Here is a 45885-nt window from a genome sequence, read left to right as displayed (position 1 = left end):
CAAACCCCCAATGAGCCGACCACCCCCCAGCAGCCCACCCTTGCCCCAGACCCCATCCCCCCCCCCGCGCCGCGGGCGCCGGACCCCACCCGGGGGCCGGCGCCCGCGGCGTCGTGGTTCCCGGGGCCGGTGGGTGCTGACCGTGGTGGCCGTGGCCCTCGCCTCGGTCCTGGCCTCGGCGCTGGTGCGCAGCACGGTGTCCGAGCCGTACCGGATTCCCTCGGGATCTATGGAGCCGCTGCTGCAGCCGGGCGATCGCATCAGCGTGGACCGGACCGCCTATGACACCACGCAGGTGCGGCGCGGCGACGTGGTGGTGGTGGACGGAGCGGGCAGCTTCGTGCCCTACGAATCCCGGTCCGCCCTGGCGCGATCGGTGGACGGGGCGCTGATGTGGCTCGGCCTGGCGCCGGACACCACGGCGGTCGTCAAGCGGGTGGCCGGCCGGGGCGGAGACACCGTCTCCTGCTGCACCGCCGGCGGATCGCTCTCGGTCAATGGCGAGGCAGTGCCGGAGGACTACCTGGCCGAGCCCCCCGCCTCCGCCGTGCCCTTCACCGCCACGGTGCCCGCGGGACGCCTGTTCCTGCTGGGGGACAACCGGCACCACTCGCTGGATTCCCGCGCCCTGCTCGGCGCCCCCGGCGGGGGGATGATCGCCGAATCCGCGGTGATCGGGAGGGTGACGGGAATCGCGTGGCCACTCGACAGACGCACCTCATGGGAACAGGTCGAGGTATCCGCCGAGCGGTAGAGTGACAGGCTGGACCAGCGGAGAGGACGGCAGGATGGCGGAGGACAGCAGCCCGGGCAGACCGGCGCAGCCTCAGCGCGGCGGCGCTGACCGGCCGGCCGGACCCGATGCCGTGGAGCCCTCCGGCGGCCGCCGGCTCTGGCTCGCCGTCCGCGAGATCGTGCTGATCGTCCTCATCACCATCCTGGCCTCCTTCCTCGTGAAGACCTTCCTGTTCCGCGCCTACTACATCCCCTCCGGCTCCATGGAACAGACGCTGCAGATCAACGACCGGATCTTCGTCAACCTCCTGGTGCCCGGCCCCTTCGAGGTGGCCCGCGGAGACGTGGTGGTCTTCGAGGACACCAAGGGCTGGCTCGGCGAGCCCGCCCCGGTGGCCTCCAACCCGGTCCGCGGGGCCCTCGAATTCATCGGCCTGATGCCCAACTCCTCCGAGCAGCACCTCGTCAAGCGCCTGATCGGGTTGCCCGGCGACCGGGTGGAATGCTGCAGTGCGGAGGGGGCACTCACCGTCAACGGCACCCCCGTCGAGGAGCCCTACCTGCACCCCGGCTCGGCGCCCTCCGACATCCCCTTCGACGTCACCGTGCCGGAAGGGCACATCTGGGTCATGGGCGACCACCGGGACGCCTCGGCCGACTCGCGCATGCACCAGGACGGCCCCGGGGGCGGCTTCATCAGCCTGGACGACGTCACCGGACGCGCCGAGGTCATCGCCTGGCCGCTGTCCCGCTGGGGAGACGCCGGCGGCGACCGCGACGCCTTCGAGCAGGTCCCGGCCCCCGAGGCAGCCCGGACCGGGTCCGGATGACGGCGCGGGCGACCACACCGGCAGCCCGGCCGGCCCCCGTGCTGCCGGATCTGACGCTGGAGCATTCACTCGCCGGCACCCATCGGGCCCGTGTGGGCGCCGGGTCCGGGCCGTTGCTCGTCGCCGGCATGGATGAGGTGGGCCGGGGCGCGCTGGCCGGCCCCGTCAGCGTCGGCGTCGTCGTCGTCCGGATGCCCGACGACGGCCCCCACCCGGCCGTGCGCGACTCCAAGGCCCTGAGCGCCAAGCGCCGGACGGCGCTGGTCCCGGAGATCCTCGCCTGGGGTGCCGCGGCCGCCGTCGGGCATGCCGAACCCGGGGAGATCGACCGGTACGGGATCACCGCGGCCCTCGCCCTGGCCGGGCGGAGGGCCTGGCACCGGGTGGCGGCGGACCTGGGCCGGACCCCGGACCTGTTGCTGCTGGACGGGCGGGACAACTGGCTGCCCAAGGCGCCGGCCCCGCTGTGCGGTGCCCTCGCACCGGGGCCGGGCGCCGTACACCTACAGGTCAAGGCAGACGCGACGTGCGCCTCGGTGGCAGCCGCCTCCATCCTGGCCAAGGTGGAACGCGACGGGCTGATGACCGGGCTGGCGGAGGCCTTCCCCGCCTACGGCTGGGAGGGGAACAAGGGCTACGGGGCGGCCGCGCACCGGCTGGCGATCTCGGCGCAGGGCCCGAGCCCGTACCACCGGATGAGCTGGAACCTCGGTCTGGGGGCGGCTCCGGTCGGGGAACAGGCAGAATGGACGGCATGAGCGGCGACGAACTCGAGAACTACGAATCGGAGATGGAGCTCCAGCTCTACCGGGAATACCGCGATGTGGTGGGACTCTTCCGCTACGTGGTGGAGACCGAGCGGCGCTTCTACCTGGCCAACTCGGTGGACGTGACCGCGCGCGCCGAGGGTGGCGAGGTGTTCTTCGAGGTCCTGCTCGAGGACGCCTGGGTGTGGGACATCTACCGCACCGCGCGCTTCGTCAAACGGGTACGGGTCCTCAGTTTCAAGGACGTCAACGTGGAGGAGCTCCCGCCCCGGGACGACCTGCAGCTGCCCCAGGACGGTCCCGCGGTCTAGGGTCCGCTCCTGCACAGCGCTCCGGCGCGCCGTGGCCGTCCACAGCGGCACCCTCCCCGGCCCCGGCGGGCCCGGCCCTGGCGCAGGGTGGTGGGTGGAGGTGCACCCATGGAGCATGCAGCACCGGCCGGGACCCGGCCGAAGGAATCATCAGCCCACACGGCACTGGGGCGGTTCGGCGAGGACGTGGCCGCCCGGTGGTTGCAGGACCAGGGCTACGAGATCGTGGACCGGAACTGGCGATGCCCCGACGGCGAGATCGACCTGGTGGGGGTCCACCAGGGCTGGTGGGTGGCCGTGGAGGTCAAGACCCGCCGGGGGACCGGGTTCGGTCATCCCTTCGAGGCCATCACGCCACGCAAGCTGCGCCGTCTGCACCGGCTGGCGCTGCTCTGGGCCATCGCCCACCCCGAGTCCCGGCGGCTGGCCGGGTGGCGGGTGGACGCGGTCTCGGTCCTGCTGCCGGCCGGGGGCGGGATGACCGTCGAGGTGCTCAAGGACATCAGGCCGTGAGCGGGCCTCCCGTCATGGGACGGACCCTCGCGGTGGCCCTGACCGGCCTGCACGGCCACCTGGTGGAGGTGGAGGCGGACATCGGCCAGTCCCTGCCCGGGTTCGTGCTGCTGGGGCTGCCGGACCAGTCCCTGCAGGAGAGCCGGGACCGGATCAAGGCCGCGGCCCGGAACTCCGGCCTGCCGCTGACCCGCCGGCACCTGACCGTGAACCTGGTGCCGGCGGCCCTGCACAAGCGGGGGCCCGGCTTCGACTTGGCGATCGTGATGGCGGCCTACGCCGCCGACCGCCGGGTGCGCGGCACGGAAGGCCCCGTCTTCCTGGCGGAGCTCGGGCTGGACGGACGGCTGCGGCATGCCCCGGGGGTGCTGCCGTGCGTGATGGCCGCCGTGGCAGCAGGCCACCCCGAGGTGGTCGTGGCCGAGGAGTCCTGCGCCGAGGCCTCCCTCGTCCCCGGGGCGAGGGTGCGGGGCTTCCGCTCGCTGCACGAGGTGATCGTGGCCTTCGACGGCACACCGGACGCGCCCTTGGCCAGTGCGTTGGCCGATCAGGCCCCGGGGCCCGGCCAGGGGCCCTCCCCGGACGCGGCCGAGGATCCCGGCCCGGTGCCGGATCTCGCGGAGGTCGCCGGACAGTTCGAGGCCCGATTCGCGTTGGAGGTGGCCGCGGCCGGGGGCCACCACCTGTTGCTCGAGGGCAGCCCCGGCGCCGGCAAGACCATGCTGGCCGAGCGGCTGCCGAGCATCCTGCCACCCCTGGACGACCGGACGGCGCTGGAGGCCACCGCCGTACGGTCCCTGACCGGTCAGTCCCAGTCCACCGCCCGGCTCATCCGGCAGGCCCCCTTCCAGGCGCCCCACCACTCGGCCTCCATGGCGGCCCTCGTGGGCGGCGGCACCGGGTTGGCCCGGCCCGGGGCGGCCTCCCTCGCCCACGGGGGTGTGCTGTTCCTGGACGAGGCAAGCAATGGAAAGTGCACCTCCTTATCGAAGGAGGTCACTGATGACGACGAGGACGAAGCAGCCTGGCGCGAACGCGCGGCCGGGTCGGGCGACGCGGGCGGTGGTCTACCCGGCGTTCAATCAGACGGGGCCGAACATGCCGGCCGGGGACACGCGGCCGATCTATCTGTATCTGCGGCTGTCGAAGTATCACAAGGACAAGGCGGATGCGATCGAGCGTCAGCGTCTTGATCTGACCCGCAAGCTCGCCACCGAGGGTGGGTGGACGGTGATGGGTGAGTACATCGACAACGACTCAGCGAGCGCTTCTGCGGCGAAGAGCCGCAAGGGGTGGCGTCAGTTGAACCAGGACATCCAGGCGGGGACGGTTCCGGCGGTGGCGTTCTGGAAGTTGGATCGCACGAACCGGATCGCGGCGAAGTGCATCGAGTGGATCGGGCAGTGCCAACGCTCAGGGGTGTATCTGGTCTCACATCAGGACAGCGCCGATGAGCTGAACACTGCGACCGCGGGGGCGAAGCTGGTGACCGGGATCAAGGCACTGCTCGCGGAGGTTGAGACCGATTCGATGAGCGAGCGGCAGTTGGCGTCGAAGCGGCACCTGGCCGAGGCCGGATTCCATCATGGCGGCACGCCGCCGCTGGGGTGGATGGCTGGCCCGCGTGTGGTCGATGAGTTCGGACGTTCCGGCGTGCGACTGGTGCCACATCCGGTTGAGCATCCGGCGTTGAAAGACGCGGTGGACATGGTGCTGGCGGGCAAAAGCCTGGCTCAGATCGCCCGCTACTGGAGCGACCAGTACGGGATCACCGCTGCCGCGGGCGGGCCGGTGTATGAGGCGACGGTGTACCGGTCGCTGGTCTCGCCCCGGATGATCGGCTACCGGATGCGGCAGGTGCCCGAGCACCAGCGCGGTGTGAAGCTCGACCTGCTGGACCACATCGCCCGGGACGCTTCGGGCGAGCCGGTGATCGCTCAGGAGCCGGTCTGTGATCGGGCGACCTGGTTGCGGGTGCGCCGGCTGTTGGAGGAAGCGAAGACCTCGCGAACCAGGCGACCGTGGGGCTCGCACGAGTGGCTGCTGACCGGGCTGCTGCATTGCCAGTGCGGGGAGCGCCTGTATGGGCATCAGAAGTACCGCAAGCGCGCCTCTGGCGAGCGGGTGCCGGCGTTCGCATACCGCTGCCAAGCCAACAAGGTCCGAGGCCCGGGGAACTGCTCGGGTGGATGCACGATCGATGCGGTCAAGGGCGAGGCATTCGTGCTGGGCTGGTTCTTCGCCCAGATCACCGATGATGCGCTGGCTGCCGTGCGTGCCCGACGGCGTGCCGCTCGGGCTGACGTGGGCATCAACGAGGTGCTGTCCCAGCTCGATGAGGCCAGGGCCGAGCGTGACGCGCTGCTGTCCAAGCAGGGCACCGGGGAGTATCGGGGTGCGATGGTGACGGTGCTGCTGTCGCTGATCGCTGAAGCGCAGCGACGTGTCGATGGTCTCCAGCGACGGTTGGATGCGATGGAGCTGGATGAGTTCCCGATCGAGGACGGCCCAGCGTTGATCGCGTCGTGGAAGGAGAGGACGATCACCGAGAAGCGCGCCTATCTGCGGCGGATGATCCACCGGATCGACGCGCTGCCGGGCACGGCACCGACCGAGGAGCGGTTGAGGATCACTCCGGTCGAGTGAGAGCGTCGGCCACGCTGGCGGCATCGAGCATCGTCGCGATCTGCTCGATCACGTCCTGCGAGGCCGGTTGGGTGTCGCGCCGGAGCGTCCCGGCCCGCCACCCGGCGGCGAAAGCCGCATGGGCGGGCTCGGCGACGACCTGGCCCACCTCAGCCGGAGGTGGGCAGGTCGTATCGGTGCTCACGGTTCCTCTCCGGCGATCGCGGCGAAGAACTCCTCCTCGGCTTGCCGGCGTCGCTCGACGTCGGCGATCATGAAGTCCACGAACTCGCTTTCGCGGTCGGCGATGATGACGTCTTCGACCGGCGGGGCGGGGTCCTCGCCGGGCCAGGTGGTCTGGCGGGTGGGCCGGTCTCGGTCGAGGCGGGTGCCGGAGGCGGCGACCCATTCGCGTAGCCGGTTGCGGGCGTCGGCGAAGTCGCGGTGCCAGCCGAGCGGGGCGCTGCCGCTCATGTCGGGGTCGTAGGCGCACAGCCAGTGCAGGTGCAGTGCGGACAGTTCCCAGACCAGCTCGGGGTGGTGGTGCCAGAACGGTGGGATCACGCTGGCGGGCAGTCCGTAGGTGGTGCGCAGCCATCGGACCCACCGGTTCAGCTCGAACCATTCGACCTCGGCGTCGGCGGCGGTGAGCAGGTTCCAGTTGATCGGGTGCGGAGGCTCGGCAACCAGCGGGTCGTCGTCCGGGACGAGGTTGTCTTCGTCCAGCTCGTCCAACTCGTCCAACTCGTTCAACTCGTTCAGTTCGTCGGGGTCGTCCAGGTGTTCGGGGTGGGGAGTGTGTTCGTTCATCGGTCTGCCGCCCCTCACATGCTGATCGCTGGCGCGGTGCTGGCTGGCCGGCGGTCGGGCGGGTTGAACGCCGCTGCGTCCCGCTCGGCGGTGCGTGCCGGTGTGGTGTGCTCGGGGGCGGTCTGTTCGGGGCCGGTGCGGCGGGCGCTGCGGTCCACGTCGTAGCGGGTGTAGGCGGTGTCGTGACCGATGCCGGTGACGACGAAGACCTCCCCTTCCATGCCGGTGTCGGCCTTGGGGAACTTGCGGACATAGCCCTGGGCGATGAACCGGTCGCCGGGGACGTAGTTGTCCATGATTCGCTGCACGTTGTCGTCGTAGGCGACGAAGGTGTCGTAGGTCTTGCCGAGGTCGGTGAACGAGCCGTCTTCCTCGCGGTGCTTGCGTTCCTGCCCGAACCGCACCTTCACGTACAGGGCGCCGTCCTGGGTCTCCAGCTCGCGGGGATCTTTGGCGATGAACCCCCGGATCGAGGGTCGCGAGTTGATCGACATGCTGTGCTCCTGCCCGTGTCAGGCCGCGTCAACGGTGCGCGGCTACACCAGGCAGGTGCACGACCGGCTCCCCGTGCGTCAGGTCGCCGCCGGGCGCCGCAGCAGTGCCTCGATGGCCGAGCGGTCCTTGCCGAGCTGGGCGGCGTCGGGGCGGGTGGGCCAGGCGCGCAGGTCGGTCACGATCGGCGGCGCACTACGGAGGAGGGTGATGCCGGTGCCGAAGGGCAGGGTGCGGATGCGGTCGGGCGGCAGGATCGGCACTCTCCTGATGGAGCGTTGGTTCGATCTCGTGCCGTGATCGCCCAGGGTCACGGAGTCGGTGTACTCGTCGCGTTCGCCGATGAGGGAGGACAGGTCTTGGAGGTCTCGGGAGTTGGAGGCGCCGCCGAGGATGATCTTGACGATGCTCGCGTCCCAGATGGCGCCGGCGGCGTTGTCGCCCCACTTCTCCCGTGCCTGTGCCAGTGACTGCAAGACGGCGAGGCAGGTGATACCGGTGCCGCCGCCCTCGGCCATCAGTGTCGGCAGCGAGGGCAACGGTGAGAGGTTGCCGATCTCATCCAGCGCGAGCAGCAGTGGTGGGTCGAGCCGGGCGCCGGGTGAGCGGGCGGCGAGGCGGCGGGCGGCTTCCACGAGGTCTTCCACGAACGCCGCCACCAGGGCCGCGGACGCTCCGGCCCCCGCACCGGTCGCGAGCAGATACAGCGTGCCGCGTTGGGTGAGGAAGGCTTCGGGGTCGAAGTCCTCACCCGCTCGTGGGGTGACGGCGTCCAGGACGCGCGGGTCAGCCAGGGCGGAGAGGGCGAGGGAGACGCCTTGCCAGATGGAGTCTCGGGTCTTGGGGTCGGAGTCGATCATCGCCCCGAGCGAGTCCGCCCATCCGGTCGCTGCGTTCGGGTGGTTGGTGAGGACGGCGACGGCTTCGGCGGCGATGGAGGGGTCCAGGGTCCACCGGAACAGTTCGGCCGGTGGCCGGCCGTCCAGGGCGGCGGCGTGCAGCAGCGCTTGGAGGGCGGTGCGTGTCTTGCCTTCCCAGAACCCGCCGGACTCCACACCGCCACTGCTGAGCCCGGTGGCTGAGGCGAGGCCCGTGGCGCGGACCATCGCCGTCAGCGGGTCCTCGCAGCCGCGGACCGGGGACCATCGCAGTCCGGCGGGGACGCCTTCGGCGAGGTGCTGGGGATCGAACACCCCCACCGGTCGGCCGTCGCGCTGGCGGGCGCGGAGGGTGGCGGTGAGGTTGTCCGGTCGCGTCGAGGTGGTGACGACGGCACCGGGCGCGTCCAAGATGGCGTTGATCACCACGTGGAGCCCTTTGCCGGAGCGGGGTGGGCCGAGCAGCAGGATCGAGTCCTCGACCGATGCCCAGACCTGTTTGCCGAGGCTGGTGCCAAGCAGGTAGCCCACATCCGCCGGTGCGGGAGCCTCCAGGGAGGGGCGGAGTGTGCTGGCGCGGCGCAGCAGTGCCTTCCCGGAGGCGGTCTGGCTGACTTCGTGCCCGGTGGCGGTGCCGGCGAGGCGGCGGGGGTCGGTCTCGGTCTTGCGGGTGTGGCGGCGCAGCCGCACCCACACCCACCCGCCACCGACCGAGAGGCCGGCGAGCAGGACGGCGGTGACGATCCAGTAGACGACCGGGTTCAGCCCGGCGGCGGCGTCGAGAGCGACGGCGGGGTCGCCGGGGTTGAACAGCACTCCGAGCCCGGACGCCGGTCCCGCGGCGGGTTGGGCGGTGCCGGTGAGGAACGCCGCCACGCTGCCGGCGGCGCGCAGGACGAGCGCGACGCCGAACATCCCGACGAGGGCGATGAGGGCGGCGTTGGTCAACTCGTCCCCGAACGAGCCGGTCTGACGACCCTGCGGGCTGCTCACGGTACCCGCCTGACCACAGTGGTGCCGGAGATGCGCCCATACAGCACCACCTCGTGCGGGCTCTCGGCCAAGGCGTCGAGCTGGCGTTGGTCGAGGAGAGCGCGGGCGGCGCCGGTGCCGGTGGCGTCAGTGTGGGCGACGATGACGGCGACGGCGATGTCCTCGCCGGGCACGAACCCGTCCCCGGTGACCTCAACCAGCACCGGCGGCTGCTGCTGGCGGGCACGCCGGCCACGGCGCGTCGGTGCCGCGGTGCTGTCTGCTTCGGAGGCGGGGCGTCGGCGGGTGTGGATGAGGTCGGTGAACACGGTCCCGTCGACCTCACGGACCTCGATCCGCACCGCGATGGTGCGGTCCTTGGTCACCGCGTCCAGCAGCAGCCCGAAGGTGCCACGTGTCCACTCCGAACCCGCGGCAGGGGGCGGGAACGGCGTGCCGTCGACGGTGACGTCCAGGGTGCTGTTCTCGGTGACGATGATGACGACGTGGGGCAGCACCACCGGTGTCTCGTCGGGCTGCTGGGACGAGGTGTGGTGCAGCGGGTTGCGGCCACTCATGACTGACCGCCCAGGTAGCGGGCATCGGTCCGGAACAGGTCCAGCTCGACGGGATGGAGTTGGTGTTGCGAAATGAAACTCCTGGACTTGATCTTCCACAGCCCCTGTCCGACCCCGAGGGTGGGGAGGAGCTTCTGCTCGGTACCGGTCAGCCCGAGGGCCTTCGCGGTCGGGCCGAGCTGGTCGGACTCTTGCCGGTAGACGATCCGGGTCTCGGCGTTCGCGAGCAGGCTGTTGGCGAGGGAGCGCATGGCCGAGCCTTGGTCGCCCACGTTGTCGAGGTCGGTGAGCTTGTGGAAGATCAGCATGTTCGCGATCCCGTAGTGCCGTGCCAGCCTCCAGTGCGCGTCCATCCGCCGTAGCAGGGCGGGGTGGGACATGAGGCGCCATGCTTCGTCGTAGATCACCCACCGCTGCCCACCATTGGGGTCCAGCAGCGCCGATTCTATCCACGCGCTGGAGCACGTCATCAGGACGCTGATGAGGGTGGAGTTCTCGGTGACGCGCGACAGGTCGAGGGAGATCATCGGCAGCGACGGGTCGAAGGCGACGGTGCTCGGGCCGTCAAATAGGCCGCCGAGGTCCCCGGCGACGAGGCGGCGTAGGGCGTGACCGACGAGCCGGCCGTCCTCCGCCAGGCGACCATCCGGAGCATCGGTCGGGCTGAGGATGTGGTCGACGACCATCGGCAGGATCGGCACGGTGTTCTCGGCAACGGTGGCGGTCAGGGCGAGGTCGATCGCGGTGTGCTCCAGCGGCGTCAACCCCCGCGCGAGCACGGTCTCGGCGAGGGCGCCGATCAGGTCACGACGCCGGGAGGCGACCGTGGAGGCCCACTGTTCATCCGAGAGACCGGAGGGCCGGTGGCCTTCATCGAGCGGGTTGAGGCGGGTGTGGAGGCCGTGGCCCAGCACGATGGCCCGCCCGCCGACCGCTTCGGCGACGCCGGTGTGCTCGCCCTTCGGGTCGCCGGGCACGTAGACGCGGCGCCCGAACGGCAACGAGCGGGTGTAGAGGGACTTGGCGAGTGAGGACTTGCCGGAGCCAACGATGCCGGCCAGCACGATGTTGGGTGCGGTGATGATCCCGCGCGCGTAGAGCACCCAGGGGTCGTAGACGAACGATCCGCCGGAGTAGAGGTCTTGCCCGACGAACACGCCATCGGAGCCGAGGCCGCCTTCGGCGACGAACGGATACGCCCCGGCCAGCGTCGCGGACGTGTCTTGATGGCGGGGCAGCCGGAACCGGCCCGGCGATTTGAGTGCCGCCGGGCCGGGTTCGCCGGCGGCCGGTAGGTAGGTCGTCGCGCGCCGCTCAGCCTTCTCGGCTTTGGCCTTTGCCCGTGCCGCCCCCTTTTCGACTGCGCGTTGTTCGGCTTGGAGGCGGGCGGCGGCCTGTCGGCGTTGCTTGCGCAGTCGGCGGCGTTCGGCGGCAGGGGCGACCAGGACGGATGTGTGCAGCCGCTCGGGCTCCGTGCCGGTCACAGGGACAGCCCTCGCCCGGCCGATCCGGTCGTGCGGGCGGGTCCGGCGAACCAGTCCTTGTCCGCGCCGAGGGCCGTCCGCCGCGTGGCGGACGCCTGCGCCGGCTGAGGTGCGGGCGGGGCGCCGATCCCGGTGATCGCCTCCCGCGCCGGCACCACGGCGTCTTCGAGGACGTCGGAGGCTGGTGCGTACTCGCGGAGGAGGCTGACGTGTCCGGCGAACGGGTTGTAGGTGAGGGTGTAGCCGTCTTCGCCGGTGATCACCCTGTCCAGTGCGCCGGTCGGGGGCTCGTCGTAGACGTAGCCGTTCTCCAGCGCTGCCTGGGTGGTCTCCTCCCCGTAGTCCCAGCCCTTCAGGTGCTCGACGCCCGCGGCGGTGCCGTCCCGGTCGATCAGGTCCAGCACTTCGTCGGCGTCCTCGCCTTGCAGGAACACCACGTTGATCCACCGGCGCTCAGGCCGGGACGCTTCGGCTATAGCCGTCCGTTCGGCGGGTTCGGTGAGTTCGGTGAGGGCGTCGGCGTTGGTGCGGGCGGCCTCGGCCACCCAGCTCGGGAACAGACCTGCGTGCTCGGGCTCGGTGTCGGGGTGGTCGAGGGCGTACTGACGGGCTTCACCGGCGGCGCCGAGGAAGGTCGCGAGGTCGTGGATCGCGTGGTCGGGGCCGACGGGCTGGCCGGCGCCGGTGAACAGGTCCCGTCCCTCCAGCTCCTGCCCGGTGGTGGTGTCCGTGATGCGGTAGGCGTAGCGCTGGTGCTCACCCACCGGGGCATCGGGCCAGACCGTCAGTCTCAGCGTCCCCGCCGTCGCGGTGGACGTGGCGGGGTCGTGGTCGAGCCCGGCTTGCGCGGGTGCGGGGTGCCAGGCGATGCGACCCGAGTGGGAGAACGCGGCGTTGAGGTGGTCGTGGGCCTGGTCGAGCAGGGTGCCGGCCTGGTGCAGCTCGTCCGCGGCGGCGAGGGCTGAGCGATCACCGGCGAGGTGGTCGCCGTCGTCGTGGTGCGCGCGTTCGCGGTGGGCGAGGTGGGTGGCGGCGAGCTGGTCGAGCACCTGCCGCAGCGACCGCATGGCCGCGGTGAGGTCGCCGAACACGGTGTAGGTGTCGGCCGGGCCATCGAATACGCGGGATGCGTGGGCGAGACCGCGTATCGCCTCGGATGCTTCGGCGGCATCGGCGAGTGGGTCGTGGAACGTGGGCATGACGGCCTCCCTGGACGCGGGCGAGTACCCCCGCGATTCGGGGGCCACCGGTCAGGTGCACCATCGCTCCCACGCGCGGCGGCCGGGTCAGATTCGGCGGCAGAGCGGGAGCGCGGCGGCGGTGAACGCGGCGGCTTGCTGCCCGACGAGGAGGCGGGTCTCGCAGGAGGCCTGGATCGCGGCCTGCTCGATCGCCGCCACGCCCGCGTCGAGTTCTTCCACGGTGGGGGCGGAGACGGCGATCAGGCCGGTGTAGCGCAGCACGCCGTGGCCGGCGGTGAGGTCGGCTTCCTGCTGTAGCACGTCGTGGTACTCCGCGGTCTGGGCGGCGTCCTCGATCTGTCCGATCTTCGCCCGTTGCGCCTGGTCGGAGATGTGCTCGACCTTCTTCTTGCGGATGTCGCGGGCGGCCTGATCGGAGCGCATCGGCGTGCACAGCAACGAGAACGACCGCTGAATCCCCGTCGAGAGGAGCACCGGGGACAGGAACCCCGGATACACCAGCGAGCGGGGCCATTCGGAGACCCACAGCACCGCGTGGTGGGCCGAGTCGGTGCGCAGCCGCGCCCAGGACTCGTTGACGGCGACCGGGCCGGCGGTGGCGAGGGACTGGCCAAGCTGCCCGTGGCGTTCGAGGGTGGCGGCGATCGCCGGGTCATACGCGCTGCGGAGGATCACCGCGATCTGTCCCGGCGAGAGCCACCCGGACGGTAACAGGTCGGCCGAGCGCAGGGCGGCGACCAGGGTGTTCATCTCCTGTCGCAGCACCGCGGCGGCACCGCGCAGGCCGCCGCCGGCGGTCCTGATCTGCCGCGCGCTCGCGTTCATGTCCAGCGCCAGCGACAGCGTGGTCGCGTGCCGTTCCCCGGCCGGGCCGGCGCGGTCGATCAGCTCCGCATATGTCTGTGCGGCCCAGGAGTCATCCGCCGTGCCGTGGGCTTCCCACCACTCCGCGAGTCCGGTGCCGGAGTCCGGCAGCGTCCGCTCCAGCACCTGCAAGGTGGCGATGCGTCCCGACCGGCACACGGTGGCGAGCACGCGGCCCCAGGACGTGACCCGTCGTTCCTGCTCGCCCGGGTCGAGGAGCACGAAGGCGGGGTGGGTGACCTCGCAGACCACGGTCAGCGTGCCGGCGGTGGGGTCGTGGATCATCCCAGCCTCGGTTTCGGGGTCGGTGTACTCCCGCAGCCGCGCCTGGTCGCCGGGCAGTGCCAGCGTCCCGACCGGGCGGGGCTTGACGACTCGGCGCCGGTAGAGGAGCTGTCCGCCGGTGGTGCGCCAGAGCCACCAGACCGCGACCGGCAGCCATTCCACCGCCGGACGCCCCGCTACGGGTATCCACGTCAGGCAGGCGGCGATCACCCAGACGGGGGCGGTGTAGGCGAGCAGGAGGCCGCCCCCGGCGTAGAGGGCACCGACAATCGAGAGGATGCCGATGGCGAGGGTGATGAGCTGCGAGAGCGAGAGTCCAAGGAGGATGCCGCGGCGGGTGAGGCGGGAGAACTTCACCGGCACCAGCTCGCCCGACGACGCGGCGGGCTCGTTCTGCTTCGCGGACATGGCGGCTACTCCTTGCCGGTCGGCTTCGGCGCCGGGGGCGGTGGCTGCTTCGGCGGACGCGAACCCGGCGCCGAGGGGCCTGCCGATGGCGTCTTGGGAGCCGGAGTCGAGGGCGGGGGTGCCTGCGCGGCCGGTGGCGGGGTGGTGTCGGTCTGGCCCGCGGAGTCGGCGGCGCTGTCACCCTGATTGCCGAGAGCCTTGCCGGCCTTGGGACCGGCGGTGGCGGCGTCTTTGGCGACTTTCGCGGCCACCACCGCGGCGGCGGCTGGGCCAGCCGCCGCACCCGCCCTAGCCCCAGCGCCCGCTCCGGCCCCGCCACCGGCACCGGCTCCTGCGGAGCTGCCGGCGGCGGTCTTGCCGCCTGCGCCAGCCGTGCCGCTGGAGGCGGGTGCGGGGTTCTTCGGCTCCGGCGGCTTCTTCCCGCCACCTCCAGGACCGCCGCCGTCGTTGTCACCGTCGAGGACCTTCTTCGGCTCCGCGCCGCCCTGCGGCTTCGAGGGGGTGGGGACGGGTCGGTTGAGGGCGTTCTTCGCGTCCTGTTCGGAGCCGATGGCGTGGTACATGTCGAACCCGACGAACGCGATGAACTTATACGTCAGGTAGGGCGCGAACGCGGCCATCGCCATCAGCACGATCCCCGCGATCGGGTCGGCCACCGAGGCCAGGTCCCCATCGATCGGCGCGCTGACCTGGGTGATGGCGACGAGGAACATCACGACCAGGACGAGCTTGGAGCAGATCAGGGCGATGACGAACATCGTCCACTTGCTGATCCACCCCCGGCTGGCGTCCCACGAGGCCCCGGAGAAGGCGAGGGGGGCGAACACGATCGCCACCAGCAGCAGCGCCTTGCGCACCAGTAGTGAGAGCCAGACGATCGCGGCAGCGGCGATGGCGAGGCCGGCGAGGAAGATGGTGATGATCGCGCCGACTCCTGGTGCGGCGATGTTGATTCCGACCAGGCCGGCGGCGAGCAGGGCGATCTTGTCGCCCATGCTCTCGGTGGTCTCCCCGGCGGCCTGGATGATCCCGACGCAGAGCTGGTCCACGATCTCCAGCAGCAGGGCGGTCAGGGTGATGACCACGAACGACCCGAGCACGCTCTTGGCGAGCCCAAGGGCCGCTCTCGACAGTGCGGTGGGGTCGCGTCTGATGAGTCCGGTGATGAGTTGGAGGCAGAAGAAGATCAGCATCACGAAGATCGCGATGCCGAACAGGATGTTGTAGACCGCCACGTACTCATCGCTGGTGACATCCACGAGGGTGGTGGTGTCGAACACCGACCAGACGGCCTCGAAGAGCCAGCCGGCGGCGGCGCCCATCGCGCCGGCGAGCCAGTCGAACGGGGCGGAGACCAGGCTGGCTGCGGCTTCGCCGGCGGTGTCGCAGACGGTCGAGACCAGGGGGATATCGCATACACCCACCGCAGATCACTCCTCAGAAGTTGAGACGTTTGGTGGGTGGGTCAGACCTGCTGGCCGACGTTCCAGAAGAAGTTGATGAGCGTCACCGAGGCGCCGCAGATGACGGCGGCGCCGCAGCTCACGAGGACGCCGATCTTGCCTCTGCCCGCGAGGTGGGGGTTGGAGCTGTTGGCGCCGAAGCCCCACACGATCGCGCTGATGATGAGGGCGAGGACGGAGAGGATGAGGCCGACCGTCATGACGGCGCCGACGATGGTGCGCAACTGCGCGATGCCGGGCAGGCCGTCACTGTTGGGGTCGATGTTGATGTCCATCGGCACCACGACGGGTGCGGCGAGAAGGGCGGTGGCGAGGTCGAACACGATGGGCTCCTGACGGATGCGGACCCGCCGCGAAGGCGGGGAACACGGACGGGGTTCACGCATCAGGTGCGCGCACACGTCCACGCACCGCGCCCGCCCGCCGAGAGGCCCGCGACAGACGGATGTCGCACCCGGGGCAGGGTGAGACGGCATCGGTGGCGATGGTTGCGCAGGGCGGGTGTCAGAGTTGGTCGCCGAGGGCGATAAGCCAGTTCATCCATGCCACTCCGCCGCCGGCCAGCACGGCGGCGCCGAGGGCGACGAGGACGCCGGTGCGGCCCTTGCCGGCCATGACGTGGTTGCCGTTCGCGGCGGCGATGGCCCACACGATCGCGGAGACGATCAGCATCAGCACCGCGACGATCAGCACGAACGTCAGCAGCGCGCCGATCACGGCCCGCAGGTCGCCGATGCCGCCGAGCCCGTCGAAGTCGGGGAACACGTTCATGCCGCATCACCACTGGCGTGCCCTTCGCGGGTGCAGCGGGTAGACGCGATGCTGGTGGTGTCCGATGATCGAACTGCCGGAATAGCCCTCATGCCGGTAGGTGCGACTCGCTGGCCCAACTGCGCCGGGACCGCCCGCCTGGTCCTGCGGAACGCCGCGACCAGGGCACTCGCTCGGATCGCCCGCGCCGTCTCAGCGGGCCGCGGTGACCCGGGCGGTGGCCGACCCGTCGCTTACCTCTGACGCAAGATTCGTGCATCAGAGGTAAGCGAACAATCACGGATTCTGAGACACGGTGACGTGCAGGTGGTCGTAGTGGCCGCCGGTGACGTCGCCGGGGTCATGCATCCCGCCGCCGTCGTAGGGGCGCCAGCCTTCGGCGTCGCGGGATATGGACCAGATGCGGCCGTCCCAGATCAGGTACTCCACGCCCAGAGCTTCGGCGTGGTCCTTCATCCAGTTGGTGACCTCCCACCCGAGCTCGCGCTGTGCCGGGGTGGGCTGGGAGCCGATGGCGTTGCCGAAGGTGCCGTCGCAGGCCCGGCCGAGGGGGTGTTCGGAGACGGTGCCGGGCCGGGGTGAGTAGCAGACCCAGCTCGTGTCGGGGAACGCGGCGATGGTCTGGGTGTACAGGTGCAGCAGGCGGGCGGTGATCTGCCCGCCGCTGGTGGGGTCGTCGACCGTCTGGTTCGGGTCGCCCTCGAACGGCTCCGGCGCCCCACCAGGCGCACCGCCGGTGTCGGGGTCGCACTCCTGGCCCGGTGTGCCGGTCTCGGGTTCGGGCAGGTCGGCTACGTCATGGCTGTTGAGCCAGGCGGCGGGGTCGGTGTGCTCGCCATCGGTGCCGCCGAGGCTGACCTCGAAATGCAGGTGCGGGCCGGTCGAGTTGCCGGAGGAGCCGATGTCGCCGATGTGCTGCCCGGCGGTCACGGTGTCGCCGGCTTGGACGTGGATGCCGTGCTCCCACATGTGCGCATACGCCGTCGCGACCGTCTGCCCGCCGATGGTGTGCTCGATGACGATGAGCCCGCCGTACCCGCCGGAGAACTCCGCCACCGTCACCGTCCCGTCCGCTGCCGCCAAGAGCGCGGTGCCGTCCGGGGCGGCGAAGTCGGTCCCGGTGTGGAAGGAGTCCTCTCCGGTGATGGGATGCACCCGTGGCCCGTATTCGGAGGTGAGGACCCAGGTGCCTTCCGGGACCGGGAACACCACTCGCGAGGACTCTGGCCCGGCCACCTGTACGACCTCGCCGCCCGCGCCCGCGCTCGTCGTGGTGGTGAGTGTGGTGAGGATGGTCTCGGCGACCGGCTCGTAGTTGCGGTACCGGTCGGGGTAGGCGGACACTTCGACGGCTTGGGCGGCCTCGCCCTTGTCCATCTGCTCCCAGCCGGGGATGTCCAGCAGCCCTCTGGGGCTCGGATGGTTGGGTCCGGTGGGTCCGCCGAAGAACGCCTGCGCCTGGTAGATGGGGTCCATCAGCTCGGCGACCGTGCCCCACCCGGATTGTGGGCGCATCTGGAACAGGCCGAGGGAGTCGTGGTCGGAGCCGTCGCCGTCGTTGGGGTAGTCCGCGGACTCGGGGTAGGCGCTGGTGTTGGAGAGCATCCGCAGGGTGGACTCGGTAAGCGCCGCCATCAACGCGATCACCAGCCCGTCGCGGGTCACCCCGTCGATTTGGCTGCCGGTCTCGATGATCGTCGCCGCGTGGGTGAGCTGTTGCCGGTTGAGCGTGAACGTCTCACCGTTCGCGGTCGTCACGGTCAGTGAGTCGGGGACGTCTCCGACTGTGACCCCGCTGTTGACTGTGCAGGCGACGGTCGCGGTGGCGGCGGGGTTCATCAGGACCCCGACCGATAACAACGCCAGGACGGGTCCGAAGAACACCAGGACCAGCGTGGCGACGACGACCTTCTTCAACACGAACCACTCACCCCCAGGCGGCTATCGGAGGGGGTTGTCGAGCTGGGACAGGCGCAGCAGATGGCAGGTGTCATACGTGGGTGCGCAGACGATGAAGAGCGTGAACGCCACCGGATGCTCCGAGGTCACCTGCTCGTCGTTCCAGACGCCGGTGCGGTGGCGGGTGCCCTCGACCGTGTATGCGATGGTGCCTTCGGCGAGCTGTCCGGGTTGGGCCTGCTCCACCGCCGTGTCCCACGCCTCCGGCACGAAGGCGTCCTCGATGGTCAGGTGCTGCGCGGTCGCGTACTGACGCAGCTCCAGCCAGGCCTCCCTGGTCGGGAGATAGGCCGCGACATCAGAGGCGAGCCCAGCCTGCTCCGCACCCGAAGGATCACCCACAGCGAGGACCACCGAGCTGTAATCCAAGGGCATCAACTCGCTGCCGGTGTCCCACGCGAACAAGGTCTCGGCGACGTTGCGGGCGAACGTCTCTGGGTCGTCCGACGCCTCGACCTCCGGCAAGGCGGGAACGGACGGAGTTCCGGTCGGCGTCGGCTCGCCAGGAGCAATGACCACCGGAGCCGATGGTGTGCCGCCGCCACGGTCGGGGCTGCGATCGCTGGTGGGCGGCCCGGCCAGGAGGCCGTAGACGCCGACCCCGGCCAGCACCACGATCACCACCAGCGCAGAGACCAGGGCGATGAGCCGGCGCCGGGCACGAGCATCAGACGCAGCGAAGGGAGTCTTCATACCCGACAGGTGCGCTGGTCCTTCCCTCGCACTCAGAACGGGTCGGTCAGAGGGCGCGCAGGTGCCCCCGGCCCGAGGGCGCGTCGTCGGCCGGTTCGCGGTCGCGGGCGGCGCGCAGCTCGTCGGCGAACCGGCTCGTGCCTTCGGCGGTGTCGAGGAAGGCTTCGATCTGCTCGTCGGTCAGCTCGGTGGCGAGCTGGTCTGGGTCGTAGTGGGTCCACCACTGGGTCAGCTCGCCCCAGGTGTGGATGAACGCCCGCACCGGATACCGCACCGGCTCCCCATCCACATCGGTCAGCGGCACCGGACGCGGCGCCGACGTCTTGTCTTTCTGCTTCTTGGCGGCGGTGGCGCGGGCGACGGCCTCGTCGGCCATCTGGTGCAGGTCGGCCTCCCGAACGTCCTGCGCGATGGTCGCGGCATCGCGGACGGCTTGGAAGATCGGGTGCACTGGTGCGCCGGCCTCGATCTGCTCCAACGCCGCGGCAGCTTGCGCGCGCAGGGGTTCGGGTTGGGCGGGGTCGGCGGCGATGCGTTCTAGGTAGCCGATCCGCTCGAAGGTCTTGTAGGAGGCGCCGCCGCCGATCATGGAGGCGGCCTGCTCGCGGGTCTTGCCAAGTTGCCCGGTTGACGGTGGTGGACATTGTCCACCACCGTCGCTTCCGGGCTGGTGGTCGCTGGTAAAGCGGGTCGCGGCCTGCCGCCGGGCGGCGTCTTCGGCCATCTCCTGTTTCAGTTCCCGGTACAGGGCGGCGGCTTCGAGCTGGGTCAGCGGCTTGTGCAGCATGTTGTCGTCTTGCTCGCCCAGCAACTGCCCGAGACGATCCGACAGGCCCGAGCGAACCCAGACGCTGACGGTGCGCCAGCGGAGTTTCTTGATCGCCGCCAACCGCCGCGCCCCGCATACCAGCACTCCGTCGATGGTGACCGTCAGCGGTTGCAGCAGGCCCTCGCGTTCGATGGAGGCGGCCAGGGCGTCGATGTCGCCCAGGTCGGCGCGGTGCCGTGTCCCGACGATGATGGAGTCCACCACCCGGTCGAGCTGGACTCCGCCGGCCTGCACCTCACTCACAGCACATCACCCCCGCCACGATCACGGTCACGGTGGGTGGGGGCGGCGAGGGACAGGGAGAGCACCAGGTCGTCGTCGCGTAGCAGCACCGGTAGCGTCTCGCCGATCAGCAGCCGCAGCAGCACCCCCTTCCCGGCGTTCGTGGCGGCGTAGGCGGGGTGTGGGCTGCCGAGCAGCGCTCGCAGCAGCACGGTCCAGGATCGGCCGGGCAGGTCCAGTAGGACGCGGGCGTGCCGGCCCCGCCGCAGCCCCTCATACGCGGACTGCCGGGTGCCGGCCCGCATCAGCGCCCCGCACACGTGCTCGACCGAGGCCCGCGCGGTCTCCGGCGCCCAGCCCAGCAGGCACAGCAAGGCGATGGCGTCCTCGGCCGCCGATCCCGCGGACATGCACGCCCGATCCGACCCGCCGCCGGAACTGCCGTTGTCGTCCGCATCGGTGCGGGCGTCGGTCTCGGTGTCCGCCGAGGTGGGGTCGGTGACGTGGAAGGCGGGGTGGTAGTCGGTGAGCGGGTTGTCCCGGTCGGCGAACCGCTCCGGGTCGTGGAACGCGGACACGTGCGGGCGGCGGGCTTGGTGGACCGAGCAGAGCAGTCCTTGGGCGCGTTCCTCGAAGATGCAGGTGATCCGCACCCCGTGGGTGACCATCGCCCACGGATCGTCCGCGCGCCGGGTGGAGGCGTACTGCATCGCGTCGAACGCCGCAGATGCGGCCTCCCACGGATCGAGGCCGTGCTTGCGCGCCAGCGGGGTGTACTTCTCCGCGGCGTAGGCCATCAGCTCCCGCGCGGACGGATCGGACGCCCACGCGCCCTCGCCCGCCTCATGCAGCCGGTTCAGCAGCGCACGCAGGCCCTCACTGGTCGTGAAGCCCTCGCCGGCCTCGTCGTGGTCTGTTGTGGTGGTCATGGCCGGTCACCTGTTCATTCCGACACCAGCGCGTACCGGCCCCGACGACGCGTTGCCGCTGCGGCCGAAGGCGGACAACGGGGGCAACCGTCGCGCCCGGTCTGTGAGGTCCTGCAGCCGGTTCGCGATCGGGGCGCGGGCGCGGCGGGCCAGCTCGGCCTCGAAGTCGATACCCCGCCCCGACAGCGTCGCCCCGTGCCGGGCGATCAGGTCGGTGGGTCGCACCCACTCCACACCCCGCGCCCGCCTTCCAGCGGGCGTGTGCTCCTGGTCGTCGCGGCGAATGTGCGCGGCTCCCACCGCGTCCGGCGTGCCGGTCGATTCGGCCAGCTCCCGTTCGCGCTCGGGCTCAGGGATCGGCCGTCGCCGCTCGTGTTGTTCGTGTGGGTTCCCGTTCATCGGGTCGCCTCCTCACCATCGTTGCTGTCAGAAAGGTGCGCACCGGCGAACCAGCGCCCGACCGTGGAGGGGTGCACGCCGAGTTCGCGGGCGATGCGCTTGTTCGACCAGCCCCGCCGCCGCAGCTCGGCCGCCTGGCTCCTTCGCTCCGTTGCGGCGGTTGGCGTGTCACTTGTGGGCGCCTGCATTCCGGGCGCCGGGTCATCTGGGCGGGGTGGCACGGTCAGCTCCACACGGCGTGGCTGCGTCGGCGCGTCGAGGACCGCGGGTTCGGGCGCCGCGAGACTGGCGGGGTCATCAGGGCTGGCGGTGTCGGGTGTGGGGCGGGTGAGGATGACGGTCAGGTGGGTGATTGCCAGCACCACCGGCGGCACCGCCGCCACACTCGCAGCGAGTACGCCAGGTACGTCGGCGTCGGCGGCGACCACGGCGTGGATCGCGTTGGCGGTCACCGACACCGCGGCGCCGCCGATCAGCAGCGCCCAGGGATACCAGGCCGACTTCTGGCCGGCGAGGGCGACGACGGCGACGGTGGCGACGACGATGATGCCGTCCACGATCAGCGGCCACGCCCACGCCTGCTCTGTACCGATGCCGCTTCGGGCCGCGAGGTCTGCCAGCGCGGTGAAGGACAGCCAGAACGCGCCGGCGGCGATGAACACCGTCCCCGACACCGCCGTCATCACCGCCCATCGGCGACCCGCCGTCCTGCTCGCGACCGTGCTGCTCGCGGCCGGGGTGGTCATCACAGCCCCCGCACCCTCGATGTCCCCGTTGCGGCGCTTGCGTCGCGACGGAACCAGCCGTCCGCGACCTGCGGCGACGCACCGCGTACCGGCGGCGACGATGGGCCGTGTCGGGCAGGTTCGCCGCGGACGGTGCGGTAGGCGGACCGGACCGTGGCGGTGATCTCTCGTGGCCCGAAGTCCGACTTCGCTGCCGTGAGCACGGCGTCGAGGGCATCGTTGAGCGGGACCCCGCCTTCGGCGAGACGGCAGGACGCCCAGAACAGCTTCAGGTTGCGGTCGGTGTCCTGCCGGTCCAGCCACGCCGCCAGCCGCTGCGCATCGTCCCGGCCCGCCGGCTGCCAGGTCTCGGGCCGTGGACGAGGTGCGGGGCGGGGGTCGAGGAAGTCCCGCAGCGCGTTTGAGTCCAGCAGGCCGGCGGGGCGGGTGTTGATCGTCTCGACCTGGTAGCCGACCGTGGTGCCCTGGATCGAGCGGGTCGAGGGCGGGACGATGATGTAGCCGCCGTCGCCGCGGAAGTCGATCCCGGCCCGCCCGGCCTGCCACGACCGCTGCTCCGTCCCGGGTGTCGCCGGGTAGTAGGCATGCAGTCCACCGGTGGGGGTGCGGACCAGCAGCTCCCACCCGTCCACCAGGCCGGCGCGCATGGCGCGGTCGAAACTGGTCCGGCCGTCGACCGGGCCGTGCACATCCAGATCCACCACGACGACCTCGGAGGCGGCGCCGGTCGGGACACCGATGTTCGCGCCCGGCGACTGCCGCCACCACGCCTGCACCTGATCGAGGTCCGTGGTGGCGTCGTGGAACCCGTGTCCGGTGGCCGGCCGCTTCCCATACGCCACACAGGGGAAGACCGGCACCCCCGCCGACGCGAACTCCCGCGCGGCCGCCGACAACGGCCACGCTCCGCTCATCCGCAGCAGCACTGAGGAGACCGCGCCGTGCTCGGCCATCACAGTCCCCGCCCCTCGAGCGCCGGCACCGGGACGGGGCGTGCACCTGGTTCGGGCAGCGACGCCACCTGCCGCGACGGCACCGGCTCCGGTGCCGGTGGTACGTGCGCGGGTGTCTCGCGGTGGGCCGCCGCCCGGTCCAAACCGGGCGGGGTACCGTCACCGACTTGCGCGGTGTCGAGCTGGTCCAGGATCGCCAGGGCGGTCTTGCGGACCCGTTCCCCGGTGGCCTTGACCACCTCCACCGGCTCCGTGCCATCGACCCGTGTCGCCCAGGTCGACACGTACGGGATCGTGTACCCGGAGGTGTCCATTCCGTGGGCGGCACCGACCATCAACGCCACGGACTCGGCTTCGACCTCGCCGATGCCGCGATGCTGACGGACATCCTCGGCGTCGGGGCCGTGGAGGAGGACGTGGCCGAGTTCGTGGGCGAGGGTCTTGACCTGCGCGGCGGGATCCATGTTCTCCCGCACCGCCACGGTGTTCGCGGTGTAGTCGGTCATCCCGTTCGCGCCGTGGATCATGCCCTCGTGCGGTACCCGCAGCACCGCGAACCCGGCCGCCTCGACCTGCGCCGCCAGACCGCCCCACAACCCGGCGGGCACTTCGCCTTCCAGCACCCGCGGTGCCGGGGGTTCGGGGATCGGGTCACCGGCGGTCTGGCTCGCGTCCCACACATATGTAGGTCGGACGCCGACCATCTTGGAACGCACCACCTCACCGGCACGCGGCTTCTCACCCTTACCGAGCCGGCGCCAAGACTCCGCATCCTGCGGTGTAGCCGAGGCGAACCTGCCCGTCACCGGCGCGAGAATCTGGTAGCCCGGCTGGCCCTTCTCCACCTGCCGTCCGAGGGCCTGCCACTGCTTGTAGCCGGCCACGTACGAGGGGAACGGCTCCGGCACCCGGCCCTGCTCGTATGCTTCCGCGTGGGCGACCCAGATCAGCAGGGTGTTGTTGAAGCTCCTCGATCGGAACCGGGCCGCGAACGTCAACGCGCGCGCCCAATCCGGCCCGGACACCAGTTCTTCGACCGCGCCGGTCAGGCTCTCGTGCAGCTCGTCGAGCTTGGCCTCTCTTGCGGCTTGCGCTTGCTCTCGTGTCTTCGCCATCGGCGTGTCCTCCCGATACCCTGAGCACCGGGCCGACCAGGCTCGGTGACCATCAGGTACGCCGCGAAAACCAGCAACGGCAGACGGACAACGAAACAAGCCATGTGACCGTCAGGCACGGCGGTGAACCCGGCGAGTCCCCACCACTACTAGCCCTTGGCGCGTTCCCTGCCAGCAGGCGGGAAGGATGCGGAGATCCGTACCGTCGACGCTGCGATGTGTACCTTCAGGATCAGGCGGCCGCTCTCTGCCGGATCATCAGCCGATAGCGAGTTGGTGTGACACCTACGGCGTGGCGAAACATCCGCGCGGCATGACCGCGACTGCGCCACCCCACTTCGCGCATCGCTGCCTCAATAGACAGGTCAGTCTCACGCAGCAGCCGAGCCAGATGCTCGGCTCGGACAGTAGTGAGGTACGTCATGGGGGTCTTGCCGTAAGCGTCCACGAAGATCCGCCCGAGCTGTGAGGGCGATAGATGTACTCCGGCGGCGAGTCGACCGAGTGTCCAGTCCTCGGCCGGTGCATTGCGAAGCAGGTCGAGCGCTTCGCGAGCCTCGGCCCGCAGGGGCGCGAACCGCCGGTAACGTGGTGTGCCAGGACGACCCGTCCTCTTCTGGGTCGTGGTTCGTGATACGGGCGAGGTCTTCACATACGGGCTCACGACATCGAGCACGGCAAAGAGCAGGGCCTGCGTCCGGTAGAACCTCTTGGTGCACGGTCCGTCAACACTGAGCGCGACCAGCTCGTCCAGGAGTGGCGTGAACATCCGAGTGCGGTTCTCTCCGAGGCGGAGTATCTGGGCCGACTCGGAGTAGATCTCGTCGGCGAAGTCATGGGCATCGAGCCGGTCTGCAAGCAGCTCGGCATGCTGCCAGAAGACCTGGTCGACGACGTAGTCTCGGTCCAGGTAGAGCGTGGTGACGGTGACAAGATCTTCGGGTTCGCCACCACACAGGGTGTTGGCACCCAGGGCCACGACGTCACCGGCGCAGACGGGCTTCTCACCAAACTCGCTGAGCACGATCGCAGATCCTGCGCGGACGAAGATCAGCTTGACGCAGTCATGCGCCACGGGCGCGATAGGCACACGGATGCTGCAAGTGCGAGCAATGATTGGTTGAAGGCGCGCCGAAGGCATACATGCCTGCTACGGCCGACCCGCACCAGGCGTGGGCCGGGTCATGGCGCGCAGCCTCTCATTGCGGTCGCTGGTGGGGCGCCACGAGGTCTAGGAACCAGAGACGTCACGGGGCTGACCCCCAGAGGGGGGGTCGGGCAGCCCTACCCCAGCGCGTCGCGGCGAGCAGCCCACTGGCCGACCGGTCGCGCCATGGTGAAGTCGGGGTGGTCATAGTCGGCGTTCTTGGTCCTCTCCTCCGGCAGCAATGGTGCTTGGATCCCCGCCCAAGGGCCTGCCACGGCTTCTGCCGCGTGTGTGGTCTCCCACCGGGCATCACGGTAAAAAATGTAGCAGATAGTACAATTGACCGCCTGTGGCTGAGTTCGCGGTCGCCGCGTCGGTGTCGAGTCGCGGGCGAAGGGGGTGAGACGTGTCGTAGCTCCCGAGCGGGAGATGTCACCGTCATGCGCGGGAGACTTAGCGCACTATAGAACGAGTTCTACCTCAGTCTTGGACCTAACTAGGGCATCGCAGGCTGCGAGATTCCCAACCCATACTCACGCCATTGGTATCAAAGATCGTACTTGACGGTACATAAATGGCTCTGGCATCGTGATGTGCTGTGAGTGGAGATCCTCGTGTGGCCAACGGTTGGGGTGCCGAGCATCGGCGTGCCCAGGCCGAGCAGATCAGTTGTGCCGACGTGGTCGATGCGCTGGGTCGTCGTCACCGCCACCGTGCGCACATCCTGGGGCTGGAGAGTCCCACCCCCGGCAGGGTCCTCTTCGGACCAGTCGTGACTATCGCCTTCTTCCCCAGTTGCGCTGCCAGCGTCGACCCCGCTGTACACGATTTCCGATCGCTGATCCGTGAGGCGGTTGGCGACGACGCCGAGGGAAAGGTCCTCGTGCTCGCGACCAACGGCCATCCAGGCGTCTCGGTCGGTGGTGGAACGAAGCTTGGCCGCGTTCACCACTACGGGCTCGACGGGGTGCTGACAGATGGCCGGCTCCGGGACTACGCCGAGCTTCGAACGTACGGGTTCACCGCGTACTGCGCCGGGGAAGCGGTCGAGGCTGGCGGTGCGCTGATCACTCCACACCAGGCGAACGTTCCCGTGGTGCTGGATGGTGTCGGCATCATGCCGGGCGACTACGTTCTCGCCGACGGATCGGGGGCGGTCATCATCCCCGGCGCGGAGATCGACGAGGTCCTACTCGGTGCGACAGCGGTGAAACAGGAGGACGCGCGCTTCCGTGAGCAAATCGCGCAGGAACGCGCCAGTGCCGGGGAGAGCGCCCGGGGAGAGCGAGAGCGATGACCGAGCCGGGACGCGACGAGCGGACAGAACCATCACCAGACGCTGGAACGGGAGATAGCCCTGGCTCCCGCAGCGCTTCTCGACACCACGCCGAGCCGGAGGCGGGCGACCACTCCAACGACAGCGTTGGCCGCGAGATGTTCGCTTGCCCGCACTGCGGGCACCAACTCAGCATGTTCAGAGAAGCGCGGTCGAGCCCCGGAGACAAGGCCGCTGCCTGGGTGGCGAGCGTCGCGGGCTCATGGCCGTTCCTGCTAATCCTGGTGGTGGCGATTCTCGCGTGGTTTGTCGTGAACACTATCCTGCCGCTCTTTTATCCCCACCCGACGGCCATGCTGGACTATCTAGGAACGGCTCTGGCGATCGTCGCGGCTCTGCAGGGACCGCTGATTCTGCTCACTCAGCGACGGGAGTCGGACCGGGACCGTGCGCGAGACATCGAGACGTTCCACATCTCTCAGAACACCGAAGCCGATCTGCACTCGATCAGTCATGCCATCAACTCGGTTCTTGAGCAGTGGGAACGCGACCGGTCGTCAGGTGCCGTTGACGTACCGGGAGGTGGCGGTACGGCTGAGAAACCGCGGACGGGAGCCACTCGATCGCAGGACTCATCGTGACCTCCGAGGCTGGCGGGTTCAGTCCAGATCGGGAGCACGGTGAGTGAGAAGAAGCCGCGACGGCTGACCGCCAAGGGCGAGGCCACTCGCCTGCGTATCGTCGCGGCAGCCGCCGATCTCATGTACTCGCAGGGCGTCGAGGCCACCAGCGTTGACGATGTCATAGAGGCCAGTGGAACGGGCAAGTCTCAGGTTTACCACTACTTCTCGGACAAGACCGAGTTGGTTGAGGCAGTCGTGAGGGCCCAGATTGAGCGGGTGCTTGGCGAGCAGGCACCATTCCTCGACGACCTGCGCACGATGCGCGGCTTCGAGCGTTGGCGGGATGCGATCGTGGTAGGAGTGCGTGGTTGGCGAGGTGCTCACGGCTGTCCGATGGGGTCGCTGGCGAGCGAAATCGCTGGCCGGTCTGAGACTGCGCGTGAGAATCTCCAGCGAGGATTCAGCGTCTGGCAGCACTGGTTCCGTCTCGGACTGGAGCGCATGCAGGACTCAGGCGAGCTACGGCCGGACGCAGATGCTGAGGAACTCGCCGTCGGTCTGATGGCGGCTGTCCAAGGCGGGTACCTCCTCGTCAAGACCACACGGGACGAGCGCAGCATGGCAATCGCGCTCGACATGGCTCTCGACTCCATCCGCGTCGCGCTGAGCGCCGCAGAGTGAACTGCGGAGGAGAGCACATGCCTTCTGAGGCACGAGTCCCAGAGCCCGCGGACGATTCCACGAGCCATGCCGTGAGGAGGAGTTCTGCCCCGGCCTTTCACAGTTCGAGCTCTCTCCACTCGATGCCTCCCGAGCATGATGGTGCGAGTCAGGCCACGGCCAGCTTGCGGGCAATGGTCGACCGGGTTCCTGAAGGCTGGACCGTCGTCGCATACGAAGGTCGCTCATACGGATTGACCCGGACCACGCGAGTGCAGGGCCAGAGCATCAGCATCTCGGCCGAAGAGCTAGGAGGCGAAGACCTGATCAGCGCCAACGTGTACCGCACTCGCAAAGCAGAGCACCTACGGCCCTGTGAGGTATCCGAAGCCAAGGTGCTGGCATTCCTGCGCGGGTGGACGCCCGCATGACCCCTCGCGACACTCTGTCAGCAGGATCAGGAATCCACGCCGAATCCTCTGGTGTGGCTTCATCGACTACGAGGACCACGACATGTTGGCATGGCCCCGTTTAGAGATTCCACGCCTGGATGTGCACGGGCCCGCAGTCTCGGTCTATGACACTGAGAAGCGATCGTTGGTGACGTTGCGGCCGGACGACGCCGCGCGGATGTACGTCTGTGGTATCACACCGTACGACTCCACTCATCTCGGCCATGCGGCCACCTACGTCGGCTTCGATCTGCTTAACCGCGCCCTTCGAAACGCTGGGCGCGATGTCATCTATGTCCAGAACGTGACCGACGTCGATGACCCGCTGCTGGAACGCGCCCACGCGCGAGGCATTCCCTGGAGTGATCTCGCACAACGCGAGATCGAGCGATTCCGGCAGGACATGACAGCCTTACGCGTGCTGCCACCCGCGCATTACATCGGGGTTGCCGAGACCGTCACCAAGATCATCTCTCGCATCGAGATGTTGAAAGAACGCGGCTCCATCTACCGAGTGGGGATCGACCTCTACTTCGAGGTGTCTGCCGACCCATCCTTCGGCCGTATATCGTCACTCGACCGCGACGTGATGCTGAAGGACTTCGCCGAGCGTGGTGGTGACCCCGACCGGAAAGGCAAGCGCGATCCGCTCGACTGTCTGGTTTGGCGCGGCGAGCGGCCAGGGGAGCCGTTCTGGCCCAGTCCGTGGGGGCCGGGACGACCCGGATGGCACATCGGATGCACCACAATCGCCCAGGAATATCTGGGACCATCCTTCGACGTACAGGGTGGAGGACGAGACCTGGCATTCCCGCACCACGAGATGTCCGCAGGACTCGGTCATGTCATTCATCCACAGCATCGGTTCGCGCAGACCTTCGTCCATGCCGGGATGGTTGCCTACGACGGCCAGAAGATGTCGAAGTCGCGCGGAAACCTGGTCTTCGTCTCCTCTCTGCGAAAGCAAGGAGTGGACCCTGTGGCCATCCGCCTCGCCCTCATGCGGCACCACTACCGATCAAGCTGGCAGTGGACAGACGCCGAACTCCCTGCCGCACTCGTCACGTTGAAGCAGTGGCGGCGTGCCCTGGCGCTCGGTAGCGGGGCGCCGGCAGCACCGGTCGTGCAGGCCGTGCTATCGGCACTAGCCGCCGACCTGGACGCTCCGGCCGCGGTTACCATTGTGCAGGCGTGGGTTGACGCCTCGCTTGGTACCGACACTGTGGCGGACAAGCGAGACAGCTCTGCCTCTATGACGGTTCGACGTCTGGCGGACGCTTCACTCGGTCTCCTGCTCTGATCGGATCACCCCGGACTGGGAATATTCGGCCATCGTGCACGAGCTGGCTACGCCTGCGTCCAGGTGGTGCCGGAGGTGTGGTCCTGGATGGCGATCCCAGCACTAGCCAGTTCGTTCCGGATGCGGTCGGCTGTGGAGAAGTCTCCTGCGTCTCGCGCATGAGAGCGATTCGCGAGCAGGACCTCGACGAGGGTAGAGATCGTGCTGCTCTGCACGTCGGCTCGCGGGGCGGTCGTGAAGCCGCCGGGCTCGGCTCCTAACACTTCGGTCATCGCGAGCACCGATTCGTACGCGGACATGACGGCAGCTGCATCGCCGTTATCCAGAGCGATGTTGCCCGCGCGCACGTGGTCGTGTAATACCGCGAGCGCCGCTGGAACATTCAGATCGTCGTCGAGCGCGGCCGCAAAGGCAATGGGCGGCTTCGGGACGTCGGATGCTGTGTTCGCGAGCTGTGTTCGTGCGCGGCGCTGGAAGGTCGCGATTCTCGTGACCGCAGCTTCGGTGTGCGCGAGGGCTTCCTGGTGATAGTCCAAGGCGCTGCGGTAGTGCGCGCTGAGCAGGTAGTAACGCAGGGTCGCCGGGCCGACGCGGCGGAGGAGTTCGTCGGCATACAGAGAGTTGTCTAGCGACTTGGCCATCTTCTGACCGCCGACGGTGACGAGGCCGTTGTGCACCCAGTACTTGGCGAACTCCTCGCCTGCTGCGGTGGACTGGGCAAGCTCGTTCTCATGGTGCGGGAACCGCAGGTCGAGGCCACCTCCGTGGATGTCGAATGCACGGCCGAGGTAGTGCCTGGACATCGCCGAGCACTGTATGTGCCATCCCGGCCTGCCGGTTCCCCATGGTGAGCGCCAACGAGCGGATGCTGGGTCGCTGGGCTTGGCTCCCTTCCAAAGCGCGAAGTCGCGGGGATCGGTCTTTGCCCCGCCAGGCCCTTCGTCAGGGTCCACCACGGCGTCGGGGGTCTGCCGGGTGAGCGTGCCGTATGCCTGCCAGCTGCTGACATCGAAGTAGACGTCGCCGGAGCCGTCGCCGGCGACGTAGGCGTGTCCGCGGCGAAGGAGTCGTTCGATCAGGGTCAGTGCTTGCGGGATGTGACCGGAGGTTCGGGGTTCATGGGTTGGCGGGAGAACACCCAACGCGGTGTACGAGCGCGCGAACTCCGTCTCGACACGGTAGGCGCGTGCCCACCATGGTTCAGTCTCGGTTGCTAGGTCCAGAACCTTGTCGTCGACGTCGGTGACGTTGCGAACGAGGGTGACCGCGTAGCCGCGGTGGGTGAGCCAGCGTCGCCAGAGATCGTAGACGAGGGCGCTACGAAGGTGCCCGATGTGCGGCGCGGACTGCACGGTCGGCCCGCACACATAGATGGAGACTCGTCCTGGGGTCAGCGGGACGAAGCTACGTAGCTCCCGGACAGCACTGTCGTAGATGCGAAGCATCAGTCCGCAGCCTCCTGCCTGGTAGAAGCCGCGATCGCGACGAGCGGACCAGTCATAGGCGGGGCACCCTGATGTAGTCCAGGCCCGAGAGGTTCACTAGCGTCTCTCGGAAACCGCGGACGATGACGCCCAGGACCGCCTGACAATGGCCGCATCGCATGACTGCACCCATGGCCGTGATGAAGACATGCGCGCAGGCGAGGTTGAAAGAGCTGCCGCAGCCCCGGCACCTGCCGACCGTCACAGTGATCTCGATACCGAGAGCAGTCGCGAACGCACCCGCGAGGGCGTTTCCGTCGACGTGAGTCATCGACTGCCTCCAAATCGTTCCGTACGAATCTGCGTGGGGTCGTGGCCCAGTTCGACAAGCCAACCGGCGACGGCCTCAACGAACGATGTCGGTCCGCAGACGAAGATGCGTGGCGACAGCGACGCGGGAAAGGTCGACGCTGCGAGCGCCTCACGCGTCAGCCGTCCAGGTGGCCGGCCCGCTCCAGGTGCTGACTCGCGCGTGTAGACAATCTCGACGACGGTTCGTGAGAGCTCTGCCAGTTCGTCAGCGAAGAACTCATCGCGCGGACTGCGGACCGAGTACAGCAGCCGAAACTCAGCACCTTTCAACTCACGTTCACGCGCCGAGGCCATCGAGAACAAGGGCACAACCCCTGAGCCGCCCGCGATGAGCTGAACCGGTGACTGCTCGGGCTCAGCGGGGATCCAGACGAAGAAGCGTCCGAGCGGTCCTTGTACCTCGACTTCTTCACCTTCCGCGAGCTGACGCACAAGAAACGGCGACACCTCGCCCCCGGGTAGCTCCTGGACCACCAGCACGACCCGTGTCGACTCACCCGAAGACGCCAGCGAGTAAGACCGGGACGCCTGGTACCCGCCCGGTGCCGTGAGCCGGATGTCGAGATGAGCTCCGGCGTCGTTTCCAGGCCAGGTCGGCACAGCCAGTTCAAGACGCACGGCCGAGCCGGTCTCAAACTGCCGACTGATCACCCGCCCGAGGTGCCACCGGACTCGGTTAGAGGTGATCACCAGTAGCGCTCCTCCCGCCACGGGTCGCCACGGAGGTGATAGCCGTTCTGTTCCCAGAACCCCGGGTCGTCCGAGGGCATCATCTCCATCCCGCGAACCCACTTCGCGCTCTTCCAGAAGTAGAGGTGAGGCACGAGAAGTCGAGCAGGACCTCCGTGCTCGGGCCTGAGAGGCTCGCCCTCCGCTTCGGTGGCTACCCATGCCTGACCATCGAGCAGATCCTCGAGAGGGAGGTTGGTGGTGTATCCGCCGTAACTACGGACCATCACATAGTCGTAACTGGTCTCGACATCCTCGAACAGCCGGTCTATGGGCACGCCACGCCAAGCCATGTCCAGCTTCGACCAGTGGGTGACGCAGTGGATATCGGTGACGATGTCTTCGACGCCCACCTCCTGAAGCTCACTCCAGTTCCATCGGTGCGCGACCTGGTCCTCGGTCGTGATCGTGAAGCTCCATCGGCTCTCGTCGACATTGGGCGTGGGTCCCGTCGAGAGCACCGGCCAGTCGTAGACGTGGGTCTGCCCAGGAGGCAGTCGCGGGTCACTGGAGCCACCTCGTCCTCCGAAACCGCTGTTGATCACTGTCATGGCTACCCCTTCCTCCGGGAACTCTCTACTGTGGCCCGCGCGAACGGTCGGCGTCGCTCACGAGGGAGCGATGTTGGGTAGGTGTTCCGGACGACGCCAGGCTCGGAGTGGCACCCTGAGCCAGCTTTAGGCGGGTCCACACGTTCATGTTGATGACGACCGCGGCGATCTCGGCGACTTCGCGCTCCGTGAAGTGGAGCCGCAGTTCTTTGTGCAGGGCCGGAATCTCCTCGTGACGGAACAAGGTGAGACCTTCGCAGTAGGCGAGCGCGACTCTCTGCCCGGGCGAGTACATGGCGCTCTCGCGCCACGACGCCAGGTGTGCGGTCTGCTCGGACCGGATCCCGATCCTGGCCGCCACCTCGGCGTGGAGAATCAGGCAGTAGGAGCAGGGGTTGAGCTGTGCGACGCGCAGACGAAGGAGTTGTAGCAGGACACGGTCCGCCGACAGCTCTGCGGCGTACCCGAACTGTGCGGCCATGTCCTTGGCAAGTTCGTGGAACGGGGTGATGTCTGGGTCGAAGCGAGTGTTCTCGAACCGGAGACTCCCGAGTACCGGTTTCGGGTCTTCGGTGCCGGGCTCAGGCATCGTCGCGACCGTCCCGTCCAGTGCCCGGAATGTCCACCATGGCGGCGTACTCGGGGTTGCGCTCGATGAAGGACCGGAACACGGGGCACCTCACGGTCGCGCTCTTGCCCTCCGCGCGGATGCTGTCCAGCACCCTGCGGGTGAGTTCGGTCGCCAAGCCCTGTCCTCGGTAGTCCGGCAGGATCGAGGTCGCCAACAGCGTCACTCTGCCGTTCTTGTCCGCGAACGGGACGGCTCCGAATTCGACGCCATCCTTGGTTGCGACGAAGGCGCTGGCCTGAGCATCCACTGCGATCGAGAACGACGTGCCGTCCTCGAGGTTCGTCGACCTGGCATCGGGCTCGTCATGCCGTGCGCCTGTGTCCGTGAAGGCGCCACCAGCCTGATTCTGGTCCTGTGGGTCCATACTTCCTGTCACCTGACCCAGGTCCTCGGGTTCGTTCATGCCGTTTCCTCTCCAACCTCTGTCGCCGGACCTGCATCGCCGAGGAGTCTTGGTTTGACCCTAGCAGCCGCGTGACATCGGTCTTGTCGGTCGTCGCGAGACCAGCCGCCCCGCCTCGGGGGCGACGCATCGTCTGGCCTCGACTCTAACGCAGGACATGTGGAATAGTTGGACCGCCCGGTCCGTTACAGCACGTGATGGCGCGGCCGCGCGTCACCTGCTAGGAGGAGCCAAAGTGACCACCAACGACTACCGCAGGACCCCTGAGTTGCTCAGCCGCCTGAGCGACGAGCAGCATCGGGTGACGCAGCAGGACGGCACAGAGCCGGCCTATCGGAACGAGTACTGGGACAATCACGAGCCTGGCATCTACGTCGACATCGTCTCGGGTCAGCCGCTGTTCTCGTCCACCGACAAGTACGACAGCGGCACGGGATGGCCGAGCTTCACGGCGCCCATCGCCGCCGACGCTGTCACGACCAAGGCGGACCGGACGCACGGCATGATCCGCACCGAGGTGCGCTCGGCGGGCGCCGACAGCCATCTCGGGCACCTATTCCACGACGGACCCGCCGCCGCCGGGGGCCAGAGGTACTGCATGAACTCGGCCGCGATGCGCTTCGTTCCTGCCTCCAAGCTCGTCGAGGAGGGCTACGGCCAGTTCAGTGCACTGTTCGACACCGACCAGGACTCTACGAAGGGAGCCACCGCATGACCAGCGGGACCAACGACAGCGGAGCGATCGCGCAGGTCTCGGGAGCGGAGACAGCCGTTCTGGCTGGCGGGTGCTTCTGGGGCATGCAGGACCTAATCCGTCGCCAGCCGGGCATCTTAGGAACCCGCGTCGGGTACACGGGTGGGCAGAACGAACACCCGACGTACCGCGACCACCCAGGCCATGCGGAGGCGATCGAGGTCGTCTTCGACCCTTCGAAGACGAGCTATCGGGACATCCTGGCGCTGTTCTTCCAGATCCACGATCCCTCGACGCTGAACCGTCAGGGGAACGACCGAGGGACGAGTTACCGCTCCGCGATCTTCCCGGTGACGCCGGAGCAGGAGCGGATCGCCCGCGACACGATCGCGGATGTGAACGCATCGGGTCTGTGGCCGGGTAAGGCAGTTACCAGTATCGAGCCGGTCGGTCCGTTCTGGGAGGCGGAGCCCGAGCACCAGGACTACCTGGAGAAGTATCCGAACGGCTACACGTGCCACTTCCCCCGCGACGGCTGGGTACTACCGGAGCGGAGTTCGCCCAGCGTGGCAACATAGCAAGGTTCTGAGGTTTGGGCCCGGGCATCTGGGGTCGAGATCCGCCTCGCCGCCCCCGAAGGGTCCGGTGACGGTTGACGACTGCACAGCCATGCCCAACCGCGAGGGCCCCGATCCTGAAGTACGACATGAGGCTCTCGTCGGCTGCTCGCAAGGGTGGTCCACGCCGATGGTCGTTGGCACCTGAGTGCGGGCGAGAGACCGCCCAACCCGAGGCGATTAGCCTTGGGGTATGACTGACAGCGCCAGCGGCCCCCGCCCGCGCCGCTTGACGGCGCGCGGCGCCGCAACGAAGGCACGGATTATCGAGGCAGCCGATCAGTTGATGTACGAGCGCGGCGTTGCCTCGACGACTCTGGCCGACGTCCGTGCATCGAGTGGGACGTCGAAGTCGCAGCTCTATCAGCACTTCGCTGAGAAGGACGCACTGGTGAAAGAAGTCATTGAGGCACGTGCAGAGGCACTGCTGTCACAGCAGCGCCGTCGCCTTGCGAGGGTCGAGTCGCTGCGCGGACTCGAACTCTGGCGCGATGAGCTAGTTGAACGCAATGCGCTCCGAAACGGCGCCTATGGGTGCCCACTAGGAGCGCTGGCGAATGAGATCGCTGATCATGACGAAGACACACGGAAAGTCATTGCTGCTCATTTTGACGCCTGGCTCCAACTCTTGACTGATGCGATTGAAGAGCTGAAGAAGCGCGGCGTGCTAATCCCGAGCGCCGAGGCGCACGCGTTGGCCACTGGGCTGTTGGCTGCTCTCCAAGGAGGTTACCTACTCGCTAAGACGGCCCGAGACGTCCGTCCCATGCGGGTGGTCCTCGACATGGCCATCGCACAGGTGCGGGCGTACTCGACGGAGAGCAACTCTGCGTGACTGCGCCCCACCCCGCTCGGCCAGCGCAGCGACCCTGAGATTCGCCCGGCTCCTAGAATCTGTGGACTTGAGGGTCCAGAACACGTTCAAGTCGAACGCGTAGGGAAGGCGCTGCGCTCTCCCGGCAGCCCTTTGGCTTAAGGCCCATGGCGCTTGCGCCGCTCGCGAAGATCGGCAATCATGAGAGTGGACCCTGGGGTCCATTGTTAGCTCACCGAGCGATTGGACGGAAGATGGCAACGGTTGATGTGACAGACAAGAACTTCCGCGAAGTGACCGAGCGGGAAGGGATCGTCATCCTTGACTTCTGGGCTACCTGGTGCGGTGCATGCAAGGCGTTTGCGCCGGTGTACGAGGCAGCATCTGAGAGCCACATGGATATCCTCTTTGGCAAGGTCGACACGGAGGCGGCGCAGCAGTTGTCTGAGTCACTCGCAATCCGCGCGCTACCAACAATCGCGGTCTACCGCGACTCGATCAGGGTGTTCTTCCAGGCCGGTGCGCTCCCGAGGCCCGCGCTTGACGACCTGATCACACAGGTACGGGCGCTCGACATGGCGCAAGTGCGAGCCGAGATCGAGAGCCATGCCCACGTCCACTAGTAGTTGCCGTGGTCAGGAGGACGATGTCCCGGACATGCGTCGGGCTGCGTGAGGCGTCTCCCTGATTGGATCGGGTCGTCAGGAGTTGATGTTGTCGAGTTCGGCGAGGTCCTGTTCTGTGAGGGACAAACTGGCGCCGGTGATGTTCTCGCGCAGGTGCGCGACCTTCGAGGTCCCAGGGATGAGGAGGATGTTCTCCGAGCGCTGCAGCAGCCAAGCAAGGGCGACAGCCATCTGGGTTGTCTCCAGACGGGTTGCCACGGCGGTGAGCGCATCGGCCTGGAGCGGGGAGAACCCACCGAGGGGGAAGAAGGGGACGTAGGCGATGTTGTCGGCGGCGAGGCTGTCGATCAGATGGTCGTCCCACCGGTTGGCGAGGTTGTACATGTTCTGCACGCAGACGATCGGTGTCACCGCGCGGGCTTCGGCAACCTGCTCAGCGGTGACGTTACTGACTCCGAGCTGGCCGATCAATTCCTCTTGCTGGAGGCCGGCGAGGGTCTCCATGGCTTCGGCGATCGAGCCTGGCTGGGGGCCGTTGGCATCTCCCATGCGCATGTTCACCAGGTCGAGGCGCTCGGCCCCCAGGGATTCAAGGTTGTCCCGGAACTGCTGGCGCAGCTCCTCGGGAGTGCGCGCGGTTGGCCAGCCGCCCTCGGCGTCGCGGTTCGCGCCGACCTTGGTGGCGATCAGTACCGACTCCGGATACGGATGCAGCGCCTCACGAATCAACTCGTTGGCGACCCGCGGGCCGTAGGCGTCGCTGGTGTCGATGTGCGTGACGCCCTGCGCGACCGCCTCGCGTAGCACCGCGATCGCGCCGTCATGGTCAGCCGGTGGCCCCATCACCCAGGGTCCCGCGAGCTGCATGGCCCCGTAGCCGAAGCGGGTGACACTCCGTTCGCCAAGGTTCCAGGTGCCGCCGGGAGCGTGATTGACGCTGTGGTCATCGTGTCGTGCCTTCCTTGTTCGGATCAGGGGTGGTGCTCCGCACCGTCTTGTATCAGTGTTGGAGAGCAACTCTCTTCTGGGAAGTACGCACTTCGGAGTGCGTTACCTCCTGTGGAAAGGCGGACATGATGGCGACGACGACCGCGGCCGAGAAGCGCGAGCGGGCCAAGAGCGCGTACAACGCGTTCCTCGCGGTGTGCCCGAGCCGTCAGCTCCTCGACCGGCTCGCCGACAAATGGGTCGTGCTCATCCTCTGTGCTCTCGGCGGCGACGGCACCGGCAGCGTCGGCGAGCCGGCGTCTATGCGGTACTCCGAACTCTCCCGCCTCATCGCCGGTGTCAGCCAGAAGATGCTCACCCAAACCCTTCGATCCCTGGAACGAGACGGCCTCATCACCCGCACGGTCACCCCGACTGTCCCCGCCACCGTCGACTACGCGCTCACAGACCTCGGTCTCTCGCTCCACCGGACCACCCGGCAGCTCAGGGTCTGGGCGCAAGACCACATGGACACTGTCCAGACCCATCGCGACCACTACGACACCCAGCACTGACACCGTGCGACATCCGGGTACGCTGACCGAGCGCTTCGCTCCCAGGCTTGACATTGAGGCAGGGGAAGCCACCGCAGAGGATGTCCATCGGTTCGACGGCGCTCCAGTCGATGCTGGTGACGTCACCGAGGTTCAGCGCGTCGGGCCAGTGGCGGGCGACGGGTTCGTTGATCTCGAAGAACCAGATCGTCTCGGCGTCGAAGACATACTTGACAGCCAGATCGAGTCCGCCGTATCGAGACAACAGCGACCCGACCCGCAGACGACGCTCACCAGACGGGGTGTGGTCGTGCATGAAGGCTCCGGCAGTTCGGTGACCCCGAACCCGAGCCCCTCACGGCGCCCTGTCGCCGGGCTGATCACCTGCCAGGTGCACGATCCCGCCTGGTCGCCCGCGGAACCCCGCCGATAACCCGACGGAGCGCGTCCGCTCTCGACCGGCAGCCCGACGCCGATCCGTCTCCCCGCTCAGCCCTCTCTGAGCTGCCACGCGTCTTGCAGGTCGAGGGAGGGTGCCCCCTTCGTCGTGCGCCTCGGACCCCCGCCTCGTCGCCGACTACGGCTCGGAGCTGTCGGTGACGGATAACGTGAGTACCATGCTCAACTTGCTGGTTGACACCTCGACGTGGCTAGACCTGTCCAAACGACGTGACGGTCAGCGATGGATCGTTGCCCTCCGCGTCCTTGTTCATCAGGGTGAGGTCGAGTTGATCGTGCCGTCGCTCGTCATCGAGGAGTATGAGCGCAATCGAGAGCGTGTCGAGGCGTCGATGACCGCTAGTGTCGCTCAGCGCTTCAAACTGATCCGACAGGATCTTGATGACTTCGGCGGCACCGACACCGAGCAGGCGCTCAGGACCGTTGAAGACCTTGCACGCCACGCACCACTGATTGGCGCGATGACGACCCGCAACTTCGATGAAGTCCTCGATCTGCTCCGTGGTGGCCGCGCAGTGGAGGCCACGGACTCGGAACGCCACGCGGCGGTCGAACGAGGTCTCTCGAAGCGAGCACCTTTTCACCGCTCGCGCAACAGTGTCGCCGACGCGTTGCTGCTCGAGTTGTACGCAACCGCGATTGCAACTGTCGATCTTGCGCAACACCCCCATGCGTTCGTTACGTCCAACAGCGAGGACTTCTCATTACCCAATGGGGACAAGCGGCTGCCGCATCCAGACATCTCGGCAGCCTTCGCATCGGAGCATTCCACTTACGCACTGGGAGTCGACGGATTGAACGGGGTCCTTCGTCACCACTTCAGTCCAGAGATCGAGGAACTGTTCGCAGATACCGATTTCGTGGAGGAGCCGCGACGCTTGGATGAAATCCAAGACGCTGAGAAGGAGCTTTTCGATCGCATCTGGTACCACCGTTCACTGCAACACGAGTACCATTTGGAGGATGCTGGCGACTATGCCGGGCTCGAACGGTTACGGAAAATCGCCGGCGAGGGGCGAGCACGCGTTGAGGGGACCTACACGCAACCGGGAGAGCTAGGACCATACTCAGATTTCGAACTTGGCATGCTCAACGGGAAAATCTCTGCGTTGCGATGGGTCCTTGGCAGTGAGTGGGATTTTCTCGACACCTAGCGCCATCCGTGCGCATGCTCAGGTATGCCCGCGTTGCGAAATCCGAGCACCATCCATCGAGGTCAAGATGCAGTCGCCATGAGCACCTAAGCCGCGGCATGAGGCACGATCGGTGTTGCTGTCCGAGGTCAGAACGGGTATTGAACTTGAGGGCTCGCTCGCGACGGCTCGGCGAACTGGTCATCGCTGAGAGAGGGTGAATTGCGGCCGTACTCAGGATCGTCGTAGACAGCGAATCCACCTGGTTCCGACGCTGAGGCCACGAATCGATAGACAGGGCTTACGAGCACGCAAGCTGGGAGTATGAAGTGCTTGACGAAAGGAATGGCTTCAGCATCACGGCGCACGTAGGAGCGTCCGATTGGGCCTGGAAAGTAGTTCTCATCTCGGCCATGAGGGCTGAAGATTCGCTGGACCAGCTCGCATAACAGAACGACAGCGGCCAGTGCGGCGTCGCGCGCGTCACCGCTGTCGAGATCAGAGCGATAGTGCACGGCTGCGTGCCTCATGCGCATGAGACGTAAGTAGTCACGGGCGGTCTCTTCGTCGAGAACACCCCATTCCTTTAGCGTCCGCACGCACTTTTGCCAGTCATCGAGAGATTTCTTTCCAGCAACGTGTTTAGTCGCCGGATGCGATGAGTAGTCGTCTCGCAATGTCAGGACTAGCTGATTCAGTATTCGTTCACCAAGGCCGCAGGCCCCCAGAAGCGCTGAGTAGTAGCTCCCCGAGACAAAGGCGTTACGCACCTGCGCTAGGTAGACGTTGTGAAGCGCCACAACCGACCAGGGCGCCACACCGAGATCGGTGAAATCGCGAATCTTCTGCTCGAAGTCTTCGATGCCGAACTGGTAGATAATCGCTTCTTTCACATGCGATTGATTAGTTAGCCACTGCTTCTTTATCTGCTCTTCCCAGTCATCTTTGATCTCGGTAGTCAGCGTGTGAGCGCGTGTATCGAAAGTGATGGCGGCGGGCGTGAACCTACGCGAGTCATCGCCGTCAACGCGCTGCCGTCCGATCTCGACTTTCACGGCACGTGACGACGGCGGGCGTGCAGCACTTCCCATAGATCAACGCGCTCCTGTGCCGTCGAACGACTGACTATTCAGCACTCGCGCCACGGCTGCTATCGCTTGCGCGTAAGGACCATCCTCCGATCGCTTCGCAGGATCGAGCGAAGAGAAGGGCACGAGGGCATCGTGCTTAGGATTGATCGTCGCCATCCATACAGACCAAGCGTCATGGACGTCTTCAAGCGAGACGTCCACGCCCTTCACCAGTACAAGCAACGCATACAGACGATAGAGAGCCCAAGCGTCGTCGTCGGGTCGCTGTTCCGGATCCAGTGTTGCCTCGATGCGCGCGGCGATCTCGTCGATATAGTTCAGAGCCATACGATCACAGCCAGCACTAAGTTTATCAGCAGAAACACGACCGGGACGACTCTCTCGATCGTACCAAGTTCAGCGTATCTAGGACGCCATCTGGCGATCGGGTCACTCTTAAGTTGATTCCACTCGTCCAAGAACGGACGCACCTCGAAGTACTCTTCCTCAATTGCGTTGATGACAGCAAACTTCGCCTTGTTTAGGTCGCGGTAACTTTTCAGTTGGAGCCACCAGGTCGCACTTGTGACGACGCCGACAACGCAAAGAAGAAAAGACAAGAACGGCTCGATGGAACCTCGTGATCCTACTGCTTGAACTAAAGCAGGAGCGCCAAGAAGGATCGATTGCAGTGTCAGGTAGAACTGATTAGCATGGCCGCGCCGAGCGGAGACTCGATCGGCCATCTCGACAGCCAACTTGTAGAGCTCCACTGTGTCGTGAGTGGGTTCCTTCATCGATTGCCAGCGATCAGCAGTTTCAGATTGTCCCAAGTCCAGTCATAGAGCTTGTCGCTCGCCAAGGCTGCCGTAGGCCGCTGACACGTCACGTTGTAGCCCTTCAGGAGAAAGTACGGCGTACCCTCGTCGCGGGCGATCTCGATCTCAGCACTCACGCCTGTCGCGCTAGCAGTGTGCTGACCGCAGAGAACGATGACCTGGTCGCAGCGGCGGATACGACGACGTGCGTCCTCTCGCCACGTCGGGCTCGCAGTCTTCACTGACCAGTCGGCCACCTCGAACGGGCTATCTGGCAGTCGGGCCTGGCCGATGAGCAGGTCCTTCAGGCGCGCATCATGGTCATAATCGAAGCTGACAAACACATCCTGCGCCATGCTCTACTCCTCTATATAGCGAGCGCAGCACAGATAACTGGCTTACCGCTCGTGCCGTGTGTCCGTAGTCACGTCTCCATCCTACGACCGAGGCGGAACGAGGTCCGCGCGACACGACCACCATGCAACGAGCCACGATCGTCGCCGCGCGCACCTTCGATGCATGACGGTCTCGATGCGGGTGATGTCGGCCGGGGACGGCTACAAGTACCTGCTGCGCACGGTCGCGGCCGCGGACGGCGACCGTGCGCTGTCCACGCCGTTGACGAGGTACTACGTGGAGGCGGGCACACCACCGGGCCAATGGCTCGGGGCCGGCGTCGCCTCCTTCGGCCAGGGCCAGCTCGCGGTGGGTGATCGGGTTTCGGAGGCCCAGCTCCAGCTCTTGATGGGGATGGGTCGTGACCCGATCACCGGCGACCCGCTCGGGCACGCGTTCCCCGCCTACCAGTCGGTGCCGGAGCGGATCGACGCCCGGATCGCCGACCTCGACCCCGGCCTGAGCCCTGGCGCGAAGGGTGAGGCGGTCGCGCGGATCGAGGCCGAGGAGACCGAGCGCGGCAGGCGCCGTGCGGTGGCGGGGTTCGACTTCACCTTCTCGATCCCGAAGTCGGCCTCGGCGTTGTGGGCGGTTGCTGATGCCGGGACGCAGGCGCTGATCGGGGAGGCGCATCATGCGGCGGTTGCGGAGGTGGTTGCGTTCATGGAGCGGGAGGTTGCAGCCACGCGGTCCGGTGCAACCGCCGGCGACGGAGCCGTTGCGCAGGTTGACGTGACCGGGTTGGTGGCGACGTCGTTCGATCACTTCGACTCCCGCGCCGGCGACCCCCATCTGCACACCCACGTCGTCATCTCCAACAAGGTGCAGACCGCGTTCGACGGGAAGTGGCGGAGCTTGGATGGTCGGCCGATGCACGCCGCGGTGGTCGCGCTGTCGGAGTTGCACGAGGCGGTGTTCGCCGACCATATGACGCGCACCTTCGGCGTCGAGTGGGAAGCCCGCGACATGGGCCGGGACCGCAACCCGGCGTGGGCGATCAGCACCGTGCCGGAGGAGCTGGTCCAGGAGTTCTCGACTCGTGCCCGGCACATCGACGCCGAGAAGGACCGGTTGATCGCCGAGTATGTCGCCCGGCACGGTCGCCAGCCCTCCACGGCCACGATCATCAAGCTCCGCGCGCAAGCCACCCTGTCCACACGCCCGGAGAAGGAGGTGCGGTCGCTGGCCGACCTCACCGCCGAGTGGCGCACCCGCGCGACCGGGGTGCTCGGTCAGGACGCCACCGGATGGGCGCGCACTGTCACCGACAACGACAAGGCGTTGCTGCTGCGTGCCGACGACGTGCCGCTGGAGGTCGTTGCCGAACTCGGGCAGACCGTGGTTGAGGTGGTGGGTGAGAAGCGCTCGACGTGGCGGCGGTGGAACCTGATGGCTGAGGCGTCCCGGCACACGATGGGCTGGCGGTTCGCCACCATGCGCGACCGCGAAGCCGTCGTGGGGATGATCGCCGACGCCGCCGAGCAAGCATCGCTGCGGTTGACGCCGCCCGACCTCGTCACGAGCCCGGCCGCGTTTCGGCGGGTGGACGGCACCAGCGTGTTCCGCCCGAAGCACTCGACCGTGTTCTCCTCCGAGCTGCTGCTCGCGGCCGAGGACCGGCTGCTCGAACGCTCCCGCGCCCTGACCGGACCGACCGTGCCGCTGGCGACGGTCGAGAAGGTCACCACGAAGCCTGATCGTGAGGGGCGGATGCTCGGTGAGGATCAGGCCGACGCGCTCATGAGGATCGCGGTCTCTGGCCGGATGCTCGATGTGCTGGTCGGGCCGGCCGGCGCCGGGAAGACCACCGCGATGTTCGCGTTGCGGCGCGCGTGGGAGAAGGAACACGGCAAGGGCTCCGTGGTTGGACTCGCGCCGTCCGCGGTGGCTGCGCAGGTTCTCGCCGACGACCTCGGGATCGCGACGGAGAACACCGCGAAGTGGTGGCAGAACCATCTCGTCCACGGCACCGACTTCGAGGCGGGGCAGCTCGTCATCATCGACGAAGCCTCCCTCGCCGGCACTCTGTCGTTGGATCGGATCACGCACCTGGCCCAACGAGCCGGGGCCAAGGTGCTCCTGGTCGGCGACTACGCACAGCTCCAGTCCGTGGACGCCGGCGGCGCGTTCGGACTTCTCGTCGGTGACCGCGGCGATGCACCCGAGTTGGTCGACGTGCACCGGTTCACCAACGCCTGGGAGAAGACCGCATCCCTTGCACTGCGGCACGGACGCACGCAGGTGATCGACACCTACCTCGACCACGACCGCATCCGCGACGGTGACGCCGAGGTGATGACCGATGCCGCTTACACCGCTTGGCGCGCCGACCGGGAGCGAGGGTTGGTGTCGGTGCTGGTGGCCGAGACCCGCGAGGACGTGAGCGCCCTCAACCAGCGCGCCCGTGCCGATCTGATCCTCGACGGCACGTTGAAGCCGGGCCGGGAGGTCGAGCTGAACGACGGCACCACTGCCGGGGTAGGGGACACGATCATCACCCGCCGCAACGACCGCCGCCTCCGCAACGGCAAAGACTGGGTCCGCAACGGCGACACCTGGACCATCACCGGCGTCCGCGACGACGGCTCAGTCACCATCCGCAAGACCGGCCGCCGGTTCGGCGGCTCCATCGTCCTGCCCGCCGGCTACGTGACCGACCATGTTGATCTGGGCTACGCGATCACCGCGCATAGGGCGCAGGGCGTCACGGTCGATACCGCCCACGTGCTGGTGGAGCCGACCACCACGCGGGAGAACCTCTACGTCGCGATGACCCGCGGCAAGCACTCCAACCACGCCTACGTCATCCTCGACCGGGCCGACGAACACGCCCACCCGCATCCGGGCGACAACCCCGACGCCACCGGACGCTCCGTCCTGTTCGGCGTGCTCCAACACACCGGGGCCGAGCTGTCCGCACACGAGACCATCACCGCCGAACACGAGCACTGGGGCTCTATCGCGCAGCTCGCCGCCGAGTACGAAACGATTGCTGCCGCAGCACAACGAGACCGCTGGGCCACCCTCGTCCGTGCCTCTGGTCTGACTGCCGACCAGATCGACGCCGTGATCGAGTCCGAGACGTTCGGTGCGCTCACCGCCGAGCTGCGCCGCGCCGAGGCCAACCACCACGACCTCGACACCCTGTTCCCGCGCCTGGTAGCCGCGCGAGGCTTCGAAGACGCCGACGACATCGCCTCCGTCCTCCACTACCGCGTTGCGCGCGCCACCGCACGCCCCGCCGGCTCAGGCCGCACCCGCAAGACGCCACGGCTCATCGCCGGACTCATCCCCTCCGCGGACGGCCCGATGACCCGCGACATGCGGCAAGCCCTCGATGAGCGGCGAGAGCTGATCGAGACCCGCGCAGACGCGGTACTCGACACCGCGCGCGACGCCGCGGAGCCCTGGACGCGGACCCTCGGTGAGCCACCGCGTGACCCCCGCAAGGCAGCGGCATGGCGCCGGCACGCCCGCACCGTCGCCGCCTACCGCGACCGGTACGGCCTCACCGAGGACATGCCCCTCGGCCCGGCGCCGGAGAACACGGCACAGAAGATCGACCGCGCCAGAGCCGAGACCGCACTTCGCCAGCTCGCCGACCAGCCCGAACACCACCAGCAACACCGACTACCTGCCCCGACCCGGCAAGGGCCGAGCCTCTGAGCACACGCGGCCGATGGTGGCCGTCGCCAGCGCCCTTCCTCATGTCGGCGTGCAGTCGTAGAATGATGTCTAGGTAGCGCCATAGATATGCGCCGTCGACAGGTTCGGCGGCATGGCCCATCGCTTCGGCGACAAGGCCCTCTCAGGGAAGTTCGTTCGCTACGGAACCCCGAGGAGAGGACTGTCCACGATGATCCGTCTGATCTGGAACCTTAGCGTTCGTACCCGCCTGCTCCTGCGCGCCTGGATGCCGACCAACATCCTGCTGGACGCGATTCGCACTAGGCGCGGGTTGCGGTGGGGCGTCCCGGCGATGCTGCTCGCCACCCCGTACCTGCTGATCGCGAACCTCTGCGCGCAGGCCATCGCTGATAACGGTCCCAGGTGGCTGCACCTGGTTGTGTTGTGGTCGATCTGGAACGCCCTGAAAATGGTCTGGATCGGCCCTGTCAGCGTGGTCCTGCTCATCGGTGCCCGCCTCCGTGAGCGTGCCGAGCGCCGTCGTCAGCAGCGTGTCGAGGTCGAACCCCACCGCGAGATCACTCGCTCGGCGGCGAGCTGATCGGCAAGCGTTGCGGGGACTCTTCGCTACCGCGCTGTGGGGTGCGACAGAAACGGTCGTTATCTATAGTCAGGGGATCGGTGGCCTGTCTTGACCTGCGGTTTCCTGTCGTGGACTGTGTCCATGAGGCTGCAATCGTTACCGCCTG

General features: G+C 67.8%; 52 protein-coding genes. 19 read left to right on the top strand and 33 right to left on the bottom strand.

Annotation, left to right across the window (positions count from 1 at the left end; genetic code table 11):
* Nucleotides 1-133: 133 nt before the first annotated feature.
* From lepB (AB0K08_RS15100) to AB0K08_RS15070, 7 genes are all read left to right on the top strand, one after another.
* Nucleotides 134-754, top strand: a complete 621-nt coding sequence (gene lepB / locus AB0K08_RS15100) for a signal peptidase I (protein WP_363355823.1) — start codon at nucleotides 134-136, stop codon at nucleotides 752-754.
* A gap of 34 nt (nucleotides 755-788) precedes the next feature.
* Nucleotides 789-1565, top strand: a complete 777-nt coding sequence (gene lepB, locus AB0K08_RS15095; protein ID WP_363355821.1) for a signal peptidase I — start codon at nucleotides 789-791, stop codon at nucleotides 1563-1565.
* The gene (locus AB0K08_RS15090; RefSeq protein ID WP_363355819.1) at nucleotides 1562-2323 is read left to right on the top strand and encodes a ribonuclease HII; all 762 of its coding nucleotides are present in this window, start codon (nucleotides 1562-1564) and stop codon (nucleotides 2321-2323) included. Before lepB (AB0K08_RS15095) ends, AB0K08_RS15090 begins: the two co-directional genes overlap by 4 nt.
* Nucleotides 2320-2643, top strand: a complete 324-nt coding sequence (locus AB0K08_RS15085) for a DUF2469 domain-containing protein (RefSeq protein ID WP_363355817.1) — start codon at nucleotides 2320-2322, stop codon at nucleotides 2641-2643. The genes AB0K08_RS15090 and AB0K08_RS15085 overlap by 4 nt, the downstream gene beginning before the upstream one ends.
* A gap of 108 nt (nucleotides 2644-2751) precedes the next feature.
* The gene (locus tag AB0K08_RS15080) at nucleotides 2752-3156 is read left to right on the top strand and encodes a YraN family protein (protein WP_363355815.1); all 405 of its coding nucleotides are present in this window, start codon (nucleotides 2752-2754) and stop codon (nucleotides 3154-3156) included.
* Nucleotides 3153-4349: an ATP-binding protein gene (locus AB0K08_RS15075; RefSeq protein WP_363355813.1), complete on the top strand. Its 1197-nt coding sequence runs from the start codon at nucleotides 3153-3155 to the stop codon at nucleotides 4347-4349. Before AB0K08_RS15080 ends, AB0K08_RS15075 begins: the two co-directional genes overlap by 4 nt.
* Nucleotides 4255-5802 (top strand): recombinase family protein, encoded by a 1548-nt coding sequence (locus tag AB0K08_RS15070; protein WP_363355811.1) that lies wholly within the window; start codon nucleotides 4255-4257, stop codon nucleotides 5800-5802. The genes AB0K08_RS15075 and AB0K08_RS15070 overlap by 95 nt, the downstream gene beginning before the upstream one ends.
* On the opposite strand, the gene AB0K08_RS15065 is transcribed toward AB0K08_RS15070, so the two are convergent.
* The 21 genes from AB0K08_RS15065 to AB0K08_RS14965 all read right to left on the bottom strand — a co-directional run bounded on the left by AB0K08_RS15065 (nucleotide 5786) and on the right by AB0K08_RS14965 (nucleotide 25255).
* Nucleotides 5786-5986 carry a hypothetical protein gene (locus tag AB0K08_RS15065; RefSeq protein ID WP_143554017.1) on the bottom strand — a complete coding sequence of 67 codons (201 nt, stop codon included), beginning with the start codon at nucleotides 5984-5986 and terminating at the stop codon, nucleotides 5786-5788. The genes AB0K08_RS15070 and AB0K08_RS15065 overlap by 17 nt on opposite strands.
* A complete protein-coding gene (locus AB0K08_RS15060) occupies nucleotides 5983-6591 on the bottom strand; it encodes a hypothetical protein (RefSeq protein ID WP_363355808.1) in 609 nt (202 codons plus the stop codon). The genes AB0K08_RS15065 and AB0K08_RS15060 overlap by 4 nt, the downstream gene beginning before the upstream one ends.
* Before the next feature lie 14 nt (nucleotides 6592-6605).
* A complete protein-coding gene (locus AB0K08_RS15055) occupies nucleotides 6606-7085 on the bottom strand; it encodes a hypothetical protein (RefSeq protein WP_075812474.1) in 480 nt (159 codons plus the stop codon).
* Nucleotides 7086-7163: 78 nt separating this feature from the next.
* A complete protein-coding gene (locus tag AB0K08_RS15050; RefSeq protein ID WP_363355806.1) occupies nucleotides 7164-8954 on the bottom strand; it encodes a TraM recognition domain-containing protein in 1791 nt (596 codons plus the stop codon).
* The gene (locus AB0K08_RS15045) at nucleotides 8951-9511 is read right to left on the bottom strand and encodes a hypothetical protein (RefSeq protein WP_075812472.1); all 561 of its coding nucleotides are present in this window, start codon (nucleotides 9509-9511) and stop codon (nucleotides 8951-8953) included. Before AB0K08_RS15045 ends, AB0K08_RS15050 begins: the two co-directional genes overlap by 4 nt.
* A complete protein-coding gene (locus tag AB0K08_RS15040) occupies nucleotides 9508-10995 on the bottom strand; it encodes an ATP-binding protein (RefSeq protein ID WP_075812470.1) in 1488 nt (495 codons plus the stop codon). The genes AB0K08_RS15045 and AB0K08_RS15040 overlap by 4 nt, the downstream gene beginning before the upstream one ends.
* Nucleotides 10992-12194, bottom strand: coding sequence for a hypothetical protein (locus AB0K08_RS15035; protein ID WP_321166358.1), 1203 nt, complete (start codon nucleotides 12192-12194; stop codon nucleotides 10992-10994). The genes AB0K08_RS15040 and AB0K08_RS15035 overlap by 4 nt, the downstream gene beginning before the upstream one ends.
* Before the next feature lie 87 nt (nucleotides 12195-12281).
* A complete protein-coding gene (locus AB0K08_RS15030) occupies nucleotides 12282-13754 on the bottom strand; it encodes an SCO6880 family protein (RefSeq protein ID WP_075812468.1) in 1473 nt (490 codons plus the stop codon).
* Nucleotides 13755-13759: 5 nt separating this feature from the next.
* Nucleotides 13760-15178, bottom strand: a complete 1419-nt coding sequence (locus AB0K08_RS15025; RefSeq protein WP_075812466.1) for a conjugal transfer protein TrbL — start codon at nucleotides 15176-15178, stop codon at nucleotides 13760-13762.
* Nucleotides 15179-15219: 41 nt separating this feature from the next.
* Entirely contained in the window at nucleotides 15220-15540 is a 321-nt protein-coding gene (locus tag AB0K08_RS15020) for a DUF6112 family protein (RefSeq protein WP_363355802.1), read from the bottom strand.
* A gap of 181 nt (nucleotides 15541-15721) precedes the next feature.
* Nucleotides 15722-15988 (bottom strand): DUF6112 family protein, encoded by a 267-nt coding sequence (locus AB0K08_RS15015; RefSeq protein ID WP_075812464.1) that lies wholly within the window; start codon nucleotides 15986-15988, stop codon nucleotides 15722-15724.
* A 276-nt stretch (nucleotides 15989-16264) separates the two neighbouring features.
* Nucleotides 16265-17908, bottom strand: coding sequence for a M23 family metallopeptidase (locus AB0K08_RS15010; protein WP_075812462.1), 1644 nt, complete (start codon nucleotides 17906-17908; stop codon nucleotides 16265-16267).
* A gap of 21 nt (nucleotides 17909-17929) precedes the next feature.
* Nucleotides 17930-18640 (bottom strand): hypothetical protein, encoded by a 711-nt coding sequence (locus AB0K08_RS15005; protein ID WP_363355799.1) that lies wholly within the window; start codon nucleotides 18638-18640, stop codon nucleotides 17930-17932.
* A gap of 46 nt (nucleotides 18641-18686) precedes the next feature.
* The gene (locus tag AB0K08_RS15000) at nucleotides 18687-19712 is read right to left on the bottom strand and encodes a ParB N-terminal domain-containing protein (protein WP_314301332.1); all 1026 of its coding nucleotides are present in this window, start codon (nucleotides 19710-19712) and stop codon (nucleotides 18687-18689) included.
* Nucleotides 19709-20620, bottom strand: a complete 912-nt coding sequence (locus AB0K08_RS14995) for a hypothetical protein (protein WP_075812460.1) — start codon at nucleotides 20618-20620, stop codon at nucleotides 19709-19711. The genes AB0K08_RS15000 and AB0K08_RS14995 overlap by 4 nt, the downstream gene beginning before the upstream one ends.
* 6 nt (nucleotides 20621-20626) lie before the next feature.
* Nucleotides 20627-21019: a hypothetical protein gene (locus tag AB0K08_RS14990; RefSeq protein ID WP_075812458.1), complete on the bottom strand. Its 393-nt coding sequence runs from the start codon at nucleotides 21017-21019 to the stop codon at nucleotides 20627-20629.
* On the bottom strand, nucleotides 21016-21765 hold the full coding sequence (locus AB0K08_RS14985; RefSeq protein ID WP_314301331.1) for a DUF2637 domain-containing protein: 750 nt from the start codon (nucleotides 21763-21765) through the stop codon (nucleotides 21016-21018). The genes AB0K08_RS14990 and AB0K08_RS14985 overlap by 4 nt, the downstream gene beginning before the upstream one ends.
* Entirely contained in the window at nucleotides 21765-22718 is a 954-nt protein-coding gene (locus AB0K08_RS14980) for a bifunctional DNA primase/polymerase (protein ID WP_187344347.1), read from the bottom strand. Before AB0K08_RS14980 ends, AB0K08_RS14985 begins: the two co-directional genes overlap by 1 nt.
* Nucleotides 22718-23833, bottom strand: a complete 1116-nt coding sequence (locus tag AB0K08_RS14975) for an ArdC-like ssDNA-binding domain-containing protein (protein WP_075812454.1) — start codon at nucleotides 23831-23833, stop codon at nucleotides 22718-22720. The genes AB0K08_RS14980 and AB0K08_RS14975 overlap by 1 nt, the downstream gene beginning before the upstream one ends.
* 232 nt (nucleotides 23834-24065) lie before the next feature.
* Nucleotides 24066-24974, bottom strand: coding sequence for an AraC family transcriptional regulator (locus tag AB0K08_RS14970; RefSeq protein WP_075812452.1), 909 nt, complete (start codon nucleotides 24972-24974; stop codon nucleotides 24066-24068).
* 143 nt (nucleotides 24975-25117) lie between these two features.
* On the bottom strand, nucleotides 25118-25255 hold the full coding sequence (locus AB0K08_RS14965) for a hypothetical protein (RefSeq protein ID WP_363355795.1): 138 nt from the start codon (nucleotides 25253-25255) through the stop codon (nucleotides 25118-25120).
* 323 nt (nucleotides 25256-25578) lie between these two features.
* Here AB0K08_RS14965 and AB0K08_RS14960 point away from each other — a divergent pair, with 323 nt between their 5' ends.
* From AB0K08_RS14960 to mshC, 4 genes are all read left to right on the top strand, one after another.
* On the top strand, nucleotides 25579-26277 hold the full coding sequence (locus AB0K08_RS14960; protein WP_363355793.1) for an RraA family protein: 699 nt from the start codon (nucleotides 25579-25581) through the stop codon (nucleotides 26275-26277).
* A 173-nt stretch (nucleotides 26278-26450) separates the two neighbouring features.
* Nucleotides 26451-26897 carry a DUF1003 domain-containing protein gene (locus tag AB0K08_RS14955; protein WP_157551415.1) on the top strand — a complete coding sequence of 149 codons (447 nt, stop codon included), beginning with the start codon at nucleotides 26451-26453 and terminating at the stop codon, nucleotides 26895-26897.
* A 39-nt stretch (nucleotides 26898-26936) separates the two neighbouring features.
* Nucleotides 26937-27560 (top strand): TetR/AcrR family transcriptional regulator, encoded by a 624-nt coding sequence (locus tag AB0K08_RS14950; protein ID WP_006591142.1) that lies wholly within the window; start codon nucleotides 26937-26939, stop codon nucleotides 27558-27560.
* A 492-nt stretch (nucleotides 27561-28052) separates the two neighbouring features.
* Complete coding sequence (mshC, locus tag AB0K08_RS14945) at nucleotides 28053-29291, top strand: cysteine--1-D-myo-inosityl 2-amino-2-deoxy-alpha-D-glucopyranoside ligase (RefSeq protein ID WP_006591144.1); 1239 nt, start codon at nucleotides 28053-28055, stop codon at nucleotides 29289-29291.
* A gap of 47 nt (nucleotides 29292-29338) precedes the next feature.
* Here the strand turns inward: mshC and cysS are convergent, their stop codons facing one another.
* Genes cysS through AB0K08_RS14915 form a run of 6 tightly spaced genes read right to left on the bottom strand, consistent with a single transcriptional unit; the run spans nucleotide 29339 to nucleotide 33401 of the window.
* On the bottom strand, nucleotides 29339-30739 hold the full coding sequence (gene cysS, locus AB0K08_RS14940) for a cysteine--tRNA ligase (protein ID WP_040562003.1): 1401 nt from the start codon (nucleotides 30737-30739) through the stop codon (nucleotides 29339-29341).
* Nucleotides 30740-30788: 49 nt separating this feature from the next.
* On the bottom strand, nucleotides 30789-31046 hold the full coding sequence (locus AB0K08_RS14935; protein ID WP_006591146.1) for a DUF6510 family protein: 258 nt from the start codon (nucleotides 31044-31046) through the stop codon (nucleotides 30789-30791).
* Nucleotides 31043-31777 (bottom strand): FAD-binding oxidoreductase, encoded by a 735-nt coding sequence (locus AB0K08_RS14930; RefSeq protein ID WP_006591147.1) that lies wholly within the window; start codon nucleotides 31775-31777, stop codon nucleotides 31043-31045. Before AB0K08_RS14930 ends, AB0K08_RS14935 begins: the two co-directional genes overlap by 4 nt.
* Nucleotides 31774-32367, bottom strand: coding sequence for a molybdopterin-dependent oxidoreductase (locus AB0K08_RS14925; protein ID WP_006591148.1), 594 nt, complete (start codon nucleotides 32365-32367; stop codon nucleotides 31774-31776). The genes AB0K08_RS14930 and AB0K08_RS14925 overlap by 4 nt, the downstream gene beginning before the upstream one ends.
* Nucleotides 32368-32392: 25 nt before the next feature.
* Nucleotides 32393-32956: a carboxymuconolactone decarboxylase family protein gene (locus tag AB0K08_RS14920; RefSeq protein WP_006591149.1), complete on the bottom strand. Its 564-nt coding sequence runs from the start codon at nucleotides 32954-32956 to the stop codon at nucleotides 32393-32395.
* The gene (locus AB0K08_RS14915) at nucleotides 32949-33401 is read right to left on the bottom strand and encodes a GNAT family N-acetyltransferase (RefSeq protein WP_006591150.1); all 453 of its coding nucleotides are present in this window, start codon (nucleotides 33399-33401) and stop codon (nucleotides 32949-32951) included. The genes AB0K08_RS14920 and AB0K08_RS14915 overlap by 8 nt, the downstream gene beginning before the upstream one ends.
* Before the next feature lie 235 nt (nucleotides 33402-33636).
* Between AB0K08_RS14915 and msrB the strand changes: the two genes are divergently transcribed.
* From msrB to AB0K08_RS14895, 4 genes are all read left to right on the top strand, one after another.
* Nucleotides 33637-34116, top strand: a complete 480-nt coding sequence (msrB, locus tag AB0K08_RS14910) for a peptide-methionine (R)-S-oxide reductase MsrB (RefSeq protein WP_006591151.1) — start codon at nucleotides 33637-33639, stop codon at nucleotides 34114-34116.
* The gene (gene msrA, locus AB0K08_RS14905) at nucleotides 34113-34673 is read left to right on the top strand and encodes a peptide-methionine (S)-S-oxide reductase MsrA (protein WP_006591152.1); all 561 of its coding nucleotides are present in this window, start codon (nucleotides 34113-34115) and stop codon (nucleotides 34671-34673) included. The genes msrB and msrA overlap by 4 nt, the downstream gene beginning before the upstream one ends.
* Nucleotides 34674-34905: 232 nt before the next feature.
* On the top strand, nucleotides 34906-35547 hold the full coding sequence (locus AB0K08_RS14900) for a TetR/AcrR family transcriptional regulator (protein WP_075812450.1): 642 nt from the start codon (nucleotides 34906-34908) through the stop codon (nucleotides 35545-35547).
* Between the two features lie 233 nt (nucleotides 35548-35780).
* Nucleotides 35781-36149, top strand: coding sequence for a thioredoxin domain-containing protein (locus tag AB0K08_RS14895; protein WP_006591154.1), 369 nt, complete (start codon nucleotides 35781-35783; stop codon nucleotides 36147-36149).
* A 78-nt stretch (nucleotides 36150-36227) separates the two neighbouring features.
* On the opposite strand, the gene AB0K08_RS14890 is transcribed toward AB0K08_RS14895, so the two are convergent.
* Nucleotides 36228-37124, bottom strand: a complete 897-nt coding sequence (locus AB0K08_RS14890) for an oxidoreductase (RefSeq protein ID WP_040562036.1) — start codon at nucleotides 37122-37124, stop codon at nucleotides 36228-36230.
* A gap of 101 nt (nucleotides 37125-37225) precedes the next feature.
* On the opposite strand from AB0K08_RS14890, the gene AB0K08_RS14885 reads away from it, so the two are divergent.
* Nucleotides 37226-37654 (top strand): helix-turn-helix domain-containing protein, encoded by a 429-nt coding sequence (locus AB0K08_RS14885; RefSeq protein WP_314301328.1) that lies wholly within the window; start codon nucleotides 37226-37228, stop codon nucleotides 37652-37654.
* Here AB0K08_RS14885 and AB0K08_RS14880 read toward each other — a convergent pair.
* Nucleotides 37584-37949 (bottom strand): DNA cytosine methyltransferase, encoded by a 366-nt coding sequence (locus AB0K08_RS14880; protein WP_006591157.1) that lies wholly within the window; start codon nucleotides 37947-37949, stop codon nucleotides 37584-37586. The genes AB0K08_RS14885 and AB0K08_RS14880 overlap by 71 nt on opposite strands.
* Nucleotides 37950-38250: 301 nt before the next feature.
* On the opposite strand from AB0K08_RS14880, the gene AB0K08_RS14875 reads away from it, so the two are divergent.
* Entirely contained in the window at nucleotides 38251-39246 is a 996-nt protein-coding gene (locus AB0K08_RS14875) for a PIN domain-containing protein (RefSeq protein ID WP_006591158.1), read from the top strand.
* A gap of 128 nt (nucleotides 39247-39374) precedes the next feature.
* Here the strand turns inward: AB0K08_RS14875 and AB0K08_RS14870 are convergent, their stop codons facing one another.
* Genes AB0K08_RS14870 through AB0K08_RS14855 form a run of 4 tightly spaced genes read right to left on the bottom strand, consistent with a single transcriptional unit; the run spans nucleotide 39375 to nucleotide 41469 of the window.
* Nucleotides 39375-40280 carry a hypothetical protein gene (locus tag AB0K08_RS14870; protein WP_157551416.1) on the bottom strand — a complete coding sequence of 302 codons (906 nt, stop codon included), beginning with the start codon at nucleotides 40278-40280 and terminating at the stop codon, nucleotides 39375-39377.
* Nucleotides 40281-40319: 39 nt separating this feature from the next.
* Nucleotides 40320-40643 (bottom strand): hypothetical protein, encoded by a 324-nt coding sequence (locus AB0K08_RS14865; protein ID WP_006591160.1) that lies wholly within the window; start codon nucleotides 40641-40643, stop codon nucleotides 40320-40322.
* Nucleotides 40634-41092, bottom strand: coding sequence for a hypothetical protein (locus tag AB0K08_RS14860; RefSeq protein WP_006591161.1), 459 nt, complete (start codon nucleotides 41090-41092; stop codon nucleotides 40634-40636). Before AB0K08_RS14860 ends, AB0K08_RS14865 begins: the two co-directional genes overlap by 10 nt.
* Entirely contained in the window at nucleotides 41089-41469 is a 381-nt protein-coding gene (locus tag AB0K08_RS14855) for a TIR domain-containing protein (protein ID WP_006591162.1), read from the bottom strand. Before AB0K08_RS14855 ends, AB0K08_RS14860 begins: the two co-directional genes overlap by 4 nt.
* Before the next feature lie 163 nt (nucleotides 41470-41632).
* On the opposite strand from AB0K08_RS14855, the gene mobF reads away from it, so the two are divergent.
* Together mobF and AB0K08_RS14845 are read left to right on the top strand one after the other, a co-directional pair.
* Nucleotides 41633-45175, top strand: coding sequence for a MobF family relaxase (mobF, locus tag AB0K08_RS14850; protein WP_143554015.1), 3543 nt, complete (start codon nucleotides 41633-41635; stop codon nucleotides 45173-45175).
* Nucleotides 45176-45365: 190 nt separating this feature from the next.
* Nucleotides 45366-45737: a hypothetical protein gene (locus AB0K08_RS14845; protein ID WP_051988614.1), complete on the top strand. Its 372-nt coding sequence runs from the start codon at nucleotides 45366-45368 to the stop codon at nucleotides 45735-45737.
* Nucleotides 45738-45885 lie beyond the last annotated feature (148 nt).

The sequence above is a fragment of the Citricoccus sp. NPDC055426 genome (assembly GCF_040677445.1).
Taxonomy (GTDB): domain Bacteria; phylum Actinomycetota; class Actinomycetes; order Actinomycetales; family Micrococcaceae; genus Citricoccus.
Note: the sequence above shows the minus strand (reverse complement) of the source record. Positions and strands in the feature narration are given on the sequence as shown.

Excerpts from the sequence above, each read along its gene's own strand:
- AB0K08_RS14865 (WP_006591160.1), bottom strand. The coding sequence starts at position 40,643 with ATGGCTCTGAACTATATCGACGAGATCGCCGCGCGCATCGAGGCAACA.
- mshC (WP_006591144.1), top strand. The coding sequence starts at position 28,053 with ATGTTGGCATGGCCCCGTTTAGAGATTCCACGCCTGGATGTGCACGGG.
- AB0K08_RS14875 (WP_006591158.1), top strand. The coding sequence starts at position 38,251 with ATGCTCAACTTGCTGGTTGACACCTCGACGTGGCTAGACCTGTCCAAA.
- AB0K08_RS15055 (WP_075812474.1), bottom strand. The coding sequence starts at position 7,085 with ATGTCGATCAACTCGCGACCCTCGATCCGGGGGTTCATCGCCAAAGAT.
- AB0K08_RS14970 (WP_075812452.1), bottom strand. The coding sequence starts at position 24,974 with ATGCCTTCGGCGCGCCTTCAACCAATCATTGCTCGCACTTGCAGCATC.
- AB0K08_RS14885 (WP_314301328.1), top strand. The coding sequence starts at position 37,226 with ATGATGGCGACGACGACCGCGGCCGAGAAGCGCGAGCGGGCCAAGAGC.
- AB0K08_RS14995 (WP_075812460.1), bottom strand. The coding sequence starts at position 20,620 with ATGACCACCACAACAGACCACGACGAGGCCGGCGAGGGCTTCACGACC.
- AB0K08_RS15045 (WP_075812472.1), bottom strand. The coding sequence starts at position 9,511 with ATGAGTGGCCGCAACCCGCTGCACCACACCTCGTCCCAGCAGCCCGAC.
- AB0K08_RS14880 (WP_006591157.1), bottom strand. The coding sequence starts at position 37,949 with ATGCACGACCACACCCCGTCTGGTGAGCGTCGTCTGCGGGTCGGGTCG.
- AB0K08_RS14920 (WP_006591149.1), bottom strand. The coding sequence starts at position 32,956 with ATGCCTGAGCCCGGCACCGAAGACCCGAAACCGGTACTCGGGAGTCTC.
- AB0K08_RS14845 (WP_051988614.1), top strand. The coding sequence starts at position 45,366 with ATGATCCGTCTGATCTGGAACCTTAGCGTTCGTACCCGCCTGCTCCTG.
- AB0K08_RS15035 (WP_321166358.1), bottom strand. The coding sequence starts at position 12,194 with ATGCCCACGTTCCACGACCCACTCGCCGATGCCGCCGAAGCATCCGAG.
- AB0K08_RS14855 (WP_006591162.1), bottom strand. The coding sequence starts at position 41,469 with ATGGCGCAGGATGTGTTTGTCAGCTTCGATTATGACCATGATGCGCGC.
- AB0K08_RS14975 (WP_075812454.1), bottom strand. The coding sequence starts at position 23,833 with ATGGCGAAGACACGAGAGCAAGCGCAAGCCGCAAGAGAGGCCAAGCTC.
- AB0K08_RS15060 (WP_363355808.1), bottom strand. The coding sequence starts at position 6,591 with ATGAACGAACACACTCCCCACCCCGAACACCTGGACGACCCCGACGAA.
- AB0K08_RS14990 (WP_075812458.1), bottom strand. The coding sequence starts at position 21,019 with ATGAACGGGAACCCACACGAACAACACGAGCGGCGACGGCCGATCCCT.
- mobF (WP_143554015.1), top strand. The coding sequence starts at position 41,633 with ATGACGGTCTCGATGCGGGTGATGTCGGCCGGGGACGGCTACAAGTAC.
- AB0K08_RS15080 (WP_363355815.1), top strand. The coding sequence starts at position 2,752 with ATGGAGCATGCAGCACCGGCCGGGACCCGGCCGAAGGAATCATCAGCC.
- AB0K08_RS14985 (WP_314301331.1), bottom strand. The coding sequence starts at position 21,765 with ATGACCACCCCGGCCGCGAGCAGCACGGTCGCGAGCAGGACGGCGGGT.
- AB0K08_RS14935 (WP_006591146.1), bottom strand. The coding sequence starts at position 31,046 with ATGACTCACGTCGACGGAAACGCCCTCGCGGGTGCGTTCGCGACTGCT.
- AB0K08_RS14915 (WP_006591150.1), bottom strand. The coding sequence starts at position 33,401 with ATGAACGAACCCGAGGACCTGGGTCAGGTGACAGGAAGTATGGACCCA.
- AB0K08_RS14860 (WP_006591161.1), bottom strand. The coding sequence starts at position 41,092 with ATGAAGGAACCCACTCACGACACAGTGGAGCTCTACAAGTTGGCTGTC.
- AB0K08_RS14895 (WP_006591154.1), top strand. The coding sequence starts at position 35,781 with ATGGCAACGGTTGATGTGACAGACAAGAACTTCCGCGAAGTGACCGAG.
- msrA (WP_006591152.1), top strand. The coding sequence starts at position 34,113 with ATGACCAGCGGGACCAACGACAGCGGAGCGATCGCGCAGGTCTCGGGA.
- AB0K08_RS15005 (WP_363355799.1), bottom strand. The coding sequence starts at position 18,640 with ATGAAGACTCCCTTCGCTGCGTCTGATGCTCGTGCCCGGCGCCGGCTC.
- AB0K08_RS15090 (WP_363355819.1), top strand. The coding sequence starts at position 1,562 with ATGACGGCGCGGGCGACCACACCGGCAGCCCGGCCGGCCCCCGTGCTG.
- AB0K08_RS14900 (WP_075812450.1), top strand. The coding sequence starts at position 34,906 with ATGACTGACAGCGCCAGCGGCCCCCGCCCGCGCCGCTTGACGGCGCGC.
- AB0K08_RS14955 (WP_157551415.1), top strand. The coding sequence starts at position 26,451 with ATGTTCAGAGAAGCGCGGTCGAGCCCCGGAGACAAGGCCGCTGCCTGG.
- AB0K08_RS15085 (WP_363355817.1), top strand. The coding sequence starts at position 2,320 with ATGAGCGGCGACGAACTCGAGAACTACGAATCGGAGATGGAGCTCCAG.
- AB0K08_RS15030 (WP_075812468.1), bottom strand. The coding sequence starts at position 13,754 with ATGTCCGCGAAGCAGAACGAGCCCGCCGCGTCGTCGGGCGAGCTGGTG.
- lepB (WP_363355821.1), top strand. The coding sequence starts at position 789 with ATGGCGGAGGACAGCAGCCCGGGCAGACCGGCGCAGCCTCAGCGCGGC.
- AB0K08_RS15070 (WP_363355811.1), top strand. The coding sequence starts at position 4,255 with ATGCCGGCCGGGGACACGCGGCCGATCTATCTGTATCTGCGGCTGTCG.
- AB0K08_RS14980 (WP_187344347.1), bottom strand. The coding sequence starts at position 22,718 with ATGGCCGAGCACGGCGCGGTCTCCTCAGTGCTGCTGCGGATGAGCGGA.
- AB0K08_RS14925 (WP_006591148.1), bottom strand. The coding sequence starts at position 32,367 with ATGACAGTGATCAACAGCGGTTTCGGAGGACGAGGTGGCTCCAGTGAC.
- AB0K08_RS15015 (WP_075812464.1), bottom strand. The coding sequence starts at position 15,988 with ATGAACGTGTTCCCCGACTTCGACGGGCTCGGCGGCATCGGCGACCTG.